This is a genomic window from Candidatus Chromulinivoraceae bacterium (genome assembly GCA_035478595.1).
Classification (GTDB): domain Bacteria; phylum Patescibacteriota; class Saccharimonadia; order Saccharimonadales; family Saccharimonadaceae; genus CAMLKC01.
Window position 1 is genome coordinate 1 of record DATIJL010000007.1, and the last position, 56486, is coordinate 56486.

General features: G+C 45.1%; 64 protein-coding genes and 8 tRNA genes (1 of these 72 running past the window's edge). 43 read left to right on the plus strand and 29 right to left on the minus strand.

Annotated elements, in window-relative coordinates; genetic code table 11:
• Both VLG36_01590 and VLG36_01595 read left to right on the plus strand, forming a co-directional pair.
• Window positions 1-327, plus strand: a 327-nt coding sequence (locus VLG36_01590) for an LPXTG cell wall anchor domain-containing protein (protein ID HSW77474.1), incomplete at its 5' end; no start/stop codon positions are given.
• Between the two features lie 94 nt (window positions 328-421).
• A complete protein-coding gene (locus VLG36_01595) occupies window positions 422-646 on the plus strand; it encodes a hypothetical protein (GenBank protein HSW77475.1) in 225 nt (74 codons plus the stop codon).
• Here VLG36_01595 and VLG36_01600 read toward each other — a convergent pair.
• Window positions 617-2785 carry an ATP-binding protein gene (locus tag VLG36_01600; GenBank protein ID HSW77476.1) on the minus strand — a complete coding sequence of 723 codons (2169 nt, stop codon included), beginning with the start codon at window positions 2783-2785 and terminating at the stop codon, window positions 617-619. The genes VLG36_01595 and VLG36_01600 overlap by 30 nt on opposite strands.
• Between VLG36_01600 and VLG36_01605 the strand changes: the two genes are divergently transcribed.
• Window positions 2745-3812 carry a nitroreductase family protein gene (locus VLG36_01605; GenBank protein ID HSW77477.1) on the plus strand — a complete coding sequence of 356 codons (1068 nt, stop codon included), beginning with the start codon at window positions 2745-2747 and terminating at the stop codon, window positions 3810-3812. The two genes, VLG36_01600 and VLG36_01605, sit on opposite strands and share 41 nt — an antisense overlap.
• On the opposite strand, the gene VLG36_01610 is transcribed toward VLG36_01605, so the two are convergent.
• Window positions 3799-5046, minus strand: a complete 1248-nt coding sequence (locus VLG36_01610) for a ThiF family adenylyltransferase (protein HSW77478.1) — start codon at window positions 5044-5046, stop codon at window positions 3799-3801. The two genes, VLG36_01605 and VLG36_01610, sit on opposite strands and share 14 nt — an antisense overlap.
• Before the next feature lie 4 nt (window positions 5047-5050).
• A complete protein-coding gene (locus VLG36_01615) occupies window positions 5051-6514 on the minus strand; it encodes a hypothetical protein (protein ID HSW77479.1) in 1464 nt (487 codons plus the stop codon).
• 169 nt (window positions 6515-6683) lie between these two features.
• Here VLG36_01615 and VLG36_01620 point away from each other — a divergent pair, with 169 nt between their 5' ends.
• Window positions 6684-8222, plus strand: coding sequence for an aromatic amino acid ammonia-lyase (locus tag VLG36_01620; GenBank protein HSW77480.1), 1539 nt, complete (start codon window positions 6684-6686; stop codon window positions 8220-8222).
• A 100-nt stretch (window positions 8223-8322) separates the two neighbouring features.
• Entirely contained in the window at window positions 8323-8694 is a 372-nt protein-coding gene (locus tag VLG36_01625) for a response regulator (GenBank protein HSW77481.1), read from the plus strand.
• Here the strand turns inward: VLG36_01625 and VLG36_01630 are convergent.
• Window positions 8691-9512, minus strand: a complete 822-nt coding sequence (locus tag VLG36_01630; GenBank protein ID HSW77482.1) for a bifunctional 5,10-methylenetetrahydrofolate dehydrogenase/5,10-methenyltetrahydrofolate cyclohydrolase — start codon at window positions 9510-9512, stop codon at window positions 8691-8693. The two genes, VLG36_01625 and VLG36_01630, sit on opposite strands and share 4 nt — an antisense overlap.
• A gap of 133 nt (window positions 9513-9645) precedes the next feature.
• Here VLG36_01630 and VLG36_01635 point away from each other — a divergent pair, with 133 nt between their 5' ends.
• From VLG36_01635 to VLG36_01645, 3 genes are all read left to right on the plus strand, one after another.
• The gene (locus tag VLG36_01635; protein ID HSW77483.1) at window positions 9646-10011 is read left to right on the plus strand and encodes an SPW repeat protein; all 366 of its coding nucleotides are present in this window, start codon (window positions 9646-9648) and stop codon (window positions 10009-10011) included.
• Between the two features lie 105 nt (window positions 10012-10116).
• Window positions 10117-10605, plus strand: coding sequence for a DUF5684 domain-containing protein (locus VLG36_01640; GenBank protein HSW77484.1), 489 nt, complete (start codon window positions 10117-10119; stop codon window positions 10603-10605).
• 150 nt (window positions 10606-10755) lie between these two features.
• Window positions 10756-10944: a hypothetical protein gene (locus tag VLG36_01645; protein HSW77485.1), complete on the plus strand. Its 189-nt coding sequence runs from the start codon at window positions 10756-10758 to the stop codon at window positions 10942-10944.
• Between the two features lie 5 nt (window positions 10945-10949).
• Here VLG36_01645 and VLG36_01650 read toward each other — a convergent pair whose 3' ends face one another.
• On the minus strand, window positions 10950-11456 hold the full coding sequence (locus VLG36_01650) for a hypothetical protein (protein HSW77486.1): 507 nt from the start codon (window positions 11454-11456) through the stop codon (window positions 10950-10952).
• A 65-nt stretch (window positions 11457-11521) separates the two neighbouring features.
• Here VLG36_01650 and VLG36_01655 point away from each other — a divergent pair, with 65 nt between their 5' ends.
• Window positions 11522-13255: a hypothetical protein gene (locus VLG36_01655; GenBank protein ID HSW77487.1), complete on the plus strand. Its 1734-nt coding sequence runs from the start codon at window positions 11522-11524 to the stop codon at window positions 13253-13255.
• Window positions 13256-13297: 42 nt separating this feature from the next.
• Here VLG36_01655 and VLG36_01660 read toward each other — a convergent pair whose 3' ends face one another.
• From VLG36_01660 to VLG36_01690, 7 genes are all read right to left on the minus strand, one after another.
• Window positions 13298-13633, minus strand: coding sequence for a hypothetical protein (locus VLG36_01660; GenBank protein ID HSW77488.1), 336 nt, complete (start codon window positions 13631-13633; stop codon window positions 13298-13300).
• A gap of 140 nt (window positions 13634-13773) precedes the next feature.
• Window positions 13774-13850 (minus strand) — tRNA-Lys (locus VLG36_01665).
• 65 nt (window positions 13851-13915) lie between these two features.
• Window positions 13916-14194 carry a hypothetical protein gene (locus VLG36_01670; GenBank protein HSW77489.1) on the minus strand — a complete coding sequence of 93 codons (279 nt, stop codon included), beginning with the start codon at window positions 14192-14194 and terminating at the stop codon, window positions 13916-13918.
• 2 nt (window positions 14195-14196) lie between these two features.
• Complete coding sequence (locus tag VLG36_01675; protein ID HSW77490.1) at window positions 14197-14883, minus strand: hypothetical protein; 687 nt, start codon at window positions 14881-14883, stop codon at window positions 14197-14199.
• A gap of 120 nt (window positions 14884-15003) precedes the next feature.
• Complete coding sequence (locus VLG36_01680) at window positions 15004-16539, minus strand: hypothetical protein (GenBank protein HSW77491.1); 1536 nt, start codon at window positions 16537-16539, stop codon at window positions 15004-15006.
• A 16-nt stretch (window positions 16540-16555) separates the two neighbouring features.
• Window positions 16556-16632 (minus strand) — tRNA-Arg (locus VLG36_01685).
• Window positions 16633-16676: 44 nt separating this feature from the next.
• Window positions 16677-17474 carry a polysaccharide deacetylase family protein gene (locus VLG36_01690; GenBank protein HSW77492.1) on the minus strand — a complete coding sequence of 266 codons (798 nt, stop codon included), beginning with the start codon at window positions 17472-17474 and terminating at the stop codon, window positions 16677-16679.
• A 76-nt stretch (window positions 17475-17550) separates the two neighbouring features.
• On the opposite strand from VLG36_01690, the gene VLG36_01695 reads away from it, so the two are divergent.
• Together VLG36_01695 and VLG36_01700 are read left to right on the plus strand one after the other, a co-directional pair.
• Entirely contained in the window at window positions 17551-18156 is a 606-nt protein-coding gene (locus VLG36_01695) for a hypothetical protein (GenBank protein HSW77493.1), read from the plus strand.
• A gap of 11 nt (window positions 18157-18167) precedes the next feature.
• Complete coding sequence (locus tag VLG36_01700) at window positions 18168-18839, plus strand: LamG domain-containing protein (protein HSW77494.1); 672 nt, start codon at window positions 18168-18170, stop codon at window positions 18837-18839.
• Between the two features lie 14 nt (window positions 18840-18853).
• On the opposite strand, the gene VLG36_01705 is transcribed toward VLG36_01700, so the two are convergent.
• Window positions 18854-18930: transfer RNA gene (locus tag VLG36_01705), tRNA-Arg, on the minus strand.
• Between the two features lie 55 nt (window positions 18931-18985).
• Here VLG36_01705 and murB point away from each other — a divergent pair.
• From murB to VLG36_01730, 5 genes are all read left to right on the plus strand, one after another.
• Window positions 18986-20005, plus strand: coding sequence for a UDP-N-acetylmuramate dehydrogenase (gene murB / locus VLG36_01710; protein HSW77495.1), 1020 nt, complete (start codon window positions 18986-18988; stop codon window positions 20003-20005).
• Window positions 20006-20047: 42 nt separating this feature from the next.
• Window positions 20048-20554: a type II secretion system protein gene (locus tag VLG36_01715; GenBank protein HSW77496.1), complete on the plus strand. Its 507-nt coding sequence runs from the start codon at window positions 20048-20050 to the stop codon at window positions 20552-20554.
• Window positions 20551-20943, plus strand: a complete 393-nt coding sequence (locus tag VLG36_01720) for a hypothetical protein (GenBank protein ID HSW77497.1) — start codon at window positions 20551-20553, stop codon at window positions 20941-20943. The genes VLG36_01715 and VLG36_01720 overlap by 4 nt, the downstream gene beginning before the upstream one ends.
• Window positions 20936-22951 (plus strand): hypothetical protein, encoded by a 2016-nt coding sequence (locus tag VLG36_01725; protein ID HSW77498.1) that lies wholly within the window; start codon window positions 20936-20938, stop codon window positions 22949-22951. Before VLG36_01720 ends, VLG36_01725 begins: the two co-directional genes overlap by 8 nt.
• Window positions 22952-23081: 130 nt before the next feature.
• Window positions 23082-23531: a type II secretion system protein gene (locus VLG36_01730; protein HSW77499.1), complete on the plus strand. Its 450-nt coding sequence runs from the start codon at window positions 23082-23084 to the stop codon at window positions 23529-23531.
• A 152-nt stretch (window positions 23532-23683) separates the two neighbouring features.
• On the opposite strand, the gene glyA is transcribed toward VLG36_01730, so the two are convergent.
• Window positions 23684-24961, minus strand: a complete 1278-nt coding sequence (glyA, locus tag VLG36_01735) for a serine hydroxymethyltransferase (GenBank protein HSW77500.1) — start codon at window positions 24959-24961, stop codon at window positions 23684-23686.
• A gap of 155 nt (window positions 24962-25116) precedes the next feature.
• On the opposite strand from glyA, the gene VLG36_01740 reads away from it, so the two are divergent.
• The 3 genes from VLG36_01740 to VLG36_01750 all read left to right on the plus strand — a co-directional run bounded on the left by VLG36_01740 (window position 25117) and on the right by VLG36_01750 (window position 27724).
• Window positions 25117-26652, plus strand: a complete 1536-nt coding sequence (locus VLG36_01740) for a UDP-N-acetylglucosamine 1-carboxyvinyltransferase (GenBank protein ID HSW77501.1) — start codon at window positions 25117-25119, stop codon at window positions 26650-26652.
• Window positions 26653-26743: 91 nt separating this feature from the next.
• A tRNA-His gene (locus tag VLG36_01745) sits at window positions 26744-26820 on the plus strand.
• A gap of 295 nt (window positions 26821-27115) precedes the next feature.
• A complete protein-coding gene (locus VLG36_01750) occupies window positions 27116-27724 on the plus strand; it encodes a DapH/DapD/GlmU-related protein (protein HSW77502.1) in 609 nt (202 codons plus the stop codon).
• Here the strand turns inward: VLG36_01750 and VLG36_01755 are convergent.
• Window positions 27721-28086 (minus strand): hypothetical protein, encoded by a 366-nt coding sequence (locus VLG36_01755; GenBank protein HSW77503.1) that lies wholly within the window; start codon window positions 28084-28086, stop codon window positions 27721-27723. The genes VLG36_01750 and VLG36_01755 overlap by 4 nt on opposite strands.
• Window positions 28087-28134: 48 nt before the next feature.
• Between VLG36_01755 and VLG36_01760 the strand changes: the two genes are divergently transcribed.
• From VLG36_01760 to VLG36_01805, 10 genes are all read left to right on the plus strand, one after another.
• Window positions 28135-28209: transfer RNA gene (locus tag VLG36_01760), tRNA-Gly, on the plus strand.
• Between the two features lie 83 nt (window positions 28210-28292).
• The gene (locus VLG36_01765; GenBank protein ID HSW77504.1) at window positions 28293-28838 is read left to right on the plus strand and encodes a hypothetical protein; all 546 of its coding nucleotides are present in this window, start codon (window positions 28293-28295) and stop codon (window positions 28836-28838) included.
• A gap of 6 nt (window positions 28839-28844) precedes the next feature.
• Complete coding sequence (locus VLG36_01770) at window positions 28845-29486, plus strand: hypothetical protein (protein HSW77505.1); 642 nt, start codon at window positions 28845-28847, stop codon at window positions 29484-29486.
• Between the two features lie 29 nt (window positions 29487-29515).
• Window positions 29516-29899 carry a DUF4260 domain-containing protein gene (locus VLG36_01775; GenBank protein HSW77506.1) on the plus strand — a complete coding sequence of 128 codons (384 nt, stop codon included), beginning with the start codon at window positions 29516-29518 and terminating at the stop codon, window positions 29897-29899.
• A 20-nt stretch (window positions 29900-29919) separates the two neighbouring features.
• Window positions 29920-29996, plus strand: a tRNA-Arg gene (locus VLG36_01780).
• 40 nt (window positions 29997-30036) lie between these two features.
• Complete coding sequence (locus VLG36_01785; protein HSW77507.1) at window positions 30037-30372, plus strand: hypothetical protein; 336 nt, start codon at window positions 30037-30039, stop codon at window positions 30370-30372.
• 143 nt (window positions 30373-30515) lie between these two features.
• Window positions 30516-31115, plus strand: a complete 600-nt coding sequence (locus VLG36_01790) for a dihydrofolate reductase family protein (GenBank protein HSW77508.1) — start codon at window positions 30516-30518, stop codon at window positions 31113-31115.
• A 168-nt stretch (window positions 31116-31283) separates the two neighbouring features.
• Window positions 31284-31763 carry a VanZ family protein gene (locus VLG36_01795; protein ID HSW77509.1) on the plus strand — a complete coding sequence of 160 codons (480 nt, stop codon included), beginning with the start codon at window positions 31284-31286 and terminating at the stop codon, window positions 31761-31763.
• A gap of 55 nt (window positions 31764-31818) precedes the next feature.
• The gene (locus VLG36_01800; GenBank protein ID HSW77510.1) at window positions 31819-32205 is read left to right on the plus strand and encodes a hypothetical protein; all 387 of its coding nucleotides are present in this window, start codon (window positions 31819-31821) and stop codon (window positions 32203-32205) included.
• Complete coding sequence (locus VLG36_01805) at window positions 32205-32771, plus strand: NUDIX hydrolase (protein ID HSW77511.1); 567 nt, start codon at window positions 32205-32207, stop codon at window positions 32769-32771. Before VLG36_01800 ends, VLG36_01805 begins: the two co-directional genes overlap by 1 nt.
• Here the strand turns inward: VLG36_01805 and VLG36_01810 are convergent.
• Both VLG36_01810 and VLG36_01815 read right to left on the minus strand, forming a co-directional pair.
• Window positions 32768-35221, minus strand: a complete 2454-nt coding sequence (locus VLG36_01810; protein HSW77512.1) for an ATP-dependent Clp protease ATP-binding subunit — start codon at window positions 35219-35221, stop codon at window positions 32768-32770. The genes VLG36_01805 and VLG36_01810 overlap by 4 nt on opposite strands.
• Complete coding sequence (locus VLG36_01815; GenBank protein ID HSW77513.1) at window positions 35218-35592, minus strand: hypothetical protein; 375 nt, start codon at window positions 35590-35592, stop codon at window positions 35218-35220. The genes VLG36_01810 and VLG36_01815 overlap by 4 nt, the downstream gene beginning before the upstream one ends.
• Window positions 35593-35637: 45 nt before the next feature.
• Here VLG36_01815 and VLG36_01820 point away from each other — a divergent pair, with 45 nt between their 5' ends.
• Window positions 35638-36909, plus strand: a complete 1272-nt coding sequence (locus VLG36_01820; protein HSW77514.1) for a MurT ligase domain-containing protein — start codon at window positions 35638-35640, stop codon at window positions 36907-36909.
• Entirely contained in the window at window positions 36906-37625 is a 720-nt protein-coding gene (locus VLG36_01825; protein HSW77515.1) for a hypothetical protein, read from the plus strand. Before VLG36_01820 ends, VLG36_01825 begins: the two co-directional genes overlap by 4 nt.
• Before the next feature lie 13 nt (window positions 37626-37638).
• Here VLG36_01825 and VLG36_01830 read toward each other — a convergent pair.
• Window positions 37639-37715, minus strand: a tRNA-Pro gene (locus VLG36_01830).
• Between the two features lie 12 nt (window positions 37716-37727).
• Window positions 37728-38192 (minus strand): peroxiredoxin, encoded by a 465-nt coding sequence (locus VLG36_01835; GenBank protein ID HSW77516.1) that lies wholly within the window; start codon window positions 38190-38192, stop codon window positions 37728-37730.
• 89 nt (window positions 38193-38281) lie between these two features.
• On the opposite strand from VLG36_01835, the gene opgC reads away from it, so the two are divergent.
• On the plus strand, window positions 38282-39352 hold the full coding sequence (gene opgC / locus VLG36_01840; GenBank protein HSW77517.1) for an OpgC domain-containing protein: 1071 nt from the start codon (window positions 38282-38284) through the stop codon (window positions 39350-39352).
• Here opgC and VLG36_01845 read toward each other — a convergent pair.
• Window positions 39339-40841, minus strand: a complete 1503-nt coding sequence (locus VLG36_01845) for a glycosyltransferase family 39 protein (GenBank protein HSW77518.1) — start codon at window positions 40839-40841, stop codon at window positions 39339-39341. The genes opgC and VLG36_01845 overlap by 14 nt on opposite strands.
• A gap of 100 nt (window positions 40842-40941) precedes the next feature.
• Between VLG36_01845 and VLG36_01850 the strand changes: the two genes are divergently transcribed.
• Window positions 40942-41017: transfer RNA gene (locus VLG36_01850), tRNA-Pro, on the plus strand.
• A 257-nt stretch (window positions 41018-41274) separates the two neighbouring features.
• Window positions 41275-42405: a hypothetical protein gene (locus VLG36_01855; protein HSW77519.1), complete on the plus strand. Its 1131-nt coding sequence runs from the start codon at window positions 41275-41277 to the stop codon at window positions 42403-42405.
• A 5-nt stretch (window positions 42406-42410) separates the two neighbouring features.
• Here the strand turns inward: VLG36_01855 and VLG36_01860 are convergent, their stop codons facing one another.
• From VLG36_01860 to tsaE, 4 genes are all read right to left on the minus strand, one after another.
• Entirely contained in the window at window positions 42411-42896 is a 486-nt protein-coding gene (locus tag VLG36_01860) for an NUDIX hydrolase (protein ID HSW77520.1), read from the minus strand.
• An 11-nt stretch (window positions 42897-42907) separates the two neighbouring features.
• The gene (rny, locus tag VLG36_01865; protein ID HSW77521.1) at window positions 42908-44398 is read right to left on the minus strand and encodes a ribonuclease Y; all 1491 of its coding nucleotides are present in this window, start codon (window positions 44396-44398) and stop codon (window positions 42908-42910) included.
• A 166-nt stretch (window positions 44399-44564) separates the two neighbouring features.
• Entirely contained in the window at window positions 44565-44951 is a 387-nt protein-coding gene (tsaB, locus tag VLG36_01870) for a tRNA (adenosine(37)-N6)-threonylcarbamoyltransferase complex dimerization subunit type 1 TsaB (protein HSW77522.1), read from the minus strand.
• A complete protein-coding gene (tsaE, locus tag VLG36_01875) occupies window positions 44948-45403 on the minus strand; it encodes a tRNA (adenosine(37)-N6)-threonylcarbamoyltransferase complex ATPase subunit type 1 TsaE (GenBank protein ID HSW77523.1) in 456 nt (151 codons plus the stop codon). The genes tsaB and tsaE overlap by 4 nt, the downstream gene beginning before the upstream one ends.
• A gap of 103 nt (window positions 45404-45506) precedes the next feature.
• On the opposite strand from tsaE, the gene VLG36_01880 reads away from it, so the two are divergent.
• From VLG36_01880 to VLG36_01910, 7 genes are read left to right on the plus strand one after another with little or no spacing between them, the layout of a single operon-like run.
• Window positions 45507-47288 (plus strand): GspE/PulE family protein, encoded by a 1782-nt coding sequence (locus VLG36_01880; GenBank protein ID HSW77524.1) that lies wholly within the window; start codon window positions 45507-45509, stop codon window positions 47286-47288.
• A 6-nt stretch (window positions 47289-47294) separates the two neighbouring features.
• Window positions 47295-48524, plus strand: a complete 1230-nt coding sequence (locus VLG36_01885) for a type II secretion system F family protein (GenBank protein ID HSW77525.1) — start codon at window positions 47295-47297, stop codon at window positions 48522-48524.
• A 56-nt stretch (window positions 48525-48580) separates the two neighbouring features.
• The gene (gene pilM / locus VLG36_01890; protein HSW77526.1) at window positions 48581-49636 is read left to right on the plus strand and encodes a type IV pilus assembly protein PilM; all 1056 of its coding nucleotides are present in this window, start codon (window positions 48581-48583) and stop codon (window positions 49634-49636) included.
• Complete coding sequence (locus VLG36_01895) at window positions 49633-50187, plus strand: PilN domain-containing protein (GenBank protein ID HSW77527.1); 555 nt, start codon at window positions 49633-49635, stop codon at window positions 50185-50187. Before pilM ends, VLG36_01895 begins: the two co-directional genes overlap by 4 nt.
• A complete protein-coding gene (locus tag VLG36_01900; GenBank protein ID HSW77528.1) occupies window positions 50187-50798 on the plus strand; it encodes a hypothetical protein in 612 nt (203 codons plus the stop codon). Before VLG36_01895 ends, VLG36_01900 begins: the two co-directional genes overlap by 1 nt.
• 8 nt (window positions 50799-50806) lie before the next feature.
• Window positions 50807-51112, plus strand: a complete 306-nt coding sequence (locus tag VLG36_01905) for a hypothetical protein (protein HSW77529.1) — start codon at window positions 50807-50809, stop codon at window positions 51110-51112.
• A 27-nt stretch (window positions 51113-51139) separates the two neighbouring features.
• Window positions 51140-51721 carry a hypothetical protein gene (locus VLG36_01910; GenBank protein ID HSW77530.1) on the plus strand — a complete coding sequence of 194 codons (582 nt, stop codon included), beginning with the start codon at window positions 51140-51142 and terminating at the stop codon, window positions 51719-51721.
• On the opposite strand, the gene VLG36_01915 is transcribed toward VLG36_01910, so the two are convergent.
• Entirely contained in the window at window positions 51718-52356 is a 639-nt protein-coding gene (locus tag VLG36_01915; GenBank protein HSW77531.1) for a RecX family transcriptional regulator, read from the minus strand. The genes VLG36_01910 and VLG36_01915 overlap by 4 nt on opposite strands.
• A gap of 13 nt (window positions 52357-52369) precedes the next feature.
• Complete coding sequence (gene recA, locus VLG36_01920) at window positions 52370-53404, minus strand: recombinase RecA (GenBank protein HSW77532.1); 1035 nt, start codon at window positions 53402-53404, stop codon at window positions 52370-52372.
• Window positions 53405-53471: 67 nt separating this feature from the next.
• On the opposite strand from recA, the gene VLG36_01925 reads away from it, so the two are divergent.
• Window positions 53472-53864: a type II secretion system protein gene (locus tag VLG36_01925; protein HSW77533.1), complete on the plus strand. Its 393-nt coding sequence runs from the start codon at window positions 53472-53474 to the stop codon at window positions 53862-53864.
• A gap of 12 nt (window positions 53865-53876) precedes the next feature.
• Here VLG36_01925 and VLG36_01930 read toward each other — a convergent pair whose 3' ends face one another.
• The 3 genes from VLG36_01930 to VLG36_01940 form a co-directional block, all read right to left on the minus strand.
• A complete protein-coding gene (locus VLG36_01930) occupies window positions 53877-54644 on the minus strand; it encodes a PH domain-containing protein (protein HSW77534.1) in 768 nt (255 codons plus the stop codon).
• 19 nt (window positions 54645-54663) lie between these two features.
• Entirely contained in the window at window positions 54664-55680 is a 1017-nt protein-coding gene (ruvB, locus tag VLG36_01935; GenBank protein ID HSW77535.1) for a Holliday junction branch migration DNA helicase RuvB, read from the minus strand.
• Window positions 55681-55752: 72 nt separating this feature from the next.
• Window positions 55753-56322, minus strand: a complete 570-nt coding sequence (locus VLG36_01940) for a hypothetical protein (GenBank protein HSW77536.1) — start codon at window positions 56320-56322, stop codon at window positions 55753-55755.
• Window positions 56323-56431: 109 nt separating this feature from the next.
• Between VLG36_01940 and VLG36_01945 the strand changes: the two genes are divergently transcribed.
• On the plus strand, window positions 56432-56486 hold the beginning of the coding sequence (locus VLG36_01945) for a methyltransferase domain-containing protein (protein ID HSW77537.1). Its footprint extends 629 nt past the window's final position; only the first 55 of its 684 coding nucleotides appear in the window; the start codon lies at window positions 56432-56434; its stop codon lies off the right edge, out of view.

Genomic DNA, 56486 nt, shown 5'->3' on the forward strand with positions numbered 1-56486 from the left:
AACGGCCAAGACAAAACTGCGCCTGTTGGAAACTGTAAACAACCTTTTGAAGTAACTGTTACTCCAGAAGAATGTAAACCAGGTATCCCTGTAAACGACGACCGTTGTAAAGAGACTCCTGAGTGTAAGCCAGGTATCCCAATGAATGACAGCCGTTGTAGCGAAACTTGTGTTTCAACTTCAACAAGCACTAACACCTGTGAAACGACTCCTGCGGAGCTTCCACACACCGGTGCAAGCGATGGCTTTATTGCCCTCGTTGGCGCAGGTTCATTGATTGCATCGATTGGTTACTACATTGCTAGCCGCCGTGCAATAACACGCTAGAGACTGACCGCTCACCCTTATACTGAAGCATCAGCCTCAGATAGAACTACCCCCGTTTCACACGGGGGTAGTTTTTGATATACTTATTATATCTATGGCAAAGCAGAAGAAAAAACGCAACAAAGTATACACCGGACAAGATGCCGCTCAGGCTCGTCCAGTTGTCACTAAACTAACTGCGGCTAACCGCAATAAATTACAGCAATGGTGGTTTGAGAAAAAAGCAATCGCAAAGCCAGTACTTATCGGCGTAGCAGTCGCGATTGTTGTTATTTGGCTACTACTTGAGCTAATCCGCGTTATCGGTGGGGGCGCTTAGTTTCTTAATTGGTAGCCTAAATCCAAAAGTACTACCCACATCTTCTACAGATTCAAAGACAATCGTACCTCCATGTGCGACGACAACCTTCTTGGCCAAGAATAAACCTACGCCTGTGCCATCTGGTCGCTGCTTACGAGCGTTGGTTGCACGGAAAAACTTAGAGAACAAATGTGCCTGTTCTGTTTTAGGTACTCCAATACCTGTGTCTTTCACTCGCAGCACTGCGTCACCTTCCTCGATCGTCAGCTCAACGTGAATGACCGTATGCTCATGCGAATAATAAATAGCGTTGTCGATAAAGTTCATAATCACTTGGCGAATTTTGCTCTCGTCAATATATAAAATCGGGAAGACTGAGGGTGCTCTATATTGGAGCTTGAGATCATGCGCGTTTGCAGTGGTCTGAAGGCTATCCACCTCTTGCATCGTTACTTTCGCGAGATCAATCGGTTTAGATTCAAGTACAAATTTACCCGTTTGCAGACGCGAAACATTCAGAAAGTCATTGATGAGATGTACCATGCGCTCACTGCTTGTAAAAGCCTCACCTAAGAGCTGACGTTGAACGCCCGTAATCTTACCCGCATCACCCTCAAGTACCATGCTTATATATCCCTTAACACTCGTTAGTGGCGTGCGCAGTTGGTGAGAAGCCATACTAACAAACTCATCCTTTGCCGCATCAAGACGCTGAAGTTGTTCGTTACTCGTACGAAGTTCTTTGGTTGCATCTTCGATTCTCTTACGGAGCGTCGCGTTAAAGACCTGGATCTGCTCAAAACGAAGGGTGTTCTGAACTGCGACAGCCAATTCGTCACCTGCTATACGAATCAGATCAATATCTCGTTGAGAATATGCACTTCCAGTCGTTTTATATCCAAATATACAATACCCAACCACCTCACTTTTAGTCTCAAGGCGAATGATAACTGAAATGCCCGCTTCCTGCACCTCACGGTGGAAATGATTTGAGGGTGCTTGAACCGTATCCATACTTACGACGTCCGTGACATGTTGTTGCAGTTGTTGAGGTGTGACTTCAGCTAAAAGAGGGGCGCTTCGTCCAACGCTGATATGCCTACCTTTCTCATCATCGGCAGCTTCATCAATAAGAATAAGAGTGATAAAATCTGATTTCAGTGCTTTTTTCAGAATATTCAAAGAAGCAGTCGCGAGCGGCTTCGTTTCAGTCGAATGTACCAACACTGTTGCTAAAGCATCTAGAATATTTTTAGTGTCATAGTCATCTTGGTAGAAAATAGCCCGTGTAATATGATTGAAAAAACGCCTAAGAGGCTCAACAAACAAGACAAGAAAGCCGACTACTGCAGTAGATACAAGAATTTGTGCAATACTCGGCTGCACACCAATAATAAAGAAAGAAAGCCCTGCGCCCAGAAAACCATAAAGAGTACCCGCAACGAGAAGTAAAAGAATATAGGCAATAAAGCGAGCAATTATCAAGCGGATATCAAATAGTTGATGTCGCACTATTCCATAAGCAAAACTTGTAGTAAAGACCAACCCTACAAGTGGAGACAAAAATATGTAAGAGGTGTTATGGAACAAGATGATAACAATAAAGTTTAGAAACGCCAAAAGAGAGAATGTCGTCATCACACCGATGATGGCATATCTGACCTGTTCCCTCATGTGACCTTTCAGGATATGAAATTTACGAAAGAGGATGTAGATGCTTCCCCCTAATGTCCCAAAAATAAATGGCATGAACAGGATCATTCCAGGTCCAGGTACGGGATTGACTGACGAACCAGAAATTTCAAGGTGTGTAAATACAAATGGGCTAACAGCAGCAGCCGCAACAATACATCCAACAACAATAGTGACTATAGATAGCTTCTTTTTATACGGATTGCCTTGAGGAAAGACATTCGTGAGCAGCAGCATCGCCATGGACATGATTGCCGCGCAAGCTATTGCCAAACGAATCCAAGTGAGCTGATCGAAAAAGATAGGATGCGTTGATATATAATTCGTTGACAGCCATAAAACAAGAGATAGTGCGAGAAAGCCAAAAAGTCGATTGACTCGCCCTCCTGGATTTTTTGCAACGACAACAAAGGCTAGTCCGAAGTTGGCAAGAACAGATAGCGACAAGATAATAAGCTCAAGCATTACACTTATAATACTACGATGTTATAGTAAAACTATAAAGAAGGTTGTTATGAAACAAGAATTATCGCCATCCATTAGAGAACTACTTGAGTATGCCCGGCTTGCACCATCGGTTCATAATGCTCAACCCTGGCGTTTCATCGTTCGAGACGACACTGTTTCTTTAGCTATCGCACCCAGCCGTGCACTGGACTCCGCAGACCCGACGGGCCGCGAATCATGGATCAGTTTTGGCATTTGTCTTGAAGCTATGCTTCAGGCCGCAAAAGGACTTGGCATGGAAGCGAAGGTTATAGAGATTCAGGAAGAAACCCTAGATAATGTTATAGCCACTGTTCAAATCACCCCTGATAGCTTCGAAAAACAGCCAGCCATCCTAAATGCGCTTCAAAATCGACAGACCTACCGTGAAAAGATGATACCCACAGAAATTCCTAAAACGCTCCTAGAAAACTGTCAACAAGCCGTCAAGGACCTAGAGGGCGTCGACGTGTTCCTGATGCAAGATAAGACATCAATCCAGCATGTAGGCAACTTTACATTCAAGGCTATGTCGCTAGCTCTTGGCAGCCCTGATTTTCGCCGTGAGCTGTACCATTTCGTTCATTACAACTGGTCTCCGTCACGCATAGGTATGCACGGCTACACTCTTGGCGAAGGTATGCTCGGATCTGTATTTGGCAAACTATCAATTAGACTCGGGCTTGGCCTTTCGCTCAAAGCGCACCACGATCAGCAGAGAATCAACGATGCATCGGCACTCGTATTTATCGGCACTAGCGGCGATGTGCCTAGTTTTTGGCTACGTGCCGGCCAGGCTTATTTGCGCGTCGCGCTACAAATTACCCAAAGTGGCCTCGCACAAGGAACATTAGCTGCACCCATTGAAGCTGCTAGCTTTCACGAAGATATCGAAGCGATGCTTCATACATCCATGCGACTACAGACCATGCTTCGTATTGGCAAAGCAACCCATTCTGTACGTTCGTCCCCTCGGCTCGAAGTAGATGAGCTTACATTGCCTTAAGAGCGCGTTTGAGCTGCTGGGTGTGTTTTCTGTGTTCACGGCGATATCTCAACGTCACGAGATCAGGACGCAAATGTTTATCGAGTGATATAAGCGTTCTCCCACTACGCAACTTCTCCTCTGTCGCGATTTGTCGAATTGCATAGGCCACTACCACGCCAGACATCATCGCCGTCGGGCCAAGCTGCGGCTGTGTTACTAGCTTTGTACCAACCTTCAAGAGTGATTGCTGCATCCGAAGCGGCGTGTTGTGTGGTCCAATAATTGATGTTGCATATTTAAGCCATTCGCGTTTACTTACTTCTTTCGTAAGTAGCTCCTCGACATTTGGGACAAGCCCGTGGAAAAGTGGGAGTATACGGTCTAAATCGAACCGTTCTACGTCAAGCATGACATCGTCACCAAGATCAGTTGCCATAATAACAGGTAAACCACGCTTACGAGCCTCAATTCTTAATAATATTTTTATTTTAAGATCGTCAATCTCGTCAACAACAGCACGAAGTGGCCATGGTTGTTCAAAAAAGTCTGCGACATTTTTTTCGGTAATGTTTTGATCGGACCGTTCAATTTCCATATATGGATTCATCTCGTACAGCTTGCGTGCAATTACCAGGGATTTTGAGCTGCCAACATCATAAACACCCGTTGTAATGCGATTAAGATTTGAAGCACTAATGACCGCACCGTCAACAAGCTTTATTTTTTGTGAACCGCCCGAAATAGCGAGTGATTGTGCAACATTACTACCTACGCTCATACCAGCGCAACCAACAGTAAAGTTTGCGTACTCGTGCTGCTCTTGTTCATTGATAAGATCTTTGTTTCGGATAGTACGCGATTCCAAAAACAGTTCTTTTTCAAGGATATGAACAAGATCACCATTCCATGGATAATACACCCATGACCCAAGTTGCCATGATTGTCGGCCGTCAAAATGCTTTTCCAGATACTCCTTGAGTGATTCGCGTTTCACCTCAAGACTTGACTGGTATAATTGCGGCTGCCTGCTTACTATCAGTTCAGCGTATTGCTCGTCGTAGTTGTCAATAATCTGGCGAATATCATAGCTTTCCAAGAGTGCATCAAGTCTTTTAGCGGCGTCTGTCGTACGCATTTCGACAACAACAGGCTGCCAACTTTCGCCATCGTGACGTGCCTTTTTAGAAAGTCTCTTAAGCTGATCAGGCCACTCTTGAGAGTGGTCAGCTTCCGTCAATCTACCTTGTCCCATTTGCTTATTCCTCCCTCTTCACCCATCTATGTTTTCCAGCCTGAGAGAAATATTCTGAATCACCAAATCTAATCAAATGTACGCGGGGTAATGCTTTAATACCAATAGCTGTATAGAGTTTATGAAACTCGGCATTAAGCTTCATGAGTTTTTGGAAGATCACTTCCTCGATAAGCCCTTGATGCTGTTTTTTAAAGACAAAGTCACGCGCCAATTCAACATTGATTTCAAAGTATTGGTCCATATCTGAATAGTTCTGAGTTGCCATCGTAAAGCGCCCTGTAACCCAACGCTGAACACGTCGATCGATAAGCGCCGCTTTAATATTCTCGGGATAAATATTGACTGCGTAGATCGTGGCAGAAAATCCTTTACGACCCTTTAGGTAGAGAAATGGCTGATGACGCCACTTGTTAGTGTCCACATCACGCTGGCTGGCAAGCATCATAAAGCGGTCTTTGATAGGCGCAACGGCCTGTTCAAACGACAGAATCCCGCCAAAGTCCTTAATGTTATACCGAATAAAAGGAATTCCCGACATGGCCGTAAAGACAAGTTCACCGTTCACTTCTTCAAAATGACGACGCTGGGGATCATACTGGATGATCGAAGGCGTCATACTTGTACCAAAAAACTCTGATCGGACCTTAGGCCGTTGGTTATAGATTCGCCTCATCAAAATAGACGCAGGGGTTTCATATCCAAGCATGCCTGCATCCGCGCTCCCGTATACATTGATCGCATCGTGATATGGATTAGTCGAGTGCACCAACCTGAGCACGTAGTCACGCCACTCCTCGCTGAACGCCTCACCAGCAGTCATAAGGCGTGTCTTCATATCTTTCCATTTAACACCAGCACGCGTGCCTTCATCGATAATATCTTTGATGAACGGTGGATAGCCAACCAGCAAGACTTGCTCATAGGACGGAGCGAGATGTCTAATTGCGTTGATTGCTTCGGTCTTATCTAGACCGGGTGTAATGATATTTACAGGGTTACCTTTATCCGCATATGTCAGAGTAGAGGCCGTCGTAAATGATCCCGCAATCCATGCCCCCATAGAAAAACAGTTGACAACAAGTGTACTCGTTTGGTTCATTTGAAAAATATTGTTGTAAATTGGAGTGTGCATTTCCGCACCCTCAAGATCTTGAGTAAGTCCTCTCGGCCAGTAAAACGGCTCACCTGTTGAGCCTGAGCTTACGGAAATAATACGATTGGTGAATAGATTTCCGTCCAAACATAGATCAGCAAGTGGATACTGCGTGATGTAATTCTCTTTGTCGATGAGTGGAACATATTTCGTGAAGTCATGGTAGGTACGTATTTTCTTTTCCTGGATATGTTCTTTTTCTAGGAAATTTTTATACGCCGGTACTCGCCGCGCAACTGTATGAAACAGGTCAAGGGCTCTTTTTTCACCACTCGGATCTCCTCGATTTAAAGACCAGCGCTGATTGCCCATAGGTAAATTTTCTCCGTTGATTGTATCTTTGACTTTGGTACATACTATATGCCACCTTGACTGTTTTGCAAATATGTGTATGATATACACTTCAGCATATCCATGTTTCGACGATCAAAAACCACACCAAACCTGTCAGTTATAGATCCATTTGCGATATACTTACACTATGACGACAATTCTTTTAAGCGGTACCAACCTTACTATCAGCGACTTAGATAAAATCCTCAGCGATCCAACCACCATCATTCAAATCACTCCAGACGCCAAGCATGCCGTCGACATGACAAAAGAATTCATCGACCAGCAAGCAAATGGCAAAATAATTTACGGTATCAATACTGGTTTCGGCCCGATGGCTTCACATATTATCAGCGAACACCAACAACTAGAATTACAGCGTAACCTCATCAGAAGTCACGCCGTTGGCGTAGGCGACCCCATCAAATCCAACTATGTTCTTGCGGCTATGGTCGTACGTCTTAATACTCTTTTACGAGGTTACTCCGGCGTATCCTTCGAGCTGGTGGAGCGTCTACAAATGTTCATTAACCACCGAATCCTCCCTATTATCCCTGAGCATGGTGCGGTCGGAACAAGCGGTGATTTAGTGCAGCTCGCCCATATCGCTCTTGCAGTCATCGGCGAAGGTGAAGTACTTTATGATGGCCAAAAACGACAAACACAAGACGTACTTACCGAGCTCGACATTCCACTCACCTACCAGCTAAAACCGAAAGAAGGCTTGGCCCTAATTAACGGCACAGCTGTTATGACAGGGATTGTTGCGACATTGTGTGTCGATGCAAAACAACTACTTGATCATGCCATCAAAAACGGCGCTTTTTCGCTTGAGCTCGTTCATGCCTATGATGACAGTATTTCAGAACAGCTACACGCACTACGTCCACACGCTGGACAAAAAGAGGTTGCGCGTAGGATACGCGAACTGTTAAAAGACTCCTATTTGCTTAAAAGCCGCTCCGAGTTGCACAAGACAGTAAAGGCCCAAGATGATGTTCTCGAGTTACCCCAAGCAGTTCAGGAGGTATACTCTTTGCGATGTATTCCACAGATACTAGGACCAATCCACGAAACACTTACAAAAACGATAGCTACTGTTGAAATTGAACTCAATGCTGTCACCGACAACCCAATCGTCGATAGAGAACTGGGTGAATTCATACATGGCGGCAACTTTCATGGAGATTATATCGCAAGCGCGATAGACCAATTAAAGGCTGCTCTCGTTAAACTAACTATGCTCTCCGAAAGAAGGGTTAATTTCTTCTTAAACAAGAACGTCAATAAATTCTTCCCGCCGTTCTTGAACCTGAAAAAACCTGGTCTTACCTTAGGTCTACAGGGCATGCAATTCGTTGCAACGTCCACAACCGCTCAAAGTCAAAGTCTCGCATACCCTCATCATCTCCACTCTATTCCAACCAACGGAGACAACCAGGATGTTGTCAGTATGGGCACTGACGCAGCACTGCTAGCCGCAAAGGTCGTTGAGAATGCTTACATTGTTGTTGCCATAGAGCGTATTACACTCGCACAAGCTGTTGACTTTACCAAAGAAATCGCGCAACTTTCACAGCCAATACAGACAGAGTACCGAGCTATTCGCGAGGTTTTCCCTGCCGTCATTGACGACCGAGCGTTCTCCTCTGAAATTAACAATGTGGTCCGTCTACTGAAAAGATGAGACTAACAACTTCGCACACGCGCCCTAGGTCTACACGAGATGGATCCAGAATGATAGAATGAAAGCATAGAGAAAAAATAACCGAAGAGGCAAGACAGACATGACGAAAATAGCCATCATCGAAGACGATCCAGTCATCAACCAGATGTACCGTATGAAATTTGAGGCGGACGGTTTTGAGGTACAAATTGCTGATAACGGTCAACGCGGCGTCGAACTGGCAGAGGGCTTCCGTCCCGATATTATACTGTTAGACCTTCAGATGCCCCATATGGATGGTGCCGAGGCTTTAACACATATTCGCGAACACGACTGGGGTAAAAAAATCCCTGTTATTATTCTAACCAACCTCGGTGAAGAAGAAGCACCAAAAGTGCTTAAAACACTCGGTGTTCACAGCTACATCGTGAAAGCCGATCTTACTCCACGTCAAGTTGTTGCTCGTACAAAAGAAGCTTTAGGTATCGCCTAGGCTTTTTCGGCTGCGGTCTGCGCAGCATGAATAACATTATCAAATAGCGCCGTAATAGTCAGTGGACCAACGCCACCTTTTTCGGGCGTAATCTTAAGATCATCACGTTCACGAATGGCCGGTTCGATATCACCTACAATCACACCATTCTCACTAGCCGTGCCAGCGTCCACTACTGTTGCACCGACAGGCACCATAGCCGTCGTAATGAGTCGAGGCACGCCCGTCGCCGTGATAATAACATCACTTGCACGAAGGATCTCGGCGATATCGCTAACGTGGCTATCAAGAACAGTGACGTCATAACCACTCGCCTTCCAGATTTTAGCAAGAGGCGCGCCAACAAGTCGACCGTTACCAACAATCGTGACTTTTTTAGCCTTTAGATCAATTCCATATCCTGCAATGAGCCAGTTAATAGCTATCGCGGTTGCACTGTCAAACTTAGCTTTTGAGCCAAGACCGTCAACGTCTTTTTCTGGCGATACCAGATTAATAATTTCATCTGTCTTACTTTTATCATCAAGTGGTAACTGAATAATCATACCGTGGACAGATGGATCGTTATTATATTTCTCAATCGCTGCCGGCATGTCAATCTCAGGTAGCGTAGCAACCTCAGTTTCAATTAAAATATCATCACCGTAGCGACGCTTCATGCGCACATAGGTATCAATAACAGGCGACGCATGTTCGCTTTTAATAATCACCAACTTTGGAAATATATTATGAGCCTGGCGCAGTGCTCGCACTTGACGAGCCTGGCGCTCTTTGATGAATCCGGCAAGTTCGGTGCCATTTAAGATTCTTGCAGTCATTATCTCCTATTCTACCACTGTTTCTTCAATTGTTATCAGGTTTTCTTACGACAGTCTTTTGTGATATCTATCACTGTATTTTTTCGTCATTAGGAGGATACTGTAAATGTAAAGTGTAATAGGAGGAAATGCTATGGAAGAACAAGCAAAGTCAACCGCTAAAGGAATCAGGATTACTAACCTGGTACTAGGTATCTGGCTAATTCTCTCGCCATTCCTCTTTAGCTACACAAGCACGGCAATGACAAATTCAATTATCTTAGGTGCGATAATTGCCATTCTTGCGGTTATTCGCCTGAGCACACCGTCACAAACATGGGCAAGTTGGCTTAATGGTATTGCAGGCCTCTGGCTTATAATCGCGCCATTTATCATAGGATCTACCGAGTCGGCAGTTCTATGGAACCAGATCATTGTCGGCCTGGCCGTAGCCGTCCTCGGTTTCTGGAGCGGCACAATGACCATGCCTGTGCGCATGACCCACCACCACAGCGCATAGCGGTATTTTAAAATAGGACAGCGTTACTTAGCCGTCCTATTTTATTTGTTATTATTTTTTCTCCTCTCCGTGCTAGAATACAAATAAGAAACTAAGGAGGAAATCATGAATATAATCCACTTTTTTGGTGAGATGTCGCCCTACTACAACTCGTACTATTACAATAATGGTACATCGAGTATGTCAGATAGTGCAGCCATAGGCATGCTCCTCTTTGTTATGCTATTCGCTCTCGTTTTTGGCATTGCAATGTATATCATCTTTGCCCTCCTAATGGGTCGCATCTTTAAAAAAGCAGGCGTTGAGAGCTGGAAAGCATGGGTGCCCGTATATAACAATTGGGTACTGCTTGAACTTGGCGGCCAACAGGGTTTTTGGGCCGTCCTTGCTTTAGTTCCCGTAGTCAATATCGTTTCAGCTGTATTTATCTATATCGCTATGCATAACATTGGTCTCAAGCTCGGCAAAGAAGGGGCTTTCGTTCTACTAGCCATCTTTTTGCCAGTCGTATGGCTTATTTGGCTAGCAGTCGATAGCTCTACCTGGGAAGGCAAACAAAAACAGAAAGCAGCCCAGGCGCACGAAGAAGCATAACACTCAATATAAAATAGCTAGCTACTCCGCTAGCTATTTTATATTGACAAACGTAAGTTAGGAGCTCGCTATCTTTAGCTGTGATCTAGCGCACTGCTCTTTTTATTTTATTTGCTATACTGAAAGAAAAAGGAGATAGAGATGAAGGAAATGCACGAAAACAAACGACAATACCGCGGCGGCGGGGGTGGCGCTGTGTATGGTCTTGGCATGATTGGTGCAATTATCTACTATATTCAGTATGCAAGTTCATTCTGGGTTGGTGTACTTGGTATTTTAAAGGCTATCGTCTGGCCAGCCTTCATGGTTTACGACCTTCTTAAATTTCTCCACGCCTAGTATGCTTAATGACTTGCGATAAGTTTTAAACCTATCACCACTAACCCAATAAAAAGCTCGACACCAGCAAGGACGATTGTCGCAAATCGTCCTGCTCTGATTGCTCTTGCCGACAAAAGCGACCACGTGACTAAGAGTAGTACCAAACCTCCGACGGCGACATCCAAGGCGAGCGCCAAAGAAATAATGTGTATAAGTGCTAGCGTTGCCATAAATACCGGAAACAATGCCGCATAAATAAGTGGACGGTGTTGAGCTAAACGAAGATTCAACTTCCTATCACTCTCAATTCGCCCCATGACGATGCGGTATGACATTCGAGAAGCTACCAGGCTCGCCGCCCATAAAGAAAGAGTTGCTCCACCCAGTACCGTCACAGCCCGAAGCGGTGAAGTGTGAACAACGTCAATCGTCAGCAGGACCGCAAGCAATACAAAGGTTGCGTAGATACGTTCTTTTAAAAGTTCAACTCGGAACTCAAGAATTTCCGTTTCCTTCGTTTGTTTACTCATTTTTTTAGTATATATCAGCGTCAACAAATATATCACTAAATCTACAGTGGTATACTAAAAAGAGCATGAAAACCTCCGTCCGAGCACAAGAGTTCGCCATTATCGACGCCTTAGGACCTTTTATCGAAAAGACAGAGAACAGCACTGTTAACTGGTCGAAAGTCGTTTTTTCAAGTTTAGAAACCAACGGAAAACTAAACGATACCGTTCAAAAACGGATCATAGAACGTTTTGAACGATACACCACCCGCGTGGCAAGCTTGGGGTATACCGGTCTAAGTATTGATGATGTGGCACATCTTATATCGTTTCCTTTTTATAATTCTCAACTTAAAAGTCTTATTTCCGACTATCAGAACCTTTACGCCCAATTGTTTGCGATCGCCCAAAAGAAGAAATTACAACTCTATCTTAACACTGACTACCTTTTCCTTAACCCAGATATCACTCAGTACATGAACGTGCACGGCATAGCGCCTAGTGATTTTTTCGCCGATGCGCTTAATACTCTTTTCAAGCAGCATCCACAAATTGATGGTATTATCCTACGAATTGGCGAGAATGACGGCAAAGATGTGACGGGAACCTTCTTAAGCCAGCTCGTACTTAAGACTCCTCATCAGGCAAATGACCTACTAAAACAAATCCTCCCCATCTTTGAATCTCACCATAAAACACTTATTTTTCGCACCTGGACCGTTGGGGTTTATAAAATTGGCGACCTTATCTGGAACGAAAAAACATTCGATACAGTTTTTGGGTCAATCAAGAGCGATGCGCTTATTATTAGTATCAAATACGGAGACACTGATTTCATGCGCTATTTACCCCTTAATCCCTTATTTTTTGCAAGTTCTCACAAAAAATTAATCGAACTTCAGACTCGTAGAGAATGGGAAGGCATGGGTTTATATCCCTCTTTTGTTGGCTGGGACTATGCAAACTATCTTGCAAGCTTAAAAACTGCAGAAAATATCGTCGGCATACACGTATGGTGTCAAACGGGTGGTTGGGCCAAAAAAACATGGTCGAACATCACTTATTTAAATGATAGTTCTTTTTGGAACGAGCTCAACACCGAAGTAACTCTAGCGATCAGTTGTGGACAACCAGTCGAAGAGGCTATTGCCAACTTTTGCGATAGTCACGGCATTAAAGACGTGCCTCGTTTTATCGAGCTCTTACATCTATCGGACATTGCTATTAAAAAGGGTCTCTACCTCCCGGAAATAGCTCAAAAGAGCCTCTACTTTCGACGGACTCGCATTCCGCCGCTTACCTGGCTGACTTGGGATCAGATCCTGCTCTCACCTCCAGTCATATGGCTACACTGTATGTTAGTTTCAAGGCCCGAAAAAGCGATTGGAGATGGAGATGAGGCTGCTAATGCGGTACGAAAGATGATTACTATCGCCCGGCAAATTCACCTACAATCAGAGCTTATTCACTCGCTTGAGTTTGAGTACGCCACACTTGCTATATTCGCACAACTGCGCCGATACATGTTGATTGGCCTTACAGAAGATGAGCGAGTTAAACTTCAAAAGCAAGTTCACGTGTACGAAAAAATGTATCCGCAACATTATTCAATACCGACGCTACTCTCTCGTACAATGAAGCGCCTGCCACCTCGAGGATCACTTAAGCTTATCCTACGAGAGTCATCCACCTACCGCAAACGAGATAGATTTATCCTCAAGACATCGCCTCTCCAGGCGCGGGCAATTCGCTATTTTTTGAAACGGTCTCATTCACATCTTACCGATCAATCCATGGGCTTTGATGTGTTCTTCAAGTAATTTTTCAAAAACACTATCAATTGCAAAAAGCTGGTATCACAACTAGAATAGCTTCCCGCCATAGTAAATCGCACCTACTAATACCGAGCCGTCTATAATAAAGAAAAGTCCTTGATAAATAAGTATCAGCTTCTCTCTATGGACAATGGCATACCATAGCCAGACAAGAGTCATAATCTCAAAGCCTAGCCATGAAAGTATTGATACGCTTACTGCCGCCTTGTCATGAAAAATTTGATACGCCTGTGGGAAGGAGAATAAAGGCTCGATAATCGCAGCAATATAAACGAGTCTGTCAACAATCTTTGGCTTGAGAGCTTTTTTGACAGTGAGTATTTTACGCGCTTTTTGGTGTTTATATCGATGCAGTGAAGTCATTTAGTTTTAGTATAGCAGACAGCACGTATGAATAATCATTGAGAAAAAGAGGCAAATATACCCTACTCAAAACACATCTTCCTAAAACTGAACCAAACAAAAAACGCCGACCGGTAGCGAAAATGTCGACGTTCTTTGCTTGGAGGGCCAGGAGGGACTTGAACCCTCGACACCCTGCTTAAGAGGCAGGTGCTCTAACCAGCTGAGCTACTGGCCCATAACTGTAAAGACTATAGCAGACAGGGGCTGTTTTGTAAACACTTCAGCCCCTGTTAATAAGCACTAAAACGCGCTACTTTGTGAAGTCAACTGATCTACGCTACTACTTGAAACCGTTGACTGATCGAGTGCTTTCGAGGCGGTATCTAGATCTTGAGTGGATTGCACCTGTGGTGCAGCTGGAGCTGTCATCGCCTGTTGCTGGCCTGAAGTACTGGCAGTTTGCGTGGTATTAGCATCTTTCCAGCGGCTGTAGCCAATGACTCCAAGCGCACCAATAATAGCGATAACCAAGACCACAATGACCAGTTCCATAATTGCAAAACCCTGATTCTTACGCATGACTATGCTCCATTCCCCGTTGAGGTTGTACTTTGAACTGACTTAATACCAACAATGAGATTCTTGACCGCTGTTCTATACTGTTCAATTGCAGTATTCTGAGCCTTGATTTCAGCCTTAAAGACATCGATGGTGGCTTTAGGGTTAGCACTACTACAGTCGAATTGAGTGTCGGCCGTCTTTACCGTCTGAACTGCCGCCTGCGCTGCTGTTTGTTTAGCGGTTACATCGCTCACAAGCTGGTCATAATTAGAAAGCGTCTTGCCTTTGCTCTTATAGAAATTCTCGACACGCGTCGTAATTGTAGAGAATAGCGTAATTTGGTCTGTACCGTGCTGTGCAGCATCTTTCATAATCTTAGTAATTGCCGCTTGACGAGCTTGGCATGTTTTAAGACGCGTGCCAGATAGACGATCTTCAGCCGTTTTGACTTTATCTTTTGCCACCTGGATTTCTTGTTCAGCCTCAGTACGCGCCTTGGTTTCGGCCTCCTTTGCAGCTTCCAGTTTTTGCTGCTCCGCAGTTCGTTCTGTGGTGGTTGATGTGGACTCTGATGAGTTTGGTGTGGTAGTGTTCGTTCTATCCATGTTAGTGCCATCCTGCGCATAAACGGCAATGCCAGTCCCCACTCCAAGAATGGATGCAAAGGCTACGACGCTCAAAGTTGTTATGGATCTTTTAATTTTCATGCGTAATTATCGCCCTATTTACGTTATATTCTAAGCTTATGCTTAGAAAAACTGCCTGTCAATTACCGACAAATCGTAAAAATCAATGATACAGATGACAAAGCGGCTACGTTAAAATAACTACAATTCGTCTTTTTTGCTGGCGATGAACGCGCCCCACTGACGGACCAAGTGAAGTACTGTTTTGAGTGGAAGCTCAATTACCATATCGAGCATCATAGCGACAATGTTTACGCGAGAATATTTTTCACTCATCCATCGACCAACCACTACAAACGGAATATAAAGGAAGTCGCGAATAACTGAGATGCCGTCCTGGCGACTCTCCGTTGCCTCCAGTTCCCGAATCTGCCGAGACAGTCGAAAACCAAGAAAGCTTGCTGTCGAAAGAAAAACAAAGAATACCAAAAGGTGTAGTGGTGAAAAACCAAGCGTAATAAGCCATAGAGCAACACCACCGAATACCAAGATAAAGAAGAACGCGTAGGCAATATTAAATCCAAGTCCAAACCCACGACCAGTACTTCGGTATGAAGCCTCAACGGAGTTTTCATCTCCATATAACAGATGGTCAGTAATGTCCGTTAATGTTTGTGCATTCGCCTGCCCTGGAAGCCGCAGTGTAAATCGTAGTAATATCATGTAAATTGGTGGGAACAATAAGTTAATAGCTAACGGCAGCACAACGATCGCGCCACTTACAATATAGTCATACGGAACCTCAACAGCCATACCAATAAGCACCTTGGTGATAATCAGGAAAATAACACTCTTGATGATTCCACGGTTGATGCGCCCGTTAATGCGTGAGTATTCGCTTTCTATTTGGGCCTCATATGCCGAGAGGAACTGCTCTCGTGATACCAGTAGATTCACCGCATCCTCATGCTCATCAATCATGCGCCACAAAATACGGAGTGCTGCACCGCGTCTACTCACAAGACGGTATATCTTATCAGTTGCAGGAGAGTCCAAAACAGCATCAATCATTTTATTTGTCTGAACAAACGCACCAGAATCTGGCCGTTGTTGATATCTATGCAAAAGTGCCGTCCGAATAGTGGCAGGATCGGATTTTAAAAGCGCACGGTGGACTGCTACAAATAATGCAATCTCAAACTCACCAACAGATTGACCAAACAGTTTGCGCTGATCGATCGTGCGAACAAAGTAATCGTAGGAAAACTGCGTGAATACATCGCGTTTTAAATCACTATTTACAAGTCGCTCAACTTCTACTGCCAGAACATTTAGCGTCCAGGCATCTTTTTTAAACTGCAGATGAGCTACATAATATTCCTCTGCAAGTTTGTTGATCTGCGCCACCGTGTCAGTTGTAACAGTATCGTTTTGTAAATAACCAGCAAGCGTCAGCTCAGTAATAAGCTCTTCACCAGCTTCACGCACTACGACAACATCGTGCGAAAGAAAAACGCGACGGTAAAAACGCTGTGCGGCACGCTGGAGTAACAGATGCTCTTCGGTATACTCGGCTGCATTACGAAGCTGCTCGTACGCAAATGTTAGCGTGCGGCCAGCGCCTGTTACATGGATTTTTTGGGCATTATTATAAACACTAGTGGCAATATCTGTCTGAGTGGCAGCAGTGCGAAGTGCGTCAGCGAATTGCCGTCCAATAGTATTTAATGTATTCATAATTAATAATCAATTCTGGTGCACCCGGTAGGATTCGAACCTACGACACCTGGTTCCGAAGACCAGTGCTCTAATCCACTGAGCTACGGGTGCAAATTTACTCAGGGCTTATTATACCAGATAAAAGAGAAAAATAATCAGGATGGGAGCCAATCTTCTAGAAGTTCAGTATGAAGTCCCGCAGCCTTTTCGGCATCCAAAAAGGACTGCATGTCACTCTTAAATTCGGGCCTGAAATGCATTAAGACAATGTCACCCGCCCTCAGACCATGCCCAATCTGATATTGCATTGATCCACCATTAGCTTTTGCGATCCACTGCACCACTGCTTTCATGCCGCATGCAGCAGCCGCTCGTGGTGTATCTTTATTATAGTTGCCACCAGGCGGTCGCATAATTATAGGCCGTCGTCCATAATACTGCAGTTCTTTATCTGCTTGATCACAGATCTCTTGCTTTTGGGACTCGTACGACATGAGCGCTAAATCCTTATGATCAACTGTATGATCTTCAATAAGCGATCCTTCACCCATAAAATCCTTGAAAAAACCTGGGTTACTGTGAATAAAGCTATCCGCCAAAAAAAGCGACGCCTTAATATTATTATCTTTCATCATCTGTAATTCAAACGCCTGCTTGTTTGCACCATCATCTATTCCCAAGAACACGACGGGCTCTTTTGTGTCGATTCGACTAATAACTGGCGCATAACCATTTACAACTGGTGGAATTAGCACATCATGCACAACAGGCACGGGCGTGGATACCACTTGTTTAGGTTGAACCGGTTGTACCTGTTTTTGCGGAACATTCGTAACAGGTGGCGTACCTGAATGATTAAACATAGGCCACAGTACGCTTGCAATAGCCACTATAACCACTAGCCCCGCTACAAACAGAAACACGTGACGTTTGCGTCGAAAGATCTTAAGCATGCTTTTATTATAGCTTACAAAACATAAGGCTTTTGTTACACTTAGGGTAGTAAGGTGTTATAGGAGTAAGGGTTATATGGCGCGACTTCCACAACCAGGTAGCGATACGGATATATGGGGTAATGTTCTCAATGATTTTTTGAGTGTTGAGCATAACTCCGACGGCTCGCTTAAGACCACTGGTTCACTCGCGGCAAAAGCCGACGATACGACTGTCATCCACAACACAGGAAACGAAACGGTTGCGGGTATAAAAACTTTTACCAGTTCACCGATCATTCCAGCCCCAGCTTCTAGCAACCAGGCTGCAAGTAAGACATATGTAGATAGCAACACTGTCACGCCAACAAATGGCGGCGGCGAAACATTTCATGATATTGGGAACTCTGGCGCGGCTGTCACTATAGATCTTGCAAGCGGCAATGTTCAAAAGATTACCCTCACTGCAGCCTGCACGGTAACTCTCGCGAGCCCTGCGGGTGGTTCGTATCGCTCGCTTCTGCTCTATGTATTTCAAGACGGTACAGGCTCACATACGATCACTTGGCCAGGATCACTTAATTGGGGCACACCTGGAGCACCAATCCTTTCCACAGCAGCTGGCAAAATGGATAAGATTCTACTCGATACGGTAGACGGCGGCGTAACATGGTACGGGGCCGCTGGGCCCGGAGGATTCTAGTGCCAGGATCTATGCGGAGCGTCATATTAGCGCAAACAGTCCCCCTACCAACATCATCACTGCTTGCCGCCTACGGATTCTCTGAGGGAAGCGGATCAACAACGGCCGACGCCTCAGGTAACGGTCATACCATGAGTCTCAATACGGTCTCGTGGGGCGCCGGCCATAGTGGTTTTGGCCTTACAAATACAGCCGCGTCGCTTGGTGCAAAAGCTGCGCTTACCGCCCCAGCAAGTTCTGTGACAATCATGGCATGGATACAGCCACTTAACCTTACGATCAATACGACTCATGCGGCATTTGGTTTTATGGATAATGGGGGAAATTCCGACATCGTTATTTTTACACAACGAGCCGATTTTGGTACCTCCAATATTCTCCAGGTAGATATTAGGCTCGGAGGCACATTAACACCTGTATACGGTCCGACACTCACCGTTGGTACATGGACCCATATCGCCCTCACCTATGACACCTCTCAGATAAAACTATACAAAGATGGATTACTTATAGCTACCGTCACGGCCTCGGGAACTATTTCACCTGGTGACGGCCTATTTGTGGCTGGCTGGTCGGCTACGACATATGAGGATTCTGATGTGACCATCGATGATGTCCGTGTTTTCAATGCTGCACTATCTGAGTCGCAGATAGCGTCTGCCATGAGAAAACCTGTTATATAACAAAAATAATGTCGTGGTACGCCCGAAGGGATTTGAACCCCCGGCCTTTGGTACCGGAAACCAACGCTCTATCCAGCTGAGCTACGGGCGCATACTTCCTAGATTATAGTATATAAGTTGATATTTCTGGGATATAATCAAATCAAATGGACATTCATACCAATATCCCTCTCAAAAATTACACCACCATGAAACTAGGTGGTAATGCCCGCTTTATGACCGATGCTCACACAGCCGCTGACGTCCAGGAGATTTGTCGAAACGCAAAAAAACAAGGTCTCGCCATTTTCATTCTGGGTGGTGGCAGTAACGTTATTGTACGCGATGAGGGGTTTGACGGTATCGTTATTCGTAACCGTATACCAGGTTTTGAAGTCATACAGGATGAACCGGGTGCAACAACACTCAAAATAGGTGCCGGCGAAAATTGGGACGAAGCCGTCAAACGTACCGTAGACATGAACCTTAGCGGCATAGAGGCCATGTCAGCCATTCCTGGCACCGCTGGCGCAGCGCCGGTGCAAAATGTAGGCGCATATGGGCAGGAAATTGCCGATACCCTCGTCTCGGTCGACGCATACGACATCGAAAACGATCGTTTTATCATCCTCGAGGCAAGCGACTGTGGATTCTCCTACCGTAATAGCATCTTCCGTAGTACTGAAATGGGCCGTTATGTTATTTCAGCCATCACTATTAAGCTATATAAAACAGCTCCACAGCCGCCATTTTATGCTGCTATTCAAGATTATTTTGATCAGCACAATATCACACTCTACACTCCGCAAATTATTCGTGATGCTGTTATCGAAATCCGCAAAAACAAACTACCAGATCCCACGGTCACACCGAACACTGGCTCATTCTTCAAAAATGCTATTGTCGAGGATTGGCAATTAGCTGATCTTAAAAAGGAATACCCGGACATTCCAACCTATGACATGTCCGATGGTCGTTTTAAGGTTCCCACCGGTTGGCTCATACAGGAAGCGGGTCTGGGCGGTCAAACGCTCCATGGTATGCATATTCATGATAAAAATGCCCTCGTACTTATAAACGAATCAGCTAAGAGTTACGCCGACCTCGCCGCTGCCCGTGATGAGATAATGGGCGCTATTCGTGATAAGTTTCGCATCACCATTGAACAAGAACCACTTGAAATATAATACTGCTTGCACACAGACACCAAACCTCTTATGCTATAAGATATGAAACGTAACGCAGCGTTTACGCTTGTTGAGCTCCTTATTACCATAACTATAATGGTAATGCTTATTATCATTGCCGTAGTTAACCTTCGCTCAAATCAAGCTAACGCACGCGACGATCAGCGTAAATCCGACGTTAACGCTATCGCACAACAACTTGAAACGTACTACGAAGCTGGTACATCCACAACAAGTGCAGGCCAGTATCCAGGTACTAATGACATTAATACTCTGTCGGAAATTCAAACGCTCCTCCCCGACCTCGATACAAAAGACCTATGGGCGCCTAACGTCAGTACATCCGGTGCCTTGAGCTTTACAGTAGCAACATCTACTACAGCTCCGACACCCAACATTAATACATTCGTCTACATGCCGCTCACCGACAGTGGCGGTCTATGTACTACTGCGGGCTCGTCTGCAACAACCGAATGTCGCAAATTCAATATTTACTATGCGCTCGAAACAACGTCAGGTACACAAAAGGTAACGAGTAAACACCAATGATACGTTTTTTAAATTTTAATTCCAAAGGGTTTTCTGCAGTCGAACTGCTTATTAGTCTATTCATTGCCACGGCTTTCGTAACCACTGGCTATCAGCTTTACTCCGTAGTCATTCAAGATAACGAAAAAGCACGCGAACAAGCACAGGCAAGCAATATCGCCTATAACATCCTGAGACAATATTCGCCCCAAGCGACTAACCCCTGCACTGCCGTAACGCCAACTCCTACCCCAGCTATCCCTAGTGGTAGCAATCTGCCAAGTCCTTCCGTATCAGTATCTTTTACCTGCCCCTACGGCACCTCAGTAGATGTAACAAAGGTTACGGTAACTGTTAATTACGGTAATCCACAAATAGGAGTAGTACATGCCCTCTTCGTTAATGACTAAATTCAAGCAAAAAAAAGAGGGCGGCTTTACGCTCATCGAGATACTTATTATTGCGCCAATCGTTATTATTGCAATTAGTGGCTTTATCGCTCTTATGATCACAATCGTCGGCAAAGTCCTTCTCACACGCGACCAAACGTCCGTAACATACGACTCTCAAAATGCGCTCGATCGCATAGAGCAGGATGTAAAACTAAGCGCAAAGTTTCTTACAACTACCGGTACCCTACCTTCACCACAAGGTAGCGACAACAATTATACAGGCACGGCAGCTTTTAGTAATACTTCAAACACACTCATTCTAAATGCGCTCGCTACAGATAGTAACCCCCACACGTGGGATCGCTGGCTGATATATTATGACAACCAGCCAAATCCATGCGATAACACGCAGACATCAAACCGTGCATTCTCAGTTCGTGTTATTTACTATATTAATAACAATACGCTCTGGCGCCGTACCTATGTACCTCCATGGAACCTTAACACGGGTAGTCCCGATGCCAATACAATTTGTACCTATAGCTCAAGTTACTATCCATGGCAAAAAAACTCTTGTAGCCCCGGCTATGTCTCCTCGCAGTGTCAAACTGAGGACGAACGTGTTATGGATAATATCAGCTCACTCAATGTCCAGTACTTCCCCGATCCCACCAGCTCCACCGACATGGGTGCGGCAAATGCAGCCTCAGCAACGGCGATTAACGTTACTATTACGGGTAGCAAAACAACGGCAGGTAAAACGTTTACCACCACATCCTCACTTCGAGCGGCAAAGTTAAATAGTATTAATACTGACGCCTCGCCTCTTACTACACCCGTCATCACTAGTACACAACCAGTCCCCGATCAGGCAACCTTCAGTTGGACCGGCATTCCATCGGCAACCAACTACCTTGTCTCGTATAACGTTAACGGTGGAAGCTGGACAAATACCACACTCAGCAGTTCAACAACCAGCTATACTATCAGTGCTAACAGAGGTGATACGATATCCATCAAAGTTGCGGCAACTAATGGAGCGAATACATCAAGCTATGGTACTAATTCCTCAACCCTACCACTCTGGACCAATCTTCCATTTCAGAACGGTTGGACAAATTTCGGCAGTGGTTATAATACCGCTCAATTCACAAAAACAAGTAGCTGTCGAGTTTTCCTTAAAGGACTCGTCATGAGCGGGAGTACAGGCGGCTGGACAGCCATCGGCAGCTTACCTATTGGCTTCCGGCCAAAGGGAGAGCTTGCATTTCAAGTAGCAACCAGCCCCAACGCTACTGGCCGCATTGATATTATGGCAAATGGTGACGTAAACTTTGTATCAGGCAGTAATGGTTGGATCTCTCTTGACAGTATCTCCTTTGTTCCGTCAAGCTGTACTTCCACTTGGAATGAACTGCCCTTCTATAATGGGTGGAGTAACTGGGCGGGTGGATATGAAACTGTACATACATTACTAGATAACCAAGGACGCGTTGCTTTACAGGGGCTAGCGAAAGCAGGTACAGCTGGTGCAATCACTAACCAAATGAGTGACGTATCAAACTCTTACTACCCTACTACCGCCCATATGTTCCCTGCAGGGGCTAATGGCTGGGCGGATTTCCAAGTGACAAGTAGTGGATCGGTCCAAGAAAGAGGCTCACCGCCAACAACATACTTGGGTCTACAGGCTCTCTACTATCCAGGTACAACGGGAACATGGAGTACACCCTCATCATTTCAAAACGGTTGGCAAAATTACGCCGGCGGTTGGTCAAACCTGCAATATACAAAAGCAGCTGATGGTGTTGTAACCATACGTGGTCTTATAAAAAGTGGTACCGCCACGGGCACAAATACCATCGCCACCCTTCCAGCCGGTTACCTACCTCCCGGTCAAGAGCTATTCGCTACACCATCTAATGAGGCGTTCGGACGTGTTGACATCTCAACCAGTGGAAACATTCTTTTTGTGGCCGGCAGCAATATATGGTTCGCTGTATATCTCTCCTACATTCCAAACTAACACATGTTATACACACATAAATGTAGAAAGTGCTTGCGCTTATAAAATAAGAATAGTATCATACGAACATACGATTGTAATTAAATAATTAGGGGGCAACAGAAAAATGACTTTTAGTAAACTAAAAACCATGAAAAAGGACCGCGGTTTCACTATCGTAGAGCTCTTGATCGTGATCGTCGTGATCGCCATTTTGGCTGCCATTGTGATTGTGGCCTACAACGGTGTGCAAAAGCGCGCCCAAGCATCGACAGCAAAGTCTAACGCTGAAGGCGTCCAGAAGATCGTTGAAGCGTACGCTGCGGATACTAGCGCAGGCAACGGTACATATCCATCCGCCGCTACCTTGACCGCTTGGACCGGTGGCATTACTCGTATCCCAACCGGTGTAACCGTTAATAGTCTTCAATTGACTACATCTGCCTCTGATGGTAAAACCATTCAGTATCTTCCAAATGCAGGTGGTACAGGAGGATGTGTTGCCTACTGGGATAACAGTCTCGGTACGCCAGCAGCCGTCTACGTATATACCGGAGCCGCCACAACAGGCTCAAACGCTGCAACTCCAACTTGTTCATAGTTGAGAATAGGCTTGTAAAAAACATATCGCTCATGGTAGCGATATGTTTTTTATTGACATCATCTACCTCATCTAACCCACAAAAAAACATTACTAAAAGCAACCACAGTACGTGGTTGCTTTTAGTAATTAGTAATGAATAATAAAGTTTGCTATTGATCACTTGGGAGTGGGAACTGCTGCACAAAAGCCTTAACTTCTTCATGAAGTCCGGCAAGCACATCGTCATTGTCACGCGCATCAATTGCCTGTTTCATCCAGTCGGCAATTTGCTCCATATGCTCTTCCTTGAGACCACGAGTAGTAATGGCTGGCGTACCGAGACGAATGCCACTTGGCCTAAATGGAGGCAGAGGGTCGTCCGCAACAGCATTCGCGTTAAGCGTAAGACCAATTTTATCAAGCGCGCGTTCGGCTACCTTGCCATCTATGCCAAAACTCTTGTAAACATCCGCTAGAATTAGGTGATTGCTCGTACCGCCAGTCACGAGCTGAAAGCCACGGCTTTGCAGTTCATCAGCAAGTGTCGTAGCGTTCTTTATGATTTGCGCTGCATATTCCTTAAACTCCGGTTTAAGTGCTTCACCGAATGCAACAGCTTTAGCAGCGATACTATGCATATGTGGACCGCCCTGCATACCAGGGAAAATAGATCGATCAATAAGCGTCGGAAGATTCTCGAGCGTTTTTTCTGGTTTTTTAAGCGGATTACCTACTATGCCCTTAGAAAGAATCATACCTCCACGTGGGCCGCGTAGTGTCTTATGTGTCGTGGTTGTAATAACATGAAACCCGTAATCGAATGGGTTCTTGGCAACACCACCAACAATAAGCCCGGCAACGTGGGCCATGTCTGCCATAAGCATCGCACCAACTTCATTACCTATTTCTGCAAACTTACTATAGTCTAGCTCGCGAGGATAGGCACTGTAACCAGCTAGAATGATCTTTGGCTTATGTTCCTGAGCCAAGCAACGGAGCTCGTCATAATCGATCTCACCAGTTGCAGGGTCTTTCATCTTGTAACGAATAAAGTTATACAGCTGCGCACTACGAGTTACTGGTGCCCCATGTGTTAAGTGACCGCCATGTGAAAGATCCATGGCCAGTACCGTATCACCCGGCTCAAGCCATGCGTTATATACCGCCTCGTTAGCTGGCGCCCCTGAGTGAGGCTGCACATTGGCATGATCGGCCTTAAATAGCTGCTTAGCTCTATCGATAGCAAGCTGCTCTACTTGATCGGTGAATTCCTGGCCACCATAATATCGTCTACCCGGATAGCCTTCAGAGTATTTATTAGTAAAAATACTGCCAAGCGCCGTTAGCACATCACGTGACACATAGTTTTCGCTTGGGATAAGTTCGAGGCCGTCGCGTTCACGCTGTTCCTCGCCGTTAATTAGTTGAGCCACGATCTGGTCGTTCATGGGAAATCCTTTCATTTAGGTTTAAAGAAGGTGTTGTGGCTTGGCAAGTAATTAGATCATGTCTATACTATACACGGTAGCGTTCTCAATTTCCAATCAGAGAACTTCCTTGTAGAATAGTATTTACTTTATATCGTATGTGATATAATAAATGCATGAGTAATGATGATTACAAAGTCAAAATCGGTACGCTTATCCAAGAAGCACGTTCTAATAGAGGCCTTACACAGGCGGAATTAGCTAAAGAACTCGGCACTAGCCAATCTGCGGTTAACCGTATTGAAAAGGGTGGCCAAAATATCAGCCTTGAGATGATTGCTCGTATTAGCGATGTTCTTTCAAGCAATATTGTCACCTTAAACCAAACAGGTAAAATCAACTTTCGCATTCATGGCGGAAAGGAGCTCTCTGGCTCTATTGAGGTAAAGACGAGCAAAAACGCCGCTGTTGGTCTTTTATGTGCAGCCCTCCTTAATAAAGGCAAGACGACACTCCACCGAGTAGCTCGTATCGAAGAAGTAAACCGTATTATTGAGGTTCTTCAGAGTATCGGCGTTAAGACTCGCTGGATTGGTGACTCGAATGATCTTGAGATTACCCCACCGCGTCGTCTTGAACTCGAAAAAATGGATATTGAAGCCGCCAAGCGAACTCGTACGGTTATTATGTTCCTAGGGCCTCTGCTTCACCAATATAAGGATTTCAAATTGCCCTTTGCCGGTGGCTGTAACCTTGGTACACGCACCGTCGAACCTCATCTTGTAGGTCTTGCACCATTCGGAATGGATGTCGAAGCCAAGCCAAACACCGACTATTATCATGCAGTCGTCAAAGAAAAGAAGGTAGAAAAAACCATTCTTCTTACAGAACGAGGCGACACAGTGACCGAGAACGTCATTATGGCAGCGGCTCTTTATGACGGTACAGTGACTATCCGTAACGCCAGCCCTAATTACATGGTTCAGGACGTTTGTTTCTTCCTTAAAAAGTTAGGTGTTGAAATCAAGGGTATCGGTACTACTACGCTAACCATCACTGGTAAAAAGAAGATCGATCAAGATGTCGAGTACTTCCCGAGTGAAGACCCTATCGAGGCTATGAGTCTAATTGCAGCTGGTATTGTCACTGATTCTGAGATAACTATTACCCGCGCACCAATCGAATTTATCGAACTTGAACTAGCAATTCTTACCGGCATGGGTCTTCAGCATGATATTACCGATGAATACAAAGCCCGCAACGGCCACTCGAGACTTGTAGATATTACCCTTAAGCATTCCGTGTTACATGCGCCAAAAGACAAACTGCACAGCATGCCATTCCCAGGTGTTAACATGGATAACTTACCGTTTCTTGGCCTTATTGCCACAGTTGCTCATGGCCGTACGCTTGTTCATGACTGGAGTTACGAAAATCGTGCTATCTACTTCACCGAACTCACCAAGCTCAACGCAAACGTAGAGCTAGTCGATCCACACCGCGTTTACATTACAGGCCCAACCAAATGGAAACCAGCTGACGTTGTCGCACCTCCGGCGCTTCGTCCATCTGTTGTTATTCTATTAGCTATGCTGGCAACGCCTGGCGTCTCAACGCTCCGCGATGTCTATTCCATCAATCGCGGATATGAAGATTTTGCCAATCGTCTTAATACCCTTGGCGCTGAGATCGAAACAATCCGAGAAATCTAGTTATATATCAGAGCAGCAAAGGCTATGGTCGGCTTGTCGATAATAGCCTCTTTTACAGAGGCTATGCCTGTGGTACAATAGCTGATGTTTGGCGAATGTAGCTCATCTGGTTAGAGCGTCGGGTTGTGGTTCCGAAGGTAGTGGGTTCGATCCCCATCATTCGCCCCATAGAAGTTATGCAATAGAAGACACTGTTGAGTGTCTTCTATTATTATCAAACAACGCCTCGGCTCTCACAACACGAACTCAGGGGCATCATTGTCACGTTCCACGTGGCGGGCCGGTCATCAAGAAGTTTCACTCTGGCTATTTCGTCCAGAAGTGACCGTCCCAGTTACCGCCCGACGCCTAACAGCGTTGGGCGGCTTTCCATACCCATTCACCTAGGAGATAGCTGGTCACAGAATAAGATTCTTTATCCGGACCTTCTTTTTATTTACCCATAATTTGTTATTATATGCCCATGAACCTAGAAGATTATTGTGAAGCAGTGTTCAAGGATGGGTTGCCTAAAACGCACAACGCACCATGGGAAATAATCAACAACCTAGAATCAACTATTTGGGAACTACTCGACACATTACCAGAAGAGTATGACGTATCTGGAGGCGTCGCTATTCATTTGACAGCCATCGTCGACCCGAGCACCATCATCATACCACCAGCGATCATCGGTAAGGATTGCTTTATTGGCGAACACGGTCTACTGCGAAGTGGTGTTATTATGGGCGAAAAATCTACCATCGGCGCCAGTTGCGAGGTTAAATGTACTGTAATGGGTCATAAAAGCGCGCTTGGCCACTTTAACTTTGTCGGTAATAGCATTATAGGTGCTAACGTCAATATAGAAGCTGGTGCAATCGTGGCCAACCATTTTAATGAACGACCACCTAACGACCAGGCTATTCGTATTCGGGTTGAGAACGAAATCATTGAGACAGGAAGTACGCGTTTTGGTGCTATTATTGGCGATCACGCAAAGATCGGCGCCAATGCCGTTCTCTCGCCTGGTACAATCCTAAAACCTCGTACCGTCGTTAGACGACTAGAGCTTATTGACCAAGCAGCTTAACCAAACGGGTTATAAGTTCTTCCTTTAGGCTCGGAGAATTTTCGAGGTGGAATAGCCAGCCTAGGTGCGCTTACGGCATTAAATCTTTGGCGTGATGAAGTCGACGTAGATGAATTTGGAACCTGAGGAGCGTGCGGCGCAACGTCATCTGTCCGCTGTCCGGCAATATCTCGGTTAATTACTGTCCGCGCCAAATTTGAATCTCGGTATTTTTGAACCATTTTCCGATTCTGGTCTATCTGGTAGCGACGATTAAACGATTCCGCGCTGGTTGCGCCCATTTTAGAACCGTTAGCGACTTCTGCGAAGCCGCTAGAGTGAAACGGCTTGTCTGCATCATTTACAAACTTACTAATATTCATGGTTATGGTTTATATTATACAGCTAAACCTGATATAATTTGAAGACCTGCGGGTGTAGTACAGTGGCTAGTATGCAAGCCTTCCAAGCTCGAGACGGGAGTTCGATTCTCCCCACCCGCACCACATGAGAATTTTATAGACGGATTACCCGTCTATTTTTTATATCGTATCTTGTATAATAGTAGTAAGGATAAGCATTTTTATATATGGCACGATTACCAGTACCGGGGAGTGACGAGGGGCAATGGGGCGCCCTTCTTAACGATTACCTCTCTCAGTCGCTTGATACGGGAGGAGCGCTCAAGAGTAATACTGTTGGAAGTAGTCAATTGGCAAACGGAGCTGTAACGGCCGCTACCCTTGCAGACGGTACAATTACCACAGCTAAGCTGCAAGACAACAGCATTACCAGTGCGAAAATTGCCGATGGAGCTATTCCAAGTGCCAAGATTACCTATGATCCAAGCGTAGCTGCGGGAATCCGATCACTACTTATCGTTTATTCACCCCCTAACATCATCAATACGCAGTATAGTGACGACTACGCGGCAGATGTTCTGTGTCGTTACGACGATGTTGTACTTGGTGGTGGTCTCGAAGATTCAGGCAACGCCTACCATACTAGTACACAAAATATTATCCAGAAAGTAAAAGCTATTTCGCCTTCTACGGTAGTCTGGGGTTATATTGACACGGGTGTTACTACAAGTAACTTGCCTCTTTCTACTATTCAAACGCAAATAGATGGATAGATCGCAATGGGTGCTGGCGGCATCTTTTTAGATACGTTCGGCTATGATTACCATACGTCACGCAGTCGTCAGACTAGCATTCTCTCGTATGTACATAGTAAAAACGTTGGCGCCATGATAAATGTGTGGAATCCAGACGATGCTCTCAGCTCTGCGGTAGATGTAACCTATAATCCGACAGGGACCGCCACCGTTGCAGGTTCAACTGATGTATTAATACTTGAGTCATGGATTTGTAACAGTGATAGCTATGCCTCACCATATTATGCCACTATTTCGGATGTAAAGACTCGCGGCGACAAAGCCGTAGCCTACCGTGCGAGTCTTGGTATTCGCATCTACGCCGCAAATATTATGCTCCACACAGGCACGGTTGATGCAACTCTTCAAAACTATCGCAGCATCAGCGAAGGTATGGCACGAACCTGGCGTCTTGATGGTACCGGCCTGCAAGCATCTAGCTACTCGTCAACTGGCTCAGACCTGGCAATCGTCTCTCCGCGCTTTTCGGCCTATCGCGACATCACCAAGCGTACATCGGCTCCTTATATCCTCAATGGCGCTTGGACGCAAATACAAGCACCCGATCTCGGCATAACTATCACATACAACGCTAATACGTCGACATATTCTTGGCAGCAGCTGTAAAACCATAAGCAGTTTGCTATACTAAAGCCATGCAAACAACAAAACTCATGAAACGCATTGTCAGTACTGAATATCTTATTGCGGCTGTTATTGTTGCACTCTTTTACGTTATGGTGGGAAACTTTCAATGGTATTGGTTATTCATTCTCTTTATTGTCGTTGACCTCAGCGCACTTGGCTATATGGCCAATACGCGTATAGGTGCTCTTGTTTACAATCTTGGCCATAGCCCTATCGGACCAACATTGCTCGTCGCCCTTTACATCACCACAACCAACCAAGTTGTTCTCTTTATTTCATTGATTTGGCTTTTCCATATCTTTGTAGATCGTGCTCTAGGCTATGGCCTTAAACACACCACAGGTTTTCACCAGACCCATCTAGGCCCTATCGGTAAAGCAAAAAAGAATTAATAAGGTATAATAACTCTAGCGCCCCGATAGCTCAGTAGGATAGAGCAGAGGACTTCTAAGCCTAAGGTCGTTGGTTCGATTCCAACTCGGGGTACCATTTCTGTGGTATATAAAAATCACAGGTTATATTTATTATTATGTTTAATGACAATCCACAAACTCTAATCGATCAGCTTCGTACAGACTTACTAAAGGCACGCAAAGCACGAGATCAACTAACCTCCACCACGCTACAGGGGGTTATTTCTGCCATCGATAACGCGGGCGCGGTCCCAGCTCCAGAAAACACTGTCTCAATTGGCGTAGGATCAACCGAAGCAACACGCCGAGAGCTATCAAAACAAGACCTCCAAATGATAATTCAAGGTGAGCTCGTTGAGCTAGAGCAAGCAATTAAAGAGCTTGACGATAGAGAAAATACCTATACGAACGAATTAAGAAATAGAATAACCATCTTAGAGAGCTACCTATAGACACCTTTTGTAATGGTTGTTGTTCTAATTTCATACAATGCACTGTGTGTAAAATAATATTCAAAACATCATGTTCTCTCAGATAAGTCTTCCACCAAATTTTGCCAGTTCTTATTCTCAGAAATTTTGGTAAACTACATAATATGGGGAAAATTAAATGCGGAATTGGTATGTCTATAGATGGGTATGTGGCAGGACCCAACCAGAGATTTGATAAACCGATGGGTGACATACCGGAAAACTACTTACATCATTGGATGTTTGATGAGCCAGAGAAACACAAAGCAGAACTTGATAGCCTCACCGATGCGAGCGCTTTCATCATGGGAAAGAACATGTTCGTCCCTAAAGATAAAGCAGATGATGACGGTTGGAATGGCTGGTGGGGTGACAACCCTCCTTATCACGCTCCGGTGTTCGTGCTAACTGATCAACCTCATGAACCTATCGAAATGAGCGGCGGCACAACCTTTACATTTATAACAGATGGAATCTATAGCGCCCTAGAAAGCGCAAAGGCTGCCGCCGGAGACAGGGACATTTCGATCGCAGGGGGTGCAAATACGGTTAATCAATATCTTGCAGCAGACCTTATTGATGAGTTATGGCTTCATATTGCTCCTGTAAGTATTGGAAGTGGGGCTAAATTATTTCAGGATACGCCCAACCTGCGACTTAAGCCACTCGAGGCGCGCACTACTAGTTTGGTTACGCATATTCGATACGAAATTTTACATTCGTAGCCACTATCGAAAGACATAGAGAAGACTTTTGGATTCTCCAAGGGCCTACAGAAAAACAAGTCTTCGATGTCACAAACAACCATTCGACATCGCCAAATAAGATATTCTCTCTTCAGCCTACTCTCATTTACAACCATTACACTAACTATTGAGCGTCCAGAATGAAGCATGAAAAAATTCTCTAAAGTATTATTAGTCCTCTATCTCATGGCCTTGCTCTGGTTGGTCTTGTTTAAATTTTCGTTCGATATTCCTTCGGTACTCATACATTATCAAACAAGGAGCCTTAACCTCATTCCATTTGCCGGTAGTCACCTAGGCGAGATGCTCGCCAATTTTGTTGTTTTTGTACCTTTTGGGCTGCTCCTAAGCATCAACTTCAAACAGCCTACTATATGGCGAAAACTTACCTATATATTTATTTTTAGCGTTGGCGTTGAAATAACCCAGTTTGTATTTGCCATAGGCGCAACAGACATCACGGACGTCATTATGAATACCTCAGGCGGACTAGCCGGATTGCTACTGTATGGTTCTACAGGAAAAGTTGATAGCTCAAAACGCGACCGATTGATTACTGCTATCTGTGCGGGTCTGATATTCATTATCATTCTCCTACGACTCTTTGTTTTTAGAGTAAGATACTGATCCATGATGATAGTGCTTATTGGCTCATAGGTTGAATGCTGGTATTATTTTTATAATGAAACATAAGAAGTTAATTATATGGGGCATCTGTTTGGCTGTGCTTGCCGGACTCATAGGCGCATTTCTTTTACTGGGTGGCGTACAAAAAGTTAAAGACATCCTTAATCCGCCAACAAACCAACCACAATCGGTGACCCTTGAAGGAAAGGTACTTTGTTTGCCCCACAAGGGCGACAGTGACGTTAACACACTCGAATGTGCTATTGGCCTGCAGGCTACCGACGGTAAATATTATGGACTGAGCGGATCAACCGATAGCTTAACTTCAAGTGAAGGAACCGATCAAAAAGTGAAAATAACCGGAAACCTTGAATCCCAGAATAGCGATAAATACCAAATGGACGGTATTATTGCTGTAAATAGTTTTGAATTGGTTAAGTAATGGTCTCGCCAATTGATATTATCAATGAGAAGAACCGACTAACCGGCAAGATTAGCAACCCAGAAGAAGCGAATGAGCACGGCTATTGGCATCGAGGTGCACATGTTTTTGTATTTACTCCGAGTGGACGTGTACTAGTACAGCGCCGCAGCCAAACCACCTTACAGCATACGGGTTTTGTAGAATTAGGTGCGGGTGGTTTTGTTGATAGTGGCGAAACACCTGAGATTGCTGCTGCACGAGAGCTTAAAGAAGAAGTGGGGCTCATAGTCTCCCCTAACGACCTGATATTCTTAGGAACTACGCGCTACAATCATCGCTGGGGAAAACTTCGTCACAAAACAAGCCGAGGTATCATCTATAGTTACGCGATTATGCTATCGACGGAAGATGCTGCACTTATGCTTGAGCACGATGAGGTGGAGTGGGCAGACTTTATACCTGTCAAAAGTGCTCAGTGGCTTGTTCTAAGAGGCTCTATTAGGCGTCTTGGGCACATGACGCCTATGTACGCCTATTACCGAAAACAGCTCCGTCAGGCCCTGCACGTACTTGACATTCGCTAAGCCTGCGGAGCGACAGGCGGTTCGCCTGCTGCAATCTGGTTCGCTTGTTCAGCGACATCTAGTACCTGGCGTACTTGATCAAGTGTAATAGCAACCGTACCACCCGCCGTAACTGTCCCGCCTAGCATTTGCTTTGCAATCGTATTTTCGACAGTTCGCTGAACTATACGTCTCATTGGACGCGCACCAAGTCGAGGATCATACCCCTTATCTACCAAGTATAGTTTTGCATCCTGGTCTACGGTTACGCGTATCTTTTGTACAGCGAGCGTTTTATTGATGCCGGCAATAATAAGATCGATTACCTGTACCAGCTCCTGTTTACCGAGCGGCTTGAATGTCACTATTTCATCAAAACGGTTTAAGAACTCCGGCCTAAATTGATTGCTATTAATGAGCTCGTCAATGAATGGCTTTTCAAACTGTTCGAGCTGGTAGCCACGTTCGATGTATTCGCGAATCCTATCCGCTCCGGCATTGCTAGTTGCAATGACAATAGCATCCCTAAAGCTAACCTCGCGGTTTTTGATATCACGCAAGATCCCTTCATCAAGCATTTGCAATAAGGTCGTCAACACGTTAGGGTGTGCTTTTTCAATCTCATCTAGCAGCACAACACTAAACGGCTGTTTCATAGCCTGCGCAGTAAGACTCGAGGAATCATCGGCACCATCGGCTATCAGGCGTGCTACATCTTCACTTCGTACGTATTCGTTTAGGTCTAATCTAATAAGCCTATCTTCACCCCCAAAATAGACATCAGCTAGTGCCTTTGCAAGCTCAGTCTTACCAACGCCTGTTGGGCCCAAGAACAGGAATGTACCGATGGGCCGATTCTCATTGCGAACTCCAGCCATTGCTCGCCTCAGAGCATCACTTACCACGCTCACCGCTCTCACCTGATTGATCATACGTTTGTGAATAAGGTCTTCAAGGTTAAGTAATTTGTCACGCTCTTCTTGACCGTTTGCAACGCCCACCTTAATATCCATCGTCTTTTCAATAGTGCTTTGGACAGAGTTCATCGTAACCAAGCCACTTTCAGCATACGATGCCGCCGATTCCATCAGTTTAATAGCTCGTCCTGGCATAGAGAGGTCATGGACATAACGCTGACTCAATCGATATGCCTCTTTAAGCGCTTGATACATATAGGTAACCTTGCGTTGGTATTCGGTCGTGATAAGTTGATCTTCCATAACTGCTAGCGTCTCTTCCTCGTTAGCCTCGGCAACGCTCACGCGGTTAAGGGCATTAATGAGTGCCGAATTACGCTGACCAATTTTAAGGTATCGCTGCTCATCCATTGTCAATATAATTCGGAGCCGGCCAGCCTCTAGAATTGGCAGTAATACATTTGTTAAATCTACAGAGCCAATACCTTCTTCAAAAAATAGTTGTGCATTATCGAGACATATAATAATATTCTTCGCACCAAACGCCTCCCCCAATACCTGCATTACTAGATTCTCCAACTCTCCACGTCCAGGTGCACCGGCGATAAGAGCAGCAGAGTCGAGTATAAATACCTGGCGAAATTTAAGACTTTCCGGTAAGTCAGACTCCGCATCTAGTAGTCGCTCAGCAAACGCATGAACAATCGTAGTCTTACCAACACCTTCGCCACCAACCAGCGCCACGTTTTGACGACCACCAGAGCCGAATGTTTGAATCATTTGATCGAGCGCCTGGGTATGAGCTTCGAGGTCCGTTGAAATCAAACCACCATGAGATATTTGCTCGCTGATATTCTGACCAAAGCGTGTTAGTAGCGGAATATAACCGAAGGACCAATCACGGGCGATGCCACCGGTACGGCGAGGTTTGGTGTGCTTTGTAATTAGATCACGAATATGCTGTTGCCAACGAACGCCATGCAGTAAATCCTCGTCGTCAAGTTGCATATGCGCAAGGAGACTCTCGTAGTCTGGAAAAACATGAACAAGAGCAACAGCCAAAACACTGCCAGTGAGATGCGGCACACCTGTTTTTTCACGAATAGCCAGTGCTTCTTCCCAAACTTTTGATGTCATACCTGGATCCTCTGATGAGATATCCTGCAAGAACTTTGCCGTAATACCAAACCGTGCGCCGAAAAAATGTCCGCTCGAAACACGTCCAACCGCGGTTGCAATATGACGCGGAGTGGGGTTCTTGGGAAGTTGTCCTAAAATATCACCTGATATAATATCGTCAATCGTTTTAGGGTCTTTAGGGCTAGGCAGATGATGCAGTTCATGATCGTACCATTCCTTAAACATAAAAGGCACGGCCGCAAAACCAATAAGCAACCAACCAGTGGACATCTGTATAAAAAGAAGTCCGACACCAGCTAGTACCATTAAAATCGTAAGGATAAGCATAAGACGCAGCCATATACCACGAATAGCCGCTCCAATTCGAGCTTTTTGAGCCCGGTTACTACCATAGATTAGCTCTGTTGAGATCATGGTGTCCACCCCGCGCTCACCATCACTATACTAATAAGCGGCAGAAGTGGTACGACGCCCCATACTACTAATAAAATAACACCAAAAATAGCGTATACGACTAGTATCACGCTACCAATAAGGATCATCGTGAGACGAATCATGCCGCCAATCATGCGCGAGATTAACCTATCCGCAAATGCCCTCATTTGTACGCCAAGCGCACCACGCACTTTGCCGGCGGATATTTGTCTATACGGTGAAAAAAGTGTTCGAAGTAGCAGGTCTATAGAAAAATAATCGAAGGTACTCATGAGTTTATCGCGCAGCATTTGAGCGCGCATGCCCCAGCCTCGGCCATACCACCATCCCAAGATCCCAACAATAAACATGCCTCTATTGTAACGCACGCGTTACGGTTACGCTATAATAGACCTATGGCAAAACCTTATATAGCATTACTCGGCAAGGCAGTTCGCAAGATTGCTCAGATGCGCGGCGGCGGCTCTGCGCTTCCAGGATTATTTGTCGAAAAGATCGATCCTTCCTTTATCAAGCGTACGCTCTCCGATCTACCTCAGGGTATTGTCGTAGTAAGCGGTACTAACGGTAAAACCACTACAACAAAAATGGTTGTAGAGCTTCTCCAGAGCCAAGGGCTGAAGGTCTTTACCAACCGGACGGGTAGTAACTTTACTCGAGGCGTTGCTGCTGCACTACTCGGTGATATAGATAACTATGGCAATCTTGACGCCGATATAGCGGTGCTCGAACTCGACGAAGCCCATGCCGTACATTTTGTAAAAACCATCGCACCTCGCTACAGCCTACTACTCAATGTCATGCGTGATCAGCTTGACCGTTTTGGAGAGATCGACGCCACCGCCAAGCTTTTGGCTTATATCGCACTTGCTACCACTGACACGGTCGTTCTTAACCGTGAAGATCCACGTGTCGCTGCCATTGCTAAAGTCTTGAACGATCAAAAGGTTAGCTATTTTGGTCTAGCATCTACCCTTACGGCCCTATTTCCAAATGACGACGACATGCGCTCGGGCAGCAAAAAAGCAAATTCAACCTTAACGGCTGACGTTGTATTAAAAAGTCTAAAGGACCATACGGCAGAATTTCAATTGGGTGATCATGCCGTTTCTGCAACGCTAGAACTCTCCGGCGTCTATAATATCTACAATGCAGCCGCAGCCCTAGCACTTGTACGTACTATTGTAAAAAACGATTTAGATGAGACAAAACTTATTGACGCACTTTCCAAAGTAACGCCTGCTTTTGGCCGCGGCGAAACTATTACTATAGGTGGCCAACCACTCGAACTCGTATTAGTTAAAAACCCAAGTGGTTTTCGCTTGAGTCTTTCGTCATTCAAACCAGACGGTGTTGCAACGATGATCGCCATCAATGATAATTACGCCGACGGTCGTGACATGTCATGGCTATGGGACGTCGATTTCGACAGTCTGCAACCAGGTGGAGTATTGGAGGTAAGCGGTGTTCGGGCTTACGATATGGCGCTGCGTTTACAATACGACGAGGTTGAGGTTTCGCATGTCTCGACTGATCTGGCCGAAGGTTTGCAACAGTTCATCACAGACGCGAGCACTGTACCTAAACGTATCTTTTGTACCTATACTGCTATGCTTAGTTTACGTCGAGAGTTGGCTAAAATGACTGACGTGGAGACAATCTCATGAACAAGGAACTTACCGTTTTACAACTATACCCACGAGACATGAATATCTATGGCGATTGGGGTAATGCCCTTGTTTTAAAGCGTCGACTAGAGTGGCATGGATACACACCGAAACTACTCGAGTATAATCCTGGCGATATTTTTCCTACTGATATAGATATCATCGTGGGAGGCGGCGGTCAGGACTCAGGACAGGATACCGTTCAGCAAGACCTTCTTGCAATTGGTACACGACTCCACGATCTTGCAGACGATGGCACGCCCATGCTTATGATCTGCGGACTCTATCAACTATTCGGTAAATTCTTTAAAACTCAGGACGGCCATACAATTGAAGGTATTGGTATGTTAGACATTGAAACACATGCCGGCCCTGAGCGACTGATTGGCAATATTGTCACAAAGAGCGAACTATTTGATGAGATTGTTGGCTACGAGAACCACAGTGGCCAAACTTTCCTTGGCAAGGACGTACAGCCACTTGGTAAAGTTATAAAAGGCGCCGGCAACAATGGTCAGGACGACACTGAGGGGGCTCGCTATCATAATGTGCTCGCCAGCTATCTACATGGTTCACTTTTACCAAAAAACCCTGCCATTGCCGACTTTTTAATTGAACAAGCGGCTATAAAAAAATACGGCGACTTTACGCCGACTGTTATTGAAGATCGTTTTGCAGCACTTGCCCGTGAAGTAGCCCTAAAGCGACCACGCTAATCCAAGATAATCATGGTCGGGGTGAGAGGATTTGAACCTCCGGCCTCACCGTCCCGAACGGTGCGCGCTACCGAGCTGCGCCACACCCCGACATATCACCCACTATACACCTTGAAGCTTTTTGATATCAGCGATGACTTGCTCACCATGCCCCAGAGGAGTAACGCGTCCATACACCTTTACAACTTCCCCATTCGGGTTAATGATAAATGTCTTACGCAGGACACCTTCTTGACCAAACATCTTTTTACCCCAGGCGCCATAAAGGTCCATGACAGTATGATCCGGATCTGTTAACAGCGTAAAATTAAGCGAATGTTTTGCTTTGAATTTTTCGTGGCTACTTGCATCATCACGACTAATACCCACAACTTCTGCGCCAAGCGCTGCAATATCATCGCGAGCATCACGCAAACTACATGCTTCGGTTGTACACCCTGGCGTCTCATCCTTAGGGTAAAAATATAGAACAAGCCACTTCCCCTTGTAGTCGGATAGCGAGCGTGCAACACCTTCGCTATCTGTTAAAGAGAAGTCTGATGCTGCATAGGGAAGATCGTTTGTCATACATTTAGTATACTATTTTTCTATATAGTGTACACAAAGTACATATTTATTCAGCAAAAACAAAGGCCGTATTGTTACAGTTTAGAAGAATGAAGGATACAGCTACCACACCCAAGGCAACTAGCTCCCGCATTCTTGCGCTCGACTATCTTCGCGGGTTTTTCATCATCATTATTATCAGCGATCATCTATGGCGATGGCCTAATTTATTTGAGCTACTGAGCGGTCGAGGTGAACTATGGTCGTCTGCAGCTGAAGGATTTGTTATTATTTCCGGTCTTTTAGTGGGCTATATTCGCGGCTATAAAAACCGCAATCAACCGCTACTTACGGTTAGCAAAAAACTTGTCGCCCGAGGTGTCATGTTATACGTTTGGATGATCATTACGACACTCCTCCTCGTTTCCGCCTCCTGGCTTCTTGACTTCGAAGGCAGTATGGCATACGTCCCGATCCCCGAAAATCATTGGAGTGAGCTTGTTCTTAGCGTCCTACGACTCGACTACGTTCACACACTCACTCACTTCCTCTATCTGTATGCGATATTTCTTGTCATATCTCCACTTGCTATATGGTTGCTCCGCAAGGGCAAATACTGGATTGTAGCGCTGGCTTCCATGGTGGTTTGGGGGATTGGAACTCGAAGTGGTATCGAATGGATGCAGTGGCAAATCCTCTTCTTCATACCAGCCGCAGGGGGTTTCTACTTTGAGCCCCTTATAAAATACTATCGTACGTTATCGAAAAAGCTTCGTTATATGCTTCGTTTTAGCCTTATCAGCATCACACTATTAACTGTTATCTTGGCCGAGCTTAAAGTATTGTCGCAGGTTCCAGGCACCTACCAAAGCATTTTATTCGGTCGAGAGCCCATTACACTTGCTACCGTTGCCATATCATTTTTGTGGTTTTTAGGCCTACTCAGTCTGTTTCAATACGTATTGCCATTCCTTAAAAAATGGTTTGGCTGGTTACTACTAACCCTTGGCGAGCGTTCCCTCACTGCGTACATTCTTCATATCGTGCCGCTTGTTCTCTGTGCATTGTTATTTAAAGCCACGACAAATATTTTCGTAAACACGCTACTGTCACTCTTGTGTATTCTCTTCACCTGGGGATTACTAAAAATCCCTTACATTAACAAAGTTATTCCGCGCTAAACGTATCGACATTCAGTGGTCCGTAGGACTCGTGATTCGTCTGCAGCAAGTTAGTCGGCATAGTCAGTTCTGCTTTGTCGTAATAGACGTAGACGAGCTTATGACTATTAGCCAGTTCTTTAGACGGATGCTCTATCTTTAGTGGACTGTCAGAGAGTGGCGTATAACCACCTTTTAGAACGGCATCCTGACTGTAAAAGCGCACTTCGCAATTTGGCATGTAGTACGAAAGCTCGATAGCAACATACGGATCAGCTGCAAGAACAGTAGCGTCCTGGCTACAATCGATCGTTGCAACGGCTTGTTTAATGGCAGGTTTCTGGAGCCGTTGATAGTTATAGTTACCGACATCAGCAAGATGCCCCACACCAAGGAGTAAGACGATGTAGAGTGCACCGACTGCGAGTAGGGTACGAGGCGAAGCCTTTCTTGTTACATATGTCACCGTCACTCCAATGAATAACAATACGCCAATTATAACGTGTGAGATATATCGTTCTACATACATGGGCTTTAAGAGTGAAACAAGTGCGATTAGAACGATCGGCACGAGCGTATAAAGTACAAGAAGCCAAAGATATACTCGTTCTCTTTTAGTAGCCAGTCTAAATGCTCGTACGGCAAAAATACCGCATGTCATAAGTACGAATAGCATAACAATCGAGGTGAATCCATCCAGTTGCCATGTTGGGCGATAGATAAAGGCAAAAGAAACAATACCACTGAGATTATCGATAGTCATTGGCTGGGAAATTGCCGCCAATGCCCCATTAGTAATTTGCTGTATAAATTCCGGAACCCACGGCAAAAATAACAGTACGCTCCCGACAAATGCAACAAACCATGGCGTCTTGATTATTGGCTTCTTTTCTTTGTAGGCCTTCCAAGCAAGCCAGGTAAAATGAGCGAGCCACAGAAGCACCGTGTAGTATAGTGTGTAAACACCAATCGCCACAAGAAGAGCGTACAGAGCGTATAACTTCCATTGATGGTTTTTAGACCGAACCTCAATCGCCGATACTAAAACATAGGTAGCTGCGATGCCGATAAACGAAGCGACTGCGTACATCCTAATTTCAAAACCGTATCGCAACAAAAGTGGTGAAAGTGCTGCAAACGGCAACGCCATGAGTGCCGCTCTAACGCCGAAGAGGCGTTTTATTAACAATCCACCAAATAGCACCGCGCCACCCATCGCAAGAACGCTCAAACTACGAAGCGCTAACTCACCCCAACCGAATACACTTGCCCAACCCTTTAGTAATAAATAGTAAAAAGGAGGGTGAGTATCCATTGCTGTCAAATGAATAAGGTTTATGACCGGCTGCTTAGCAAGCATTATCGAGTAGGCTTCATCGAACCATACGCTTTGCTGCAAACCAACAATAAGACTTATGAGCATAGCGCCCACTACAATAGTAAGTAGGACCGCCACAAAATGTCGTTCTAGTTTACGAGATCTGAAACGATCTACCATCGTTTGTATCATATAAGTATCGTACCGTTTTTAGAGAAAAAATACTACCTCCTTCCATAAACCTCTAGAAATTTACCTTGCTATAGGGTATAATTTCTCAAGTAACACCTATCGGGGTGTGGCGCAGTTGGTAGCGCGCGCGGTTTGGGACCGTGAGGCCGAAGGTTCGAGTCCTTTCACCCCGACCAAGAATTTATTCAATACAGTATGCCTTGCCGCATACTGTATTTTTTATGTATGATACATTGCGTAACCATAAATAGTATGTTAAAGTATTATTTATGATAGCTGTCAACATCGGTCACAATTCTCTGACCCTCGCGTCGCGAGGTTATGTTGCTAGTACTTTCTCTTTCTTTGGTTTTTTTGCTGCCTAGCAGCAATATTTTTCTACACACCATTTCCAGATAACTATTATTACTCCAAGAAGAGAAAGATCTCTATTATGAAAATGTACATCCAGCCTATCGGCGACGAGGCCCTAAAAACCTACCTGGCTATTCCTGACCTGACGAAATCACAAAGCCCGCATGCCATAAAAATGGTATACGAAAAGATCCTCGCTTATATTCATTCGACCCATCCACAAAGCGACGTTCAGGTGCATCGCAAGGATCCGATTGTATCCGCTAAAGATAACTACGATGCTCTACTTATCTCAAAAGATAATATGAGCCGCTCATCAACATATACGCATTACATCGACAGAACGCACGTCCTCCGTACTCACACAAGCGCCCATTTACCCGGTATATTACGTGATCTGGCCAGTCGCAATGATTGGGATGACATCGTCATTCTCCTTCCTGGCCTCGCCTATCGCCGTGACGTCTCAGACAAGAAGCATGTCAGTGAAGTCCATATGCTTGAAATGTGGCGCGTTGTTAAGAACGACGCGCGCGTACCTATTACGAAAAACGACCTACTTGCTGTCGTTAAGGGCATTGGAGCAACTGCAGCTCCCGGCTGGCATCTACGAATCGAAGACTCTCCACATCCTTATACGAATCAGGGCATAGAAGTAAACGCAGTTGATGGAGATCGCGATATTGAGATACTTGAGTGTGGCCTTATTAAGGACGCTATCCTAGCAAACGCCGGCTTGGACCCTAAGATCCACTCCGGCTGGGCCCTTGGCATGGGACTTGATCGACTAGTTATGACTTTAAAAGACATCCCCGACGTTCGCTATCTTCGTTCAAACAATCTTCGAATCTCTGAACAAATGACTAATCTTGACCCGTACATAGAGATCTCTAATCAGCCTGCCATAAGGCGCGACATGTCCTATAGCGTACCGCAAAACTACGTAGAAGAAGATATTAGCGCAGGTATTCGAGAGGCTTTAAAAGATAAGATAGATACGCTCGAAGAGGTAGAAATACTAAACGAAGCACCATATAACTCGCTTCCGCCTATTGTCCGCGAGCGGCTCGGTTGTCAACCTGATCAGAAAAATGTATTAGTACGCGTTACACTTCGACACCTTGAGCGAAGCATAACAAACATGGAGGCGAACGAAATCTACGAACAAATCTATAGAAGTGTTAACAAGGGTAATGCTGGCTATCTTTAGAGACGCTACTGGTCATCTTTACCAAATGTCTGTTCAATATAACCACTTCGGCCATGTGCCCAGTGGTCAATCACCTTCCCGTAGCGTCGATCATTCACTCCAGCTTGTTCTTTCGTGATCAGAGCGTACTGGTCAATCTCTGTCACCTGCAAGGTTATACCATTCAGCATTGCTTTTGTGAGAGGAGCTTTAAAAATAAATTGGTAGGTATCGGCAAAATCGCTTTTTCGGTTCACCACCGCCACAAACTCTACTTTTGACTCACTTATTTCAATTCCGACTTCTTCAAACGTTTCGCGAAGCGCGGCTTGCTTGGGTGTTTCACCTGCGTCAACGATACCACCAGGGAATGTCCAATATGGCTTGTAGTTAGCCTTTACAACAAGCACCTGGCCAATTGAGTTTTCTAGTATGAGGGTTGCGCTAGAAACGCGCGAGTGCTGCGCTTCTAGCCAATGTTTTTTTGAAAGTTTTTTCCCAAACAGCTTCATGGATGTGCCACCTATTTTGCGTATTCTATAGCGCGCGTTTCTCGTATAACGTTTACCTTGATCGTACCTGGATATTGCATAGTGCTTTCGATCTTATTAGCGATGTCACGGGCAAGTTTGATTGCAGAAAGATCATCAATAGATTTAGGGCTAACAATCACGCGGATTTCACGACCAGCGCTAATCGCATACGCTTTATCAATACCCGGGAAGCTCGTTGCGATGTTTTCAAGATCGCGCATACGCTCCACAAAGTTCTCAGCACTAATATTACGAGCACCAGGACGAGCTGCAGAAAGTGCATCGCAAATACGAACAATGATCGCCTCTGGAGTGGTCGCTTCAATATCATCGTGATGTGCCTCAATAGCGTGAACAATACGCTCGTCCATGCCATTTTTACGTGCAATTTCAGCACCGATGTGGTGATGCTTACCCTCAACCTTGTGTGTTACTGCCTTACCAATATCATGCAAGAGGGTAGCAGTTTTAGTAATTCGAACATCGGCACCAATTTCCTCGGCAATGAGTCCGGCCATATGCGCCATTTCAGTACTGTGCATTAAGACGTTTTGGCCGTAGCTAGTACGGAACTTCAACTCCCCCAACAGACGGAGCATTTCTTTTGGAATGCCGGCAACGCCAACTTCGCGCGCAGCGTCTTCGCCAGCACGAACAACATCTTTTTCGATTTGCTTTTCAGCTTTTACTACGACTTCTTCAATACGGCCAGGATGGATACGACCATCTTTCATGAGCATTTCGAGGGTCAGCCGAGCAACTTGGCGACGGATAGGATCAAAACTTGAAAGTACGATCATTCCTGGCGTGTCGTCAACTAGCACGTCAACGCCAGTAGCACGCTGCAGCGCCTGGATGTTACGTCCTTCTTTACCGATAATGCGACCCTTCATTTCGTCATCAGTGAGCTTGATAGCTGTAACGGTACGTTCCGCAGTCACTTCGCTGCTCATGCGTTCCATAGCACTAACGAGAATGGTTTGTGCTTGCTCTTCGGCGTCTTCAGTTGCTTCGTTTTGAAGCTTCGCAACAAGGCCGAGAAGATCATCTTTAATATCACGCTCGGTCATCTTCATAAGCTTATCGGCAGCGTCTTGTTTTTTAAGCCCAGCAATTTTCTCGAGCTTCTCCTGCTGGCGTGTACGAATTTCACGGATTTCGCTTTTAAGCGATTCAACTTCGTCTTCTTGCTTGCGCAGTCTTTCAGCACGCTTATCGAGTTCGTCAAGCTTTTTATCGAGGCTAACCTCACGTTCGGCCAGACGCTGCTCGACCTTTTGCATTTCCTTACGACGCTGATTCTCAAGCTCAAGAGCTTCATCCTTTGCCTTTAAGACAATGTCGCTCGCTCTAGTTTTCGCTCGCGCGATTTCTTTTTCCGCGGTATTTTTACCCGCTGCTTCACGGCGCTTCTCGTAAACAACCGTTCCACCCATACCAAAAACAACCCCAAGGATTGCGGCAATTATTCCTTCTACCATAGTTATATCCTTTCTCCTAAGGATAGCCCCGCCAAATAATCAATTGTGTTTCTGTTTATAAAGCAAAAATAGGACTACGCTGGAAATTCAAAAAGTTTCAATACGTCCATATTTGGAACGTAATTTTATTGTAGCGCTTTTTACGTCAAGCCCGCAAGCATATTTGCTATTTGCGTGGTGTTGTAATATTTGCTTCAGAACCATAAAAGGGAAGTACGATGTGTTCGTTTTTGCCGTTCTCTAGTTTTTGCAGAACCTCGGCCTGCCAATCCTCACCCATACCGCCAACAATAGGAATATGCTCAGAATCAGCGAGCGTATTCAAGACTGTAAGCCCTATTCGTAAACCCGTAAAACTTCCCGGCCCAGCGAAAGCACCTATCCCCGTAAGATCGCTGAATACTTTATCTTGAGATTCTAGTTGGTCATGCAGATATGCCAAAAGTCCTTTTGCGAGCTGACGATCAGCCTGCCATTCATTCTCATAGCGAGTATCACCATCAATAAGGCTCAGTTTACATACTGGTGTTGAAGTATCGAGTAGTAAGATCATGTTAATTTCTCCAATAGCTGTGTACTTTTCTCACCACCAGCTTTTAATTCTAAGGTACGAGTTGTTTCTCTCGGTGACGCAATAGTTATAGAGATACGATCAAGAGGCAAGACACCACCCACGATTTCTGCCCATTCAATAATCGTTACGGTTCGTGGATCCCGTACAGCTTCGTGCAGTTCAGCCGCCATTATTCCCGCATCTTGCAGACGATAGAAATCGTAATGTGCCAATGAGAGATCCTTTGGAGTCTCATATACTCGGCTAATCGTAAAGCTCGGACTCTGAACATCATCATCCACCTCCATGCCGGCAGCGATACCTTTAGTAAGCGTCGTCTTACCAGCACCCACATCACCGATAAGTTCCAAAATTTCTCCGCCGCCTAAAAGCGCGCCTAGCTTTTTACCAAACGCCTTCATTTCAGACTCACCATTGACCTCTATAATCATAGGCTCTTATTATACCATTAATACGTCCTACAAAGATGAGCAGCTGTTTCTATGCGAATGTGGAACTTTTCCAGAGCATCGCGTACAATAGAGCGTAAGTATTATGCGTATTTCTGATGCAACTATCGAAACATTGCTCACCCGAAAAGGTATTAGTAAAGAGCAAATCTCCGATCTTAAAGAAGAAGGAGTACGTTCAAGGCGCCTATTGCAGGATATTGTCATTCAAAACAATATCATGGATGAAAGAACACTCGTCGAGGCATTTGCAGAGTTCGTCCAAATTCCTTTTGTTGAAATAGATCCAGATGACATTACTCAAGATGTCCTTAATAAAATTCCCGAACGTATCGCACGCCAGTACAATGCCATTCTCTTTAAGATCGACGAAAATGGTACACAGTACCTTGCTATGGACGATCCTGACGATGTTCAGGCCGTAAACTTTATTGAGAAACAAATTGGTGAAAATATCAAGTTACATATTGCGACCCACAGCAATATTCTAGCGTGTCTTGAAAACTACCGCGGTGATGTAAATAAGGAACTGACTCAAGTTATCGACGTTCAGCGACAGGGGAATGGGGAAGAGAACCAGACCCTTACTGAGGCTGACGTAGCCGAAGACTCCCCTATTGCCCAGACCGTTAATCTACTGCTTGAATATGCTATTCGTTCTAACGCCAGTGACGTCCATATCGAACCTCGCGAGGATTATGTCCAGGTGCGCTACCGTATAGATGGTGTGCTAAAAGAAGTCAACCGACTCCCCCGCAACGTTATGAACGCTCTTGTAAGTCGTATCAAAATTCTTTCTAACCTCAAAATCGACGAACGTCGCGTCCCACAAGATGGTCGCTTTAAGATTAAGGTTGGAGGCAAACAATATGCCCTTCGTGTTAGCACGCTTCCCGTAGTGGACGGTGAAAAGATTGTCATGCGTATCTTGGATGAGTCTAACCAAGCAATCACCCTCGAGGATCTTGGTTACTGGGGTCACTCAATCGATGTTATTCACCAAGCACTTACCGAACCAAACGGTATGGTGCTTATCACTGGACCGACCGGATCTGGTAAGTCTACGAGTCTCTTTAGTATTCTGACCATTCTTAATACACCAGATGTTAATATCTCCACCGTTGAAGACCCAGTAGAGTATAAAATCCCTGGCGTTAACCAAACCCAGACCAATGCTAAGGCTGGCATGACCTTCGCGAGTGGACTTCGTGCACTTCTTCGTCAAGATCCAAACATTATCATGGTTGGTGAGATCCGAGACACCGAAACGGCCAACTTAGGTATCCAAGCAGCTCTTACGGGACACCTTGTATTCAGCACACTCCACACTAATAACGCAGCGACTTCCCTACCGCGTCTCCTCGACATGAATATCGAACCGTTCTTGATCGCAAGTACAGTTAAGGCTGTTGTGGGCCAACGACTAGTGCGACGCCTCTGTATGACCTGTCGCCAAAAACACACGCCCGACCAAGCTGAGGTAGATACTGTTATCCGCTTATTTAACCTTCGCCCAGGCCAATCATTCAGCTACATTCATGCTCTCGAACAACAGGCAAAAGAACAGCATATCGGTGGCGATGTACCTCTTAGTACGGGTGAAACGTCTATTATCAACCTTTGGAAAGCCTCACCGGACGGCTGCGAAGAATGTAATCACACAGGATACAAGGGGCGTATTGGTATTTACGAGGTACTTGGCAATACCGTACCTATTCAAAAAATGATCATCAGTAACGCAACGAGTAATCAGATTCAAGATCAAGCAATAGCCGAGGGTATGATTACAATGCAAACCGACGGTCTCATTAAATCACTTCGGGGTGATACAACAGTCGAAGAAGTTCTTCGCGTCACGAAAGAGTAGTTTAATATGCCAAAATTTTTATATATAGCTACTAACGACGCTAGTAAGTCGGTTAACGGAACAATTGAGGCACAGGACCGAGGTGCAGTTATTTCCGCCCTCAACAAGCAAGGTCTGCATCCTATTAGCGTCAAAGAACAAAGTTCAAGAGCCAGTTCAAAGAATGTAAGCCTTTTTAAAAGCGGTAACCATGTAAAATCTGATGATTTGGTCATGTTTACTCGTCAGCTCAGTACCATGGTTGGAGCCGGCGTCCCCCTACTTCGAGCGCTAAATTCTCTTGAGCAACACTCGGAGAGCCCAGGTCTTAAAAAGGTTCTTAACGGTATTATTAGCGACGTGCAGGCGGGTTCACCACTTGCCGATGCGCTCGCAAAATCACCGAACGTCTTTAGCGACGTATATGTAAACATGGTTCGCGCCGGTGAGGCGGCGGGTATCCTTGACGAGATTCTTAAGCGACTCGCCATGCAGCAAGAGAAAAACGCGACTATCCGTAAAAAAGTAAAAAGCGCCATGACATACCCAATGGTACTTATTGGCATTACTGTCATCGCCTTTTTTGGTCTAATGCTCTTTGTCATTCCACAAATTGGAAAAATCGTCACCGATCTTGGTGGACCAGATGCAAAACTACCAGGTCTTACGCTCGCCATGCTTGGCATTAGCGGCTTTATGACAAGTTACTGGTATATTCTTTTTCCAGCGCTTGGTGGCGGTATCTTCCTCATACTGCGATACATTAAAACACCAAGTGGCAAGAATCAGTTTCACCACCTAGTGCTTAAGATTCCTGGGTTAAAAACAATTGTAATGAAGGTGGCTGTTGCGCGTTTTGCCCGTACATTCTCAGCGCTCATGGGGGCTGGTGTCGCGGTACTTGAAGCACTAGACGTTACCTCGCGCGCAGTTGGTAATCTAGTATATGAACAGGCACTTCAGGATGCCGCAAAACAAGTTAAAAACGGTGATACACTTTCTTCGGTTATTGAAAAGAACAGCCTTTTCCCATCGATCGTATCGCAGATGCTTGCAGTCGGCGAAGAAACAGGTCAAACCGATACCGTTCTCGTCAAGGTGGCTGACTTTTACGAAGAGGAAGTAGACGTAGCAATTGATGGCGTCAGTGCTATTATCGAACCGGTCATGATTGTCTTCATGGGTGGCATGGTAGGACTCATCGCCGCCAGTGTTATGATGCCAATTGCTGGGCTCGCAAACCAGATTAAAAGTTAGCAAAAAACCAAACCGCTCATGGTATACTGGTAACAAAGTAGAAGTGGGCATTTTAAGTGGCGAAATTATTTTATAAAGACAAGCCGGTAATTGGCCTCGACATCAGTCAAACTGGTGTTAAAGTTATGGCCATCGACTCAAAAAAGTGGCTTGTTTTAGGGTACGGTTCAGTCGACCTCGACCCTGCAAAAGTCCAAAAATCCCTTGAGAGCAATGATGCTTATTTAGCCGATAACATAGCTTCACTCCTTACGAGCAAAGTTATTGGTGTGCTACCTAGCGATCAAGCTATTATTAGCGTTCCAACAAGTCGCACTTTTTCACGCACCTTTACCGTTCCTGCTAAAGCAGAATCCACCCTTTCGGATGCTGTCGAGATTGAGGTTGATCAGTACATCCCCATACCCATGAATTCTCTGTATGTTGATTACGAAGTCATTGAACGACATAAAGACCAGCTTAGTGTTATCATGTCGGCAGTACCAAAAAACCTTGTGGATAGCTGTCTTGCGGCCGTCCGAACTGCAGGCCTGCAGCCAATTATGGTTGAGCCAGGAATTAATTCTGTTGCTCGTGTTATTGAGTCTACCGAAGAAGGTCATCTACCCACCCTTATTGTTGACATCGGACCTGCTAGCACCGATATTGCCGTGCTTGACGGTGGCGCTATTCGTATTAGCGGTGGACTTGGTATTGGCGGTAACACCTTTACGCTCGATATTGCCAAAAAACTCAATGTAGCCCTTGAGAATGCTCACCAATTAAAGGTCTTAAACGGCCTGAGTGCCGGGCCGCGTCGTGCTAAGATTACGGCTGCACTTCAGCCGAGTCTCCAGCGTATAGCCACTGAAATCCGTAAGGTTATCCGCTATTACAACGAACGTCTCAACGACGACCGCAAACTCGAGCAAGTCATTATCGTAGGTGGAGGAAGCAACGTTCCAGGTATTGGCGACTACTTTACTAACGAACTCGTTATGCCAGCACGTGTTGCCAGTCCATGGCAAAAATTGGATTTCGGTAAGTTGCCGCAGCCAAACAAACAGTTTCGCCCTCGTTATATTACCGTTGCAGGGTTAGCGAGTGTTGACCAAAAGGGGTTTTGGAAATGATTAACCTTCTCCCTCATGAAGAAAAGCGGCAGCTTCAGGCAGCTCGCACTAATACACTTCTTATCCGTTATAATATCTTCCTTTTGGGGGTTATTGGCTTCATGGGTATCGCAATTGGTATCACCTACATCTATCTCTCAAGCACATTTAATACTGCCGCCCAAACGATACAGTCCAACCAGGCTAACGTAGTACAGTATGCTTCTGTGCAGGCGCAGGCTCAGCTGTTTCGTGATCGTCTTAGCACCGCCAAGCAGATCCTCGACAACGAAGTAACTTACTCTAAGGTCGTCCTGGAAATAGCACAGCTTATACCAAGTGGTGTAGTTCTTCAAACATTATCTCTCGACTCCGGAACATTCGGAACACCAACCACACTTACTGGGCAGGCAAAAGATTATGCTAGCGCACTCGCGCTCAAAGATTCCTTTAGTAAATCTCCACTTTTCTCTGACGTACACTTTCAAACCATTGATACTGCCTCTGGTACGGGAGGTTATCCCGTCACGGTGAACCTTGGCATAACTATTAAAAAGGATGCAGCGAAATAATGAGAAAACAGAGCAATCTCACCGCTACTCGTCTTCGACTTATATTGTCGATATCGCTATTTGTTATCGCTCTTGCAGGAGGCGTCATCTTTTCACTCATTAACAACCAGCTAAAGTCCTATGCCGTAGACGTTAGCCATAAGATCATCGACGCCAATGCAAGTCGAGACAACGTACAGACACTCCAGCGCATTCAGCAGGAGCTCACGAACGATAAGGACATTATCGCTCGCACAAACAGCATTGTTGCCGATAGCCAAAGTTACCAGTATCAGGATCAGATCGTGAGTGATCTTAATAATTACGCCAGCACAGCCGGTATAACCATTACGAATATGGATTTCTCGGCCAACTCAGCGACCGGTCCGACGGGTGCAGTTACTACTCCGACGGCTACACCCCCCGCCGCTACAGCGCCGGCGGGTGTGAAGTCAGTCTCCGTCTCCGTAACTCTTAAAAACCCTGTTGGATACAGTAATTTTCTGCGATTTGTACGCTCTATAGAAAACAACCTTACCAAAATGCAGATCCAGAAAATCACACTCTCTAAGGGCACGACCGGTAGTGATATTTCAAGTGATGTCTTAAGCATACAGGTATACACAAAATAGGAATTATTATGAAAGATACAAAGATCAGTCTCACACTTTCACCAGATGCAATAAAAAAATCTATCTTAGCTTTCCTACACCGTTTTCATATTGTACTTTTCGTCATTATCGTTCTAGGTGGTCTTGCAGTAGTCATTTTTTTACTCAACAACGCCGTCATAACATCTGGACAAGATAACGGCTATAGCCCAAACGCGAATAACTCTAGTTTCGACCAGTCCACTATTCAAAAAATTCAAAACCTTAAAACAGCCGACCAATCAGACCCTACAATCAGTAACAATGGCGCACGGACTAATCCATTTGTTGAGTAGTAAGCCAAAAACGTCTATACTAAAGTTATGCTAATCGCTGGATCAAGACTGATCGACGCACCGGTTATGGGTCTACAGACCGGTGGCGAACTTGCACGTACTCAGCGTGCTATTATCGACCCCCATTCACTTCAGATTGTCGCCTATGAGCTCGCAGGACCACTCCTCAACATTCACCCGTCTCTACTTCGAGTTGCTGATGTGCGCGAATTTAGCAACATTGGTCTAATTGTCGATTCTAGCGATGAATTTGTGTCGCCCGAAGACATCATAAAACTAAACGAGACGTATAAATTACAGTTCGACCTCATCGGCAAGACAGTTGTTGATACAAAACGCCATAAACTAGGTAAAATAGATGACTACACTATCGAGACGGCTGGATTTGTCGTACAACAACTGAGTGTCAAACGACCGCTCCTTATGAGCCTGAATGATACACATCTCCTAATTCACCGAAGTCAGATTAAAGAAATTACTGATGCAAAAATAGTCGTTGAGTCAGAGATCAAACCAGCCGAACCTGTTATGCGTGCAGTACACGACACCTATACTAATCCCTTTCGTAAACCCGCAGGCCCACAGACAGAGCAGAGCGAACGCCGTTAATCTTCCGTTTCAGCTAAAGCCTGTTTAATATCATCATACTGAAAACCTTGTCGAGCTAGGTATTGCATTAACTTCATATCGTCCGGATAACGATTACGTTTTTTATTAATGATTTTTTGCAATTCGTTCTCATCGGTTCTTTTAGACTCCAAAAGGAACGTATCGATAATTGTCGGAAGCACACCCTTTGCTCTCAGTTCAGCCGTTAGCTTGCGCTGACTTGTACCTTTAGCGGTATTTCGATTTTCAATCCAAAACTTCGCGAACTTTTCATCATTGATGTAGCCTTTTTCAACTAACCTATCGAAAACACGGTTCGTGATCTCCACTGGTGTGCCTTTTTTTATACTGCCGTCTTTCGTACGTTGATCGCGCGTTTTTTTATATAAGTAATCTCTCACTTCTTTAGCGCTATGGGGTCGCATCAAGCAGTATTCTAAAGCTCTGCCGTATAGCTTGCCAAACAGACTTTCGGTTTCTAAGTTTACGAGTTCTTCCTCGGCATATTCTTTGTTGGTTCGAATTCCCAGGTCAGCTACTTGGTATAAATCAAGAGAGAACCGGTAAACGCCATCCACCATGACATTTACGCGGTTCTTATTTTTAGCCTGAATAGAGATCGCGGTAATTTTCATACCAACAACACTCCTATGCCTCTACGGCTACTTTTTCGCGGACCTTTTTATCAATTTCGTTCAGTACGTCTAAATGTTCTTTAAGATAGGTCTTGGCAGCTTCACGGCCTTGGCCGATCTTACCATCGTTGTAGTCGAACCACGCGCCAGACTTACCGACAATACCGTGCAGTACCGCTAAGTCAAGTACGTCACCAGTCTTAGAGATTCCTTCGTTATACATGATATCGAATTCGGCAATCCTAAACGGCGGTGCGATCTTATTTTTTACCACCTTAACTTTGGTTCGGTTACCAACAATTTCTTCACCAGCCTTAATCTGGCCAGTACGACGAATATCGAGACGCACAGAAGCATAAAACTTTAATGCATTACCGCCGGTTGTCGTTTCAGGGTTACCAAACATCACACCGATCTTCATACGAATCTGGTTAATAAAAATCACAGTCGTGTGACTCTTGTTGATGATGCCTGTCAGCTTACGAAGAGCTTGGCTCATCAGACGAGCCTGAAGACCCATGTGGCTATCACCCATATCACCATCAATTTCCGCCTGTGGAACTAGTGCCGCGACGGAGTCCACAACCACAAGATCAACTGCACTGGAACGTACAAGCGTTTCTGCGATCTCAAGCGCCTGCTCACCGTTATCTGGCTGGCTTACCAGCAGATTATCGGTATCAACACCAAGGCGTTTTGCGTAGGCTGGGTCAAGCGCATGCTCGGCATCAATAAATGCAGCCGTACCACCATTTCTTTGCACCTCTGCGATAGCATGCAGTGTTAATGTCGTCTTACCACTTGATTCAGGTCCATAGATTTCAATAATGCGACCCTTAGGATATCCGCCGCCAAGCGCTAAATCGAGACTAAGCGCACCAGACGAAATAAGCTCTACATCCGCCCTATGCGTATCACCAAGTTTCATAATTGAACCATCACCAAACTGCTTGGTAATCTGGTCCATAGCAAGTCCTAGAGCCTTAAGCTTACCTTCATTGCTGGCAGCTTTTTCAGTCACATCTGTGTTGTCAGCTTTTTTAGCCATTATTCTCCCTCTCTTTTACTGCTTCCTATTATACTTCTTCTCTGACTTATTTGCTATAATAGAGGCAATGAAGCGTACATCTGGATTTACAGTTATTGAAATTATCGTTGTCATTGCGTTCCTTGGCGTAGCGTCTGTTTTACTACTCTTGCAGCGAAATGACCTCTCTGCCGCCCAGCGTGACAGCCAGCGTAAGACAGCTATCAACGCCATGTATTACAACCTGGAAGAAGCTTACTACGCAAAAAATGGCTACTACCCGGATACTATCAATGAAAGCGTCCTCCCTGCTATGGATCCTGCCCTCTTTACAGATCCTGACGGCACAAAGATAAACGATACAAGTGCCGAATACCACTATGACGCGAGCAACTGTCAAGACAGCAAGTGCAAAAGCTACAAGCTAACCGCCGACATGGAAAAAGAAGCGTCCTATACTAAGACCAGTCGTCACAATTAACAGCTATTTATTCTAATCTTCGTACTGGACGGGTCGGCCGTTTTTAAATGCTTCGACCGCGTTGTTCAATATAGCAATCTGCTGTTTTGGATTTGCTGCATATTGGAAGGTGTAGGTTGTTTCGTCGCCCTCTGTGCTAAGTCGAATAGTCCCATAATTAAATAGCAGCTGAAGTGGACCACTCTGATGAAAACTAGCATCCTCAATATTAGCAAGACTTACCGTTTGTTCTTGACGCGAGAATAAGCCTGACTGAATTTCCTGAACCACACTCTCGTTCGTAAGAAAAAACTTATTAGCTGAATATATCCAAATAGACACATAGCAACTCAATAGAATGGCTGCAATCACAAGTAGACCACCTATGAGCACAGCCCCAAACGGTAGAGGCGAAACAATACTCATTGCATTCATAATAAGAGGATAGTTAATAAGGAGTGATGCTACCACCGCAACAGAAAACACTGTTAATACAACAGGCAAGACCATACCAATAGGATGCCTTCGGATGGCGCTGATAATATACTCTGCTTCACTAATACTAAGCGACGGAAAATCTTTAACCGATTGATCGTGTTTAGTCTTCAACTCATCACTGATCGTCGGCGCAACAGGGTCTGCCGCACGGCTCAAATGGACAAACTGCGGGCCGGGTTGCGGACCGTACGAAGGGTCGGCAGGTCTAGGGGGCGCTGCGTACAACGGGTTGCCGTCAGCATCATAGGCAACGGGCTTAGGTTCTTCTGTTTGCGGTCGGCGCGGAAGATCATCCATATCCATACTGGTATTATACCAACATTTATTGGTTTTCAGCCATGACCTTGCCGAGGTGAGTGTACGCTTTAGCTGTCACGCGTCGTCCGCGTGGCGTTCGCTCAATAAAGCCAAGCTGCAATAAGTATGGTTCGTAAAAATCCTCAATCGTACTCGCCTCGTCGCCTGTCAAGGCTGCAATGGTAGTAAGCCCCACTGGATTATTGCCATAGTTGTCAATAATGCTCAGAAGCATATTACGGTCAGCCGGATCGAGACCCAGTTCATCGACCTCCAAAAGCTCAAGTGCCATGAGTGTGGTCTTTCGATCAATAATCCCATCGCCATTTACATCAGCATAATCTCGTACACGTTTTAACAGACGATTGGCAATACGCGGCGTCAAGCGCGCCCGAGTAGAAAGCAGCTGTGCTGATTCGGGATGAATTTTGCTCTCCAGTATACTTGCTGCTCGCATAATAATCTTACCAATTTCATCGTGGGTATAGAAATCCAGTCGATAGATATGCCCAAATCTATCTCGGAGTGGTGCCGCAAGTGCACCCGTACGTGTTGTGGCACCAATAACCGTAAACTTTGGCAGATCAAGACGTACACTACGAGCCGCCGGACCCTTACCTATCACAATATCAAGCTTAAAATCCTCCATGGCGCTATAGAGCACCTCTTCGACAACTCTGCTTAATCGGTGGATCTCATCAATAAATAGCACGTCGCCATCTGCAAGGTTGGTCAAAATACTCGCAAGATCACCAGCGCGCTCTATAGCAGGTCCCGCGGTTACCCGCAGCTTTGCACCCATTTCATTGGCAATGACATTCGCCATCGTTGTTTTACCAAGTCCTGGTGGCCCGTACAGTAACACATGATCAATTGGTTCGTCACGTTTTTTAGCAGCATCAATTGCCAGTTTTAAGTTCTTTTTTAAACGCTCTTGGCCAATGTATTCTGAAAAATCACGCGGGCGCAGTGATATCTCTACCAGCTGTTCATCCTCGTCTTCGTCGTGATTACTTGTATCAACTATTCGTTCTACCGCCATATCAGTACTTTCAGTATAGCAGTTTATACTTCTAGGGAATGTTGTTTATTTTTAGGCAAGATTGTTAAAAGACTAGAGGTCTTTTTTCTCAATTTCTTGTTGCACCAAACTACGTAGAATCTCGGCCTTTGTTTTACCCGTTTTCAAAGCGGCCCAACGAAGATAGTTGTAGATAGGTCGATCGATGAAGAAGTTAAAGCGCATGTCTTTGGTAGAGATATCATTCTCGCCGATAAACCGTTGTATAATCTTATCTAGTGTTGCTTCTTCGTATTCTTCATGCTTAACCCAACCATCTTCGATTCCAGTTGCAAAAGCACTTTTGTCCATCGATGCACGACGTAACAAAAGGATCGGCTTTTTTTGCTGAACAGCCACTGCTACCTGATATCCGATTGCGAAGTTCTCATAACTTGCTTCGGCAATTACAACGTCAGCCTGAGCGATTGCACTAATACTCTCGTTGTATATATTAGACCAATCCTCGGCTGTTTGCCCTGTTTTTTGATTCGCATTAAATGCCCCATCCACCCAATCACGTGCAAGTACATGTCCTTCTTGCTTGATAACTTGCATTATTTTTCTAAGGACATCAATATCATTCTCAAGAGTTGGTTTCGATGTTACCAAATGAATTTTCATCTTACTCACCTTTTTGAACGGCCGTCATCGCTTGACCCCTTTACCAAATTATTTCTTACATGTATAATATCACACTTAGGTACTAAAATACATTATAATGGATACAGTAATGGATAAACTGGTGATTGACAAAGCATTAAAAAAACGAGGCATAGCCCTTAGTG

Excerpts from the sequence above, each read along its gene's own strand:
- VLG36_01595 (HSW77475.1), top strand. The coding sequence starts at position 422 with ATGGCAAAGCAGAAGAAAAAACGCAACAAAGTATACACCGGACAAGAT.
- VLG36_01600 (HSW77476.1), bottom strand. The coding sequence starts at position 2,785 with ATGCTTGAGCTTATTATCTTGTCGCTATCTGTTCTTGCCAACTTCGGA.
- VLG36_01610 (HSW77478.1), bottom strand. The coding sequence starts at position 5,046 with ATGGGACAAGGTAGATTGACGGAAGCTGACCACTCTCAAGAGTGGCCT.
- VLG36_01615 (HSW77479.1), bottom strand. The coding sequence starts at position 6,514 with ATGGGCAATCAGCGCTGGTCTTTAAATCGAGGAGATCCGAGTGGTGAA.
- VLG36_01620 (HSW77480.1), top strand. The coding sequence starts at position 6,684 with ATGACGACAATTCTTTTAAGCGGTACCAACCTTACTATCAGCGACTTA.
- VLG36_01625 (HSW77481.1), top strand. The coding sequence starts at position 8,323 with ATGACGAAAATAGCCATCATCGAAGACGATCCAGTCATCAACCAGATG.
- VLG36_01630 (HSW77482.1), bottom strand. The coding sequence starts at position 9,512 with ATGACTGCAAGAATCTTAAATGGCACCGAACTTGCCGGATTCATCAAA.
- VLG36_01635 (HSW77483.1), top strand. The coding sequence starts at position 9,646 with ATGGAAGAACAAGCAAAGTCAACCGCTAAAGGAATCAGGATTACTAAC.
- VLG36_01640 (HSW77484.1), top strand. The coding sequence starts at position 10,117 with ATGAATATAATCCACTTTTTTGGTGAGATGTCGCCCTACTACAACTCG.
- VLG36_01645 (HSW77485.1), top strand. The coding sequence starts at position 10,756 with ATGCACGAAAACAAACGACAATACCGCGGCGGCGGGGGTGGCGCTGTG.
- VLG36_01650 (HSW77486.1), bottom strand. The coding sequence starts at position 11,456 with ATGAGTAAACAAACGAAGGAAACGGAAATTCTTGAGTTCCGAGTTGAA.
- VLG36_01655 (HSW77487.1), top strand. The coding sequence starts at position 11,522 with ATGAAAACCTCCGTCCGAGCACAAGAGTTCGCCATTATCGACGCCTTA.
- VLG36_01660 (HSW77488.1), bottom strand. The coding sequence starts at position 13,633 with ATGACTTCACTGCATCGATATAAACACCAAAAAGCGCGTAAAATACTC.
- VLG36_01670 (HSW77489.1), bottom strand. The coding sequence starts at position 14,194 with ATGCGTAAGAATCAGGGTTTTGCAATTATGGAACTGGTCATTGTGGTC.
- VLG36_01675 (HSW77490.1), bottom strand. The coding sequence starts at position 14,883 with ATGAAAATTAAAAGATCCATAACAACTTTGAGCGTCGTAGCCTTTGCA.
- VLG36_01680 (HSW77491.1), bottom strand. The coding sequence starts at position 16,539 with ATGAATACATTAAATACTATTGGACGGCAATTCGCTGACGCACTTCGC.
- VLG36_01690 (HSW77492.1), bottom strand. The coding sequence starts at position 17,474 with ATGCTTAAGATCTTTCGACGCAAACGTCACGTGTTTCTGTTTGTAGCG.
- VLG36_01695 (HSW77493.1), top strand. The coding sequence starts at position 17,551 with ATGGCGCGACTTCCACAACCAGGTAGCGATACGGATATATGGGGTAAT.
- VLG36_01700 (HSW77494.1), top strand. The coding sequence starts at position 18,168 with ATGCGGAGCGTCATATTAGCGCAAACAGTCCCCCTACCAACATCATCA.
- murB (HSW77495.1), top strand. The coding sequence starts at position 18,986 with ATGGACATTCATACCAATATCCCTCTCAAAAATTACACCACCATGAAA.
- VLG36_01715 (HSW77496.1), top strand. The coding sequence starts at position 20,048 with ATGAAACGTAACGCAGCGTTTACGCTTGTTGAGCTCCTTATTACCATA.
- VLG36_01720 (HSW77497.1), top strand. The coding sequence starts at position 20,551 with ATGATACGTTTTTTAAATTTTAATTCCAAAGGGTTTTCTGCAGTCGAA.
- VLG36_01725 (HSW77498.1), top strand. The coding sequence starts at position 20,936 with ATGACTAAATTCAAGCAAAAAAAAGAGGGCGGCTTTACGCTCATCGAG.
- VLG36_01730 (HSW77499.1), top strand. The coding sequence starts at position 23,082 with ATGAAAAAGGACCGCGGTTTCACTATCGTAGAGCTCTTGATCGTGATC.
- glyA (HSW77500.1), bottom strand. The coding sequence starts at position 24,961 with ATGAACGACCAGATCGTGGCTCAACTAATTAACGGCGAGGAACAGCGT.
- VLG36_01740 (HSW77501.1), top strand. The coding sequence starts at position 25,117 with ATGAGTAATGATGATTACAAAGTCAAAATCGGTACGCTTATCCAAGAA.
- VLG36_01750 (HSW77502.1), top strand. The coding sequence starts at position 27,116 with ATGAACCTAGAAGATTATTGTGAAGCAGTGTTCAAGGATGGGTTGCCT.
- VLG36_01755 (HSW77503.1), bottom strand. The coding sequence starts at position 28,086 with ATGAATATTAGTAAGTTTGTAAATGATGCAGACAAGCCGTTTCACTCT.
- VLG36_01765 (HSW77504.1), top strand. The coding sequence starts at position 28,293 with ATGGCACGATTACCAGTACCGGGGAGTGACGAGGGGCAATGGGGCGCC.
- VLG36_01770 (HSW77505.1), top strand. The coding sequence starts at position 28,845 with ATGGGTGCTGGCGGCATCTTTTTAGATACGTTCGGCTATGATTACCAT.
- VLG36_01775 (HSW77506.1), top strand. The coding sequence starts at position 29,516 with ATGCAAACAACAAAACTCATGAAACGCATTGTCAGTACTGAATATCTT.
- VLG36_01785 (HSW77507.1), top strand. The coding sequence starts at position 30,037 with ATGTTTAATGACAATCCACAAACTCTAATCGATCAGCTTCGTACAGAC.
- VLG36_01790 (HSW77508.1), top strand. The coding sequence starts at position 30,516 with ATGGGGAAAATTAAATGCGGAATTGGTATGTCTATAGATGGGTATGTG.
- VLG36_01795 (HSW77509.1), top strand. The coding sequence starts at position 31,284 with ATGAAAAAATTCTCTAAAGTATTATTAGTCCTCTATCTCATGGCCTTG.
- VLG36_01800 (HSW77510.1), top strand. The coding sequence starts at position 31,819 with ATGAAACATAAGAAGTTAATTATATGGGGCATCTGTTTGGCTGTGCTT.
- VLG36_01805 (HSW77511.1), top strand. The coding sequence starts at position 32,205 with ATGGTCTCGCCAATTGATATTATCAATGAGAAGAACCGACTAACCGGC.
- VLG36_01810 (HSW77512.1), bottom strand. The coding sequence starts at position 35,221 with ATGATCTCAACAGAGCTAATCTATGGTAGTAACCGGGCTCAAAAAGCT.
- VLG36_01815 (HSW77513.1), bottom strand. The coding sequence starts at position 35,592 with ATGTTTATTGTTGGGATCTTGGGATGGTGGTATGGCCGAGGCTGGGGC.
- VLG36_01820 (HSW77514.1), top strand. The coding sequence starts at position 35,638 with ATGGCAAAACCTTATATAGCATTACTCGGCAAGGCAGTTCGCAAGATT.
- VLG36_01825 (HSW77515.1), top strand. The coding sequence starts at position 36,906 with ATGAACAAGGAACTTACCGTTTTACAACTATACCCACGAGACATGAAT.
- VLG36_01835 (HSW77516.1), bottom strand. The coding sequence starts at position 38,192 with ATGACAAACGATCTTCCCTATGCAGCATCAGACTTCTCTTTAACAGAT.
- opgC (HSW77517.1), top strand. The coding sequence starts at position 38,282 with ATGAAGGATACAGCTACCACACCCAAGGCAACTAGCTCCCGCATTCTT.
- VLG36_01845 (HSW77518.1), bottom strand. The coding sequence starts at position 40,841 with ATGATACAAACGATGGTAGATCGTTTCAGATCTCGTAAACTAGAACGA.
- VLG36_01855 (HSW77519.1), top strand. The coding sequence starts at position 41,275 with ATGAAAATGTACATCCAGCCTATCGGCGACGAGGCCCTAAAAACCTAC.
- VLG36_01860 (HSW77520.1), bottom strand. The coding sequence starts at position 42,896 with ATGAAGCTGTTTGGGAAAAAACTTTCAAAAAAACATTGGCTAGAAGCG.
- rny (HSW77521.1), bottom strand. The coding sequence starts at position 44,398 with ATGGTAGAAGGAATAATTGCCGCAATCCTTGGGGTTGTTTTTGGTATG.
- tsaB (HSW77522.1), bottom strand. The coding sequence starts at position 44,951 with ATGATCTTACTACTCGATACTTCAACACCAGTATGTAAACTGAGCCTT.
- tsaE (HSW77523.1), bottom strand. The coding sequence starts at position 45,403 with ATGATTATAGAGGTCAATGGTGAGTCTGAAATGAAGGCGTTTGGTAAA.
- VLG36_01880 (HSW77524.1), top strand. The coding sequence starts at position 45,507 with ATGCGTATTTCTGATGCAACTATCGAAACATTGCTCACCCGAAAAGGT.
- VLG36_01885 (HSW77525.1), top strand. The coding sequence starts at position 47,295 with ATGCCAAAATTTTTATATATAGCTACTAACGACGCTAGTAAGTCGGTT.
- VLG36_01895 (HSW77527.1), top strand. The coding sequence starts at position 49,633 with ATGATTAACCTTCTCCCTCATGAAGAAAAGCGGCAGCTTCAGGCAGCT.
- VLG36_01900 (HSW77528.1), top strand. The coding sequence starts at position 50,187 with ATGAGAAAACAGAGCAATCTCACCGCTACTCGTCTTCGACTTATATTG.
- VLG36_01905 (HSW77529.1), top strand. The coding sequence starts at position 50,807 with ATGAAAGATACAAAGATCAGTCTCACACTTTCACCAGATGCAATAAAA.
- VLG36_01910 (HSW77530.1), top strand. The coding sequence starts at position 51,140 with ATGCTAATCGCTGGATCAAGACTGATCGACGCACCGGTTATGGGTCTA.
- VLG36_01915 (HSW77531.1), bottom strand. The coding sequence starts at position 52,356 with ATGAAAATTACCGCGATCTCTATTCAGGCTAAAAATAAGAACCGCGTA.
- recA (HSW77532.1), bottom strand. The coding sequence starts at position 53,404 with ATGGCTAAAAAAGCTGACAACACAGATGTGACTGAAAAAGCTGCCAGC.
- VLG36_01925 (HSW77533.1), top strand. The coding sequence starts at position 53,472 with ATGAAGCGTACATCTGGATTTACAGTTATTGAAATTATCGTTGTCATT.
- VLG36_01930 (HSW77534.1), bottom strand. The coding sequence starts at position 54,644 with ATGGATATGGATGATCTTCCGCGCCGACCGCAAACAGAAGAACCTAAG.
- ruvB (HSW77535.1), bottom strand. The coding sequence starts at position 55,680 with ATGGCGGTAGAACGAATAGTTGATACAAGTAATCACGACGAAGACGAG.
- VLG36_01940 (HSW77536.1), bottom strand. The coding sequence starts at position 56,322 with ATGAAAATTCATTTGGTAACATCGAAACCAACTCTTGAGAATGATATT.